This is a genomic window from Bacillus massiliigorillae (assembly GCF_000380245.2).
Taxonomy (GTDB): Bacteria; Bacillota; Bacilli; order Bacillales; family DSM-1321; genus Bacillus_AD; species Bacillus_AD massiliigorillae.
Genome location: NZ_HG428741.1, coordinates 1,310,957 through 1,368,627, shown reverse-complemented (window position 1 = coordinate 1,368,627; position 57,671 = coordinate 1,310,957). Strand labels below are relative to the sequence as shown.

The 57,671-nt window shown below is 36.4% G+C and carries 59 protein-coding genes, 3 tRNA genes, 1 rRNA gene and 2 pseudogenes (2 of these 65 running past the window's edge); 9 read left to right on the top strand and 56 right to left on the bottom strand.

Annotated features, from left to right (window positions below):
* The 16 genes from TX86_RS06360 to TX86_RS06285 form a co-directional block, all read right to left on the bottom strand.
* Positions 1–381: the 5' end (the start) of a sulfite exporter TauE/SafE family protein gene (locus tag TX86_RS06360; protein WP_042347326.1), read on the bottom strand. Its footprint begins 393 nt before the window's first position; only the first 381 of its 774 coding nucleotides appear in the window; its start codon is at positions 379–381; its stop codon lies off the left edge, out of view.
* Positions 382–583: 202 nt separating this feature from the next.
* Positions 584–2,206: a DUF4179 domain-containing protein gene (locus tag TX86_RS06355; protein WP_042347323.1), complete on the bottom strand. Its 1,623-nt coding sequence runs from the start codon at positions 2,204–2,206 to the stop codon at positions 584–586.
* A complete protein-coding gene (locus TX86_RS06350; protein WP_042347320.1) occupies positions 2,184–2,750 on the bottom strand; it encodes an RNA polymerase sigma factor in 567 nt (188 codons plus the stop codon). Before TX86_RS06350 ends, TX86_RS06355 begins: the two co-directional genes overlap by 23 nt.
* A gap of 269 nt (positions 2,751–3,019) precedes the next feature.
* Positions 3,020–4,111 (bottom strand): metallophosphoesterase, encoded by a 1,092-nt coding sequence (locus TX86_RS06345; RefSeq protein ID WP_042347318.1) that lies wholly within the window; start codon positions 4,109–4,111, stop codon positions 3,020–3,022.
* 143 nt (positions 4,112–4,254) lie between these two features.
* Positions 4,255–4,370: ribosomal RNA gene (gene rrf, locus TX86_RS06340) — 5S ribosomal RNA — on the bottom strand.
* Between the two features lie 5 nt (positions 4,371–4,375).
* Positions 4,376–4,449: transfer RNA gene (locus tag TX86_RS06335), tRNA-Gly, on the bottom strand.
* Positions 4,450–4,455: 6 nt separating this feature from the next.
* A tRNA-Arg gene (locus TX86_RS06330) sits at positions 4,456–4,532 on the bottom strand.
* Between the two features lie 71 nt (positions 4,533–4,603).
* Positions 4,604–4,679: transfer RNA gene (locus tag TX86_RS06325), tRNA-Val, on the bottom strand.
* A gap of 139 nt (positions 4,680–4,818) precedes the next feature.
* Positions 4,819–5,382: an undecaprenyl-diphosphatase gene (locus tag TX86_RS06320; RefSeq protein ID WP_042347316.1), complete on the bottom strand. Its 564-nt coding sequence runs from the start codon at positions 5,380–5,382 to the stop codon at positions 4,819–4,821.
* Between the two features lie 70 nt (positions 5,383–5,452).
* On the bottom strand, positions 5,453–5,881 hold the full coding sequence (gene imm48 / locus TX86_RS06315) for an Imm48 family immunity protein (protein ID WP_042347314.1): 429 nt from the start codon (positions 5,879–5,881) through the stop codon (positions 5,453–5,455).
* 183 nt (positions 5,882–6,064) lie between these two features.
* The gene (locus tag TX86_RS06310) at positions 6,065–6,787 is read right to left on the bottom strand and encodes an MBL fold metallo-hydrolase (RefSeq protein WP_042347311.1); all 723 of its coding nucleotides are present in this window, start codon (positions 6,785–6,787) and stop codon (positions 6,065–6,067) included.
* Positions 6,788–6,950: 163 nt separating this feature from the next.
* Entirely contained in the window at positions 6,951–7,811 is an 861-nt protein-coding gene (locus TX86_RS06305) for a DUF421 domain-containing protein (RefSeq protein WP_042347308.1), read from the bottom strand.
* Positions 7,812–7,833: 22 nt separating this feature from the next.
* Positions 7,834–8,040: a DUF1657 domain-containing protein gene (locus TX86_RS06300; RefSeq protein WP_042347305.1), complete on the bottom strand. Its 207-nt coding sequence runs from the start codon at positions 8,038–8,040 to the stop codon at positions 7,834–7,836.
* Between the two features lie 17 nt (positions 8,041–8,057).
* Positions 8,058–9,065 (bottom strand): stage V sporulation protein AD, encoded by a 1,008-nt coding sequence (gene spoVAD, locus TX86_RS06295; RefSeq protein WP_042347303.1) that lies wholly within the window; start codon positions 9,063–9,065, stop codon positions 8,058–8,060.
* Positions 9,065–9,544 (bottom strand): stage V sporulation protein AC, encoded by a 480-nt coding sequence (spoVAC, locus tag TX86_RS06290; RefSeq protein WP_042347300.1) that lies wholly within the window; start codon positions 9,542–9,544, stop codon positions 9,065–9,067. The genes spoVAD and spoVAC overlap by 1 nt, the downstream gene beginning before the upstream one ends.
* A gap of 145 nt (positions 9,545–9,689) precedes the next feature.
* A complete protein-coding gene (locus TX86_RS06285; protein ID WP_042347299.1) occupies positions 9,690–9,893 on the bottom strand; it encodes a DUF1657 domain-containing protein in 204 nt (67 codons plus the stop codon).
* Positions 9,894–10,048: 155 nt separating this feature from the next.
* On the opposite strand from TX86_RS06285, the gene TX86_RS06280 reads away from it, so the two are divergent.
* From TX86_RS06280 to TX86_RS06265, 4 genes are all read left to right on the top strand, one after another.
* Positions 10,049–10,996 (top strand): exonuclease domain-containing protein, encoded by a 948-nt coding sequence (locus TX86_RS06280; RefSeq protein WP_042347297.1) that lies wholly within the window; start codon positions 10,049–10,051, stop codon positions 10,994–10,996.
* 128 nt (positions 10,997–11,124) lie between these two features.
* Positions 11,125–11,499: a GntR family transcriptional regulator gene (locus tag TX86_RS06275; RefSeq protein ID WP_042347295.1), complete on the top strand. Its 375-nt coding sequence runs from the start codon at positions 11,125–11,127 to the stop codon at positions 11,497–11,499.
* A gap of 3 nt (positions 11,500–11,502) precedes the next feature.
* Positions 11,503–12,363, top strand: coding sequence for an ABC transporter ATP-binding protein (locus TX86_RS06270; protein ID WP_042347293.1), 861 nt, complete (start codon positions 11,503–11,505; stop codon positions 12,361–12,363).
* Complete coding sequence (locus TX86_RS06265; protein ID WP_042347291.1) at positions 12,360–12,989, top strand: ABC-2 transporter permease; 630 nt, start codon at positions 12,360–12,362, stop codon at positions 12,987–12,989. The genes TX86_RS06270 and TX86_RS06265 overlap by 4 nt, the downstream gene beginning before the upstream one ends.
* 164 nt (positions 12,990–13,153) lie before the next feature.
* On the opposite strand, the gene TX86_RS06260 is transcribed toward TX86_RS06265, so the two are convergent.
* From TX86_RS06260 to kynU, 7 genes are all read right to left on the bottom strand, one after another.
* Positions 13,154–13,447 (bottom strand): DUF2653 family protein, encoded by a 294-nt coding sequence (locus TX86_RS06260; protein ID WP_042347289.1) that lies wholly within the window; start codon positions 13,445–13,447, stop codon positions 13,154–13,156.
* The gene (locus tag TX86_RS06255; protein ID WP_042347286.1) at positions 13,435–13,890 is read right to left on the bottom strand and encodes a hypothetical protein; all 456 of its coding nucleotides are present in this window, start codon (positions 13,888–13,890) and stop codon (positions 13,435–13,437) included. The genes TX86_RS06260 and TX86_RS06255 overlap by 13 nt, the downstream gene beginning before the upstream one ends.
* A 317-nt stretch (positions 13,891–14,207) precedes the next feature.
* Complete coding sequence (locus TX86_RS26960) at positions 14,208–14,348, bottom strand: hypothetical protein (protein ID WP_195892868.1); 141 nt, start codon at positions 14,346–14,348, stop codon at positions 14,208–14,210.
* A 295-nt stretch (positions 14,349–14,643) separates the two neighbouring features.
* Positions 14,644–15,267: an arylformamidase gene (kynB, locus tag TX86_RS06250; protein ID WP_042347283.1), complete on the bottom strand. Its 624-nt coding sequence runs from the start codon at positions 15,265–15,267 to the stop codon at positions 14,644–14,646.
* Positions 15,268–15,380: 113 nt separating this feature from the next.
* Positions 15,381–16,220, bottom strand: coding sequence for a tryptophan 2,3-dioxygenase (gene kynA, locus TX86_RS06245; RefSeq protein ID WP_042347281.1), 840 nt, complete (start codon positions 16,218–16,220; stop codon positions 15,381–15,383).
* Positions 16,221–16,236: 16 nt separating this feature from the next.
* Complete coding sequence (locus tag TX86_RS06240) at positions 16,237–17,625, bottom strand: amino acid permease (RefSeq protein ID WP_042347279.1); 1,389 nt, start codon at positions 17,623–17,625, stop codon at positions 16,237–16,239.
* A 122-nt stretch (positions 17,626–17,747) separates the two neighbouring features.
* Entirely contained in the window at positions 17,748–19,022 is a 1,275-nt protein-coding gene (kynU, locus tag TX86_RS06235; protein WP_042347278.1) for a kynureninase, read from the bottom strand.
* A gap of 146 nt (positions 19,023–19,168) precedes the next feature.
* Between kynU and TX86_RS06230 the strand changes: the two genes are divergently transcribed.
* Positions 19,169–19,786, top strand: a complete 618-nt coding sequence (locus TX86_RS06230; RefSeq protein WP_042347277.1) for a TetR/AcrR family transcriptional regulator — start codon at positions 19,169–19,171, stop codon at positions 19,784–19,786.
* Between the two features lie 114 nt (positions 19,787–19,900).
* Here TX86_RS06230 and TX86_RS06225 read toward each other — a convergent pair whose 3' ends face one another.
* The 8 genes from TX86_RS06225 to TX86_RS06190 all read right to left on the bottom strand — a co-directional run bounded on the left by TX86_RS06225 (position 19,901) and on the right by TX86_RS06190 (position 28,049).
* A complete protein-coding gene (locus TX86_RS06225) occupies positions 19,901–21,370 on the bottom strand; it encodes an aldehyde dehydrogenase (RefSeq protein WP_042347275.1) in 1,470 nt (489 codons plus the stop codon).
* Positions 21,371–21,372: 2 nt separating this feature from the next.
* Positions 21,373–21,825 (bottom strand): RidA family protein, encoded by a 453-nt coding sequence (locus TX86_RS06220; RefSeq protein WP_042347273.1) that lies wholly within the window; start codon positions 21,823–21,825, stop codon positions 21,373–21,375.
* Entirely contained in the window at positions 21,822–22,832 is a 1,011-nt protein-coding gene (locus tag TX86_RS06215; protein WP_042347270.1) for an amidohydrolase family protein, read from the bottom strand. The genes TX86_RS06220 and TX86_RS06215 overlap by 4 nt, the downstream gene beginning before the upstream one ends.
* The gene (locus tag TX86_RS06210; protein ID WP_042347266.1) at positions 22,829–24,187 is read right to left on the bottom strand and encodes an MFS transporter; all 1,359 of its coding nucleotides are present in this window, start codon (positions 24,185–24,187) and stop codon (positions 22,829–22,831) included. The genes TX86_RS06215 and TX86_RS06210 overlap by 4 nt, the downstream gene beginning before the upstream one ends.
* A 24-nt stretch (positions 24,188–24,211) precedes the next feature.
* Positions 24,212–24,769: a 3-hydroxyanthranilate 3,4-dioxygenase gene (locus TX86_RS06205; RefSeq protein WP_042347262.1), complete on the bottom strand. Its 558-nt coding sequence runs from the start codon at positions 24,767–24,769 to the stop codon at positions 24,212–24,214.
* Positions 24,770–25,040: 271 nt separating this feature from the next.
* Positions 25,041–25,316, bottom strand: a complete 276-nt coding sequence (locus tag TX86_RS06200) for an MFS transporter (RefSeq protein WP_268258255.1) — start codon at positions 25,314–25,316, stop codon at positions 25,041–25,043.
* A gap of 154 nt (positions 25,317–25,470) precedes the next feature.
* Complete coding sequence (locus TX86_RS06195; RefSeq protein WP_081707583.1) at positions 25,471–26,829, bottom strand: MFS transporter; 1,359 nt, start codon at positions 26,827–26,829, stop codon at positions 25,471–25,473.
* Between the two features lie 473 nt (positions 26,830–27,302).
* Positions 27,303–28,049, bottom strand: coding sequence for an IclR family transcriptional regulator (locus TX86_RS06190; protein WP_042347257.1), 747 nt, complete (start codon positions 28,047–28,049; stop codon positions 27,303–27,305).
* Positions 28,050–28,317: 268 nt separating this feature from the next.
* On the opposite strand from TX86_RS06190, the gene TX86_RS06185 reads away from it, so the two are divergent.
* Genes TX86_RS06185 through TX86_RS06175 form a run of 3 tightly spaced genes read left to right on the top strand, consistent with a single transcriptional unit; the run spans position 28,318 to position 30,137 of the window.
* Complete coding sequence (locus TX86_RS06185; protein ID WP_042347254.1) at positions 28,318–28,503, top strand: tautomerase family protein; 186 nt, start codon at positions 28,318–28,320, stop codon at positions 28,501–28,503.
* Positions 28,504–28,519: 16 nt separating this feature from the next.
* Positions 28,520–29,311: a 2-keto-4-pentenoate hydratase gene (locus TX86_RS06180; RefSeq protein ID WP_042347251.1), complete on the top strand. Its 792-nt coding sequence runs from the start codon at positions 28,520–28,522 to the stop codon at positions 29,309–29,311.
* Between the two features lie 40 nt (positions 29,312–29,351).
* Positions 29,352–30,137, top strand: a complete 786-nt coding sequence (locus TX86_RS06175) for a 2-keto-4-pentenoate hydratase (protein ID WP_042347249.1) — start codon at positions 29,352–29,354, stop codon at positions 30,135–30,137.
* A gap of 60 nt (positions 30,138–30,197) precedes the next feature.
* On the opposite strand, the gene TX86_RS06170 is transcribed toward TX86_RS06175, so the two are convergent.
* The 5 genes from TX86_RS06170 to TX86_RS06150 all read right to left on the bottom strand — a co-directional run bounded on the left by TX86_RS06170 (position 30,198) and on the right by TX86_RS06150 (position 36,120).
* The gene (locus TX86_RS06170) at positions 30,198–31,706 is read right to left on the bottom strand and encodes a 4-hydroxyphenylacetate 3-hydroxylase family protein (RefSeq protein WP_042347247.1); all 1,509 of its coding nucleotides are present in this window, start codon (positions 31,704–31,706) and stop codon (positions 30,198–30,200) included.
* A gap of 291 nt (positions 31,707–31,997) precedes the next feature.
* Positions 31,998–32,774 (bottom strand): IclR family transcriptional regulator, encoded by a 777-nt coding sequence (locus TX86_RS06165; RefSeq protein ID WP_042347246.1) that lies wholly within the window; start codon positions 32,772–32,774, stop codon positions 31,998–32,000.
* Between the two features lie 586 nt (positions 32,775–33,360).
* Complete coding sequence (gene dmpG / locus TX86_RS06160; protein WP_042347245.1) at positions 33,361–34,386, bottom strand: 4-hydroxy-2-oxovalerate aldolase; 1,026 nt, start codon at positions 34,384–34,386, stop codon at positions 33,361–33,363.
* Positions 34,387–34,402: 16 nt separating this feature from the next.
* Complete coding sequence (locus TX86_RS06155; RefSeq protein WP_042347243.1) at positions 34,403–35,293, bottom strand: acetaldehyde dehydrogenase (acetylating); 891 nt, start codon at positions 35,291–35,293, stop codon at positions 34,403–34,405.
* 47 nt (positions 35,294–35,340) lie between these two features.
* Complete coding sequence (locus tag TX86_RS06150; protein ID WP_042347241.1) at positions 35,341–36,120, bottom strand: IclR family transcriptional regulator; 780 nt, start codon at positions 36,118–36,120, stop codon at positions 35,341–35,343.
* Between the two features lie 373 nt (positions 36,121–36,493).
* Here TX86_RS06150 and TX86_RS06145 point away from each other — a divergent pair, with 373 nt between their 5' ends.
* Positions 36,494–36,787 (top strand): hypothetical protein, encoded by a 294-nt coding sequence (locus TX86_RS06145; protein WP_042347239.1) that lies wholly within the window; start codon positions 36,494–36,496, stop codon positions 36,785–36,787.
* Between the two features lie 75 nt (positions 36,788–36,862).
* Here TX86_RS06145 and TX86_RS06140 read toward each other — a convergent pair whose 3' ends face one another.
* The 20 genes and pseudogenes from TX86_RS06140 to TX86_RS06055 form a co-directional block, all read right to left on the bottom strand.
* Positions 36,863–38,161: an acetyl-CoA hydrolase/transferase family protein gene (locus TX86_RS06140; protein WP_230203577.1), complete on the bottom strand. Its 1,299-nt coding sequence runs from the start codon at positions 38,159–38,161 to the stop codon at positions 36,863–36,865.
* A 433-nt stretch (positions 38,162–38,594) separates the two neighbouring features.
* The gene (locus tag TX86_RS06135; protein WP_042347237.1) at positions 38,595–40,550 is read right to left on the bottom strand and encodes a GTP-binding protein; all 1,956 of its coding nucleotides are present in this window, start codon (positions 40,548–40,550) and stop codon (positions 38,595–38,597) included.
* 94 nt (positions 40,551–40,644) lie between these two features.
* Positions 40,645–41,427: a beta-ketoacyl-ACP reductase gene (locus tag TX86_RS06130; protein WP_042347235.1), complete on the bottom strand. Its 783-nt coding sequence runs from the start codon at positions 41,425–41,427 to the stop codon at positions 40,645–40,647.
* Between the two features lie 363 nt (positions 41,428–41,790).
* Positions 41,791–41,874 (bottom strand): annotated as a pseudogene (locus TX86_RS27740) (YmaF family protein); the annotation flags it as partial.
* Between the two features lie 86 nt (positions 41,875–41,960).
* Positions 41,961–42,908: a methyl-accepting chemotaxis protein gene (locus TX86_RS27735; RefSeq protein ID WP_439096842.1), complete on the bottom strand. Its 948-nt coding sequence runs from the start codon at positions 42,906–42,908 to the stop codon at positions 41,961–41,963.
* Positions 42,900–43,640, bottom strand: a pseudogene (locus TX86_RS27730) (CHASE3 domain-containing protein); the annotation flags it as partial. The gene TX86_RS27735 and the pseudogene TX86_RS27730, both read right to left, overlap by 9 nt.
* A gap of 223 nt (positions 43,641–43,863) precedes the next feature.
* Positions 43,864–44,394, bottom strand: a complete 531-nt coding sequence (locus tag TX86_RS06120; protein WP_052343557.1) for a hypothetical protein — start codon at positions 44,392–44,394, stop codon at positions 43,864–43,866.
* Complete coding sequence (locus tag TX86_RS06115; RefSeq protein WP_042347231.1) at positions 44,384–45,628, bottom strand: aminopeptidase; 1,245 nt, start codon at positions 45,626–45,628, stop codon at positions 44,384–44,386. Before TX86_RS06115 ends, TX86_RS06120 begins: the two co-directional genes overlap by 11 nt.
* Before the next feature lie 554 nt (positions 45,629–46,182).
* Positions 46,183–46,677 (bottom strand): hypothetical protein, encoded by a 495-nt coding sequence (locus TX86_RS06110; protein WP_052343556.1) that lies wholly within the window; start codon positions 46,675–46,677, stop codon positions 46,183–46,185.
* Between the two features lie 225 nt (positions 46,678–46,902).
* Positions 46,903–47,649, bottom strand: a complete 747-nt coding sequence (locus TX86_RS06105; protein ID WP_195892867.1) for an SDR family NAD(P)-dependent oxidoreductase — start codon at positions 47,647–47,649, stop codon at positions 46,903–46,905.
* 17 nt (positions 47,650–47,666) lie between these two features.
* On the bottom strand, positions 47,667–49,310 hold the full coding sequence (locus TX86_RS06100) for an AMP-binding protein (RefSeq protein WP_042347225.1): 1,644 nt from the start codon (positions 49,308–49,310) through the stop codon (positions 47,667–47,669).
* A 12-nt stretch (positions 49,311–49,322) separates the two neighbouring features.
* Entirely contained in the window at positions 49,323–50,123 is an 801-nt protein-coding gene (gene menB, locus TX86_RS06095; RefSeq protein WP_042347224.1) for a 1,4-dihydroxy-2-naphthoyl-CoA synthase, read from the bottom strand.
* A 21-nt stretch (positions 50,124–50,144) separates the two neighbouring features.
* Positions 50,145–51,299, bottom strand: a complete 1,155-nt coding sequence (locus TX86_RS06090; RefSeq protein ID WP_081707582.1) for an acyl-CoA dehydrogenase family protein — start codon at positions 51,297–51,299, stop codon at positions 50,145–50,147.
* Positions 51,300–51,611: 312 nt separating this feature from the next.
* Positions 51,612–52,913, bottom strand: a complete 1,302-nt coding sequence (locus TX86_RS06085; RefSeq protein ID WP_052343555.1) for a sigma-54 interaction domain-containing protein — start codon at positions 52,911–52,913, stop codon at positions 51,612–51,614.
* 18 nt (positions 52,914–52,931) lie between these two features.
* Positions 52,932–53,348, bottom strand: a complete 417-nt coding sequence (locus TX86_RS06080; protein WP_042347222.1) for a hotdog family protein — start codon at positions 53,346–53,348, stop codon at positions 52,932–52,934.
* A gap of 95 nt (positions 53,349–53,443) precedes the next feature.
* Positions 53,444–53,854: a PaaI family thioesterase gene (locus TX86_RS06075; protein ID WP_042347220.1), complete on the bottom strand. Its 411-nt coding sequence runs from the start codon at positions 53,852–53,854 to the stop codon at positions 53,444–53,446.
* Positions 53,851–54,636, bottom strand: a complete 786-nt coding sequence (locus tag TX86_RS06070) for an enoyl-CoA hydratase/isomerase family protein (RefSeq protein ID WP_336469853.1) — start codon at positions 54,634–54,636, stop codon at positions 53,851–53,853. Before TX86_RS06070 ends, TX86_RS06075 begins: the two co-directional genes overlap by 4 nt.
* Before the next feature lie 13 nt (positions 54,637–54,649).
* The gene (locus tag TX86_RS06065; protein WP_042347214.1) at positions 54,650–55,846 is read right to left on the bottom strand and encodes a thiolase family protein; all 1,197 of its coding nucleotides are present in this window, start codon (positions 55,844–55,846) and stop codon (positions 54,650–54,652) included.
* Between the two features lie 19 nt (positions 55,847–55,865).
* Complete coding sequence (locus tag TX86_RS06060; RefSeq protein WP_042347212.1) at positions 55,866–56,756, bottom strand: 3-hydroxyacyl-CoA dehydrogenase family protein; 891 nt, start codon at positions 56,754–56,756, stop codon at positions 55,866–55,868.
* A 23-nt stretch (positions 56,757–56,779) separates the two neighbouring features.
* Positions 56,780–57,671, bottom strand: the 3' portion of a protein-coding gene (locus TX86_RS06055; RefSeq protein WP_042347209.1) for an acyl-CoA dehydrogenase family protein. Its footprint extends 257 nt past the window's final position; only the last 892 of its 1,149 coding nucleotides appear in the window; its start codon lies beyond the right edge, outside the window; its stop codon occupies positions 56,780–56,782.

Sequence of the window (57,671 nt, the reverse complement as noted above, 5' to 3'; positions counted from 1 at the left end):
ATTTTGTCCCCAGTTTTTATTAAAGATTGTGTAAATTGTCACCGCAATTAATAACACTAATACAAGTGGTTTTAATATATTAGGTGAAATATAGTGAACAATATAAGCACCTATTAACGAACCTATAAACACCAATGGAAATAACTTTGAAACAACTTGGAAATTTACCTTACCCGATCTAATAAAAGTTACAGTGCTAGTAAAAGAACCAAAGGAACTAGCTAGCTTATTTGTCGCTAACGCTGTTTGTGGTGATAAACCTACAAATAACAGAGCAGGAATTGAAATAAGTCCCCCTCCCCCGACAGCCGAATCAATGAATGCCGCTAAAAAACCAAAACAAATTAAAATAAGCAATGTGTACATACTAATGTCTTCCATCAATCTACCTCTTATATACTATAATGTTTAAATCTTACAGCTGTTAATAAATCACTATTGTCATCATACCTCAGTAGCATTTTATTGTAAATTCAGAATATAGTATATTTGAAAAGTTTTTAACAAAAATAGGCCGTATTCACAATGAAATTATGTGAATACGGCCTATTAATTTACTATATTACTATGAAAAAACTTAACTTTAATACAACGGAATTCTCCACTGATTTTCTATCTCATAATAGCGAGCAATTGAAAGTAAATGCAAAGTTAATTCTTCTGGTACTTCATTTATTTTATTTGTTAATAATTTAGAAGATAGCTTAAAGCGACCATGCTGATCTTTTTTATAAAAAATCGATCCACTCTGAGATAAATTATAAGCTTTTCCCTTATCGTCTACCAAAGCCCAATCACCTAGAGCAGTGGCAGTTGCTTCTCTACCACCCTCCATTTCAATTTGAAAAAAAGTTTCTCTTTTAATCGGATTTAGAGATTTTCGTAATGAATATTCATTGTTCATCTTTGCTGATTTTATTGTAATATGATTACCTTCATATTCAAACGAAACAGGATTATGCTTTAAATCTTTCGGATTTATTTTAATCGAAAAATCAGATGGTACCGCTTTAATTACACCATCCAATACAAAACTTAGCTGGCGGTCGTGTTTTGGAGTATGGGATATATTCCATTTCTTATGTCCAAGTTGTTCCATATCATCACTAGATTCTTGAAGCATTCCATGATCAACAGGAGGAGTATAATCTAACCCATAAGCCAAGACATTCCGATAAACTGTTTTCTTATCCCTATTTTCAATATGATATTTTACGGCTGTACCATATATCTCCTTTCCGACAATATCTTCATTACCGATTTTCTCATTTAGCTGTTTTATTTGTTTTTCAACTTTTATTAACTCATTTGATGCGAAACTAGTTTCATATGATAATTCATTAGTAGAAGTAGCAAAACGCATTTGATTCATTTTAAACACTACCCCATACTGGCTTATGTTAAAATCTTTTAATGGAATAATAGTGGTCAAAGCTTTACTTTTTGTTAAATCAATAGGAACTTCAAGCTTCCAATCTCCTTTTACCCCGTCTAACTCACTTAAGTTAAACCTAACTAAAAAATGATCTAGTACTTCAAATTCTCTTAATGAAAATTCAATCAATCCATAATCACTACCTTCTTGCCAATGTGAGCTCACATTTACATTTTCTAATCTTTCCCCCTCTTCATCAGTCGCATATATTTCATTTTTAGAATCTATTAGATTTAGTTGTGTGTCTCTGAAATCTCCTTGTTCATCAATGATTTGAAAAGACAATGCTACACGGGTTGAATCTGTTATGACATCTTCTACTTTAAATGTAATCCCTCGATTCTTAACCTCAAGATTAATGCGTTCCTTCAAATCCGTTTCACTTGCTATTTTCAATCCATCATCTACTTCATCACTTGTGAAAAAGCCACCCATCCACTTAGCAAAGCCTGGATGCAGAGTTGTGCTTAATCCAACGACTAATACGAAACCCGCTGCATACAACATCATGTTTTTCCATAATACTCTTTTCTTTTTCACTTGTTTCTGCGGATAAGGCTCTAGCTGTTTAAGAACATCTGAAGCAAAAGCATCTGGCAAGGATGGCATTAGTAGTGTTTCCTTTATGAATTTTTGTTCATCCTTAAAGGATTTAACAACCAGATTACACTCTTCACATTGTTCTATATGTTCTTGTATTAGTATTTGTTCAGCATTTGTAAGTAGACAATCAACGAACTGAGAAAGCTTATCCATTGTTAGACAATTCATCGAACAATCCTCCTTCACCTTGTAATGTATTTCTCATTTTCTGCTTTGCTCGATGAAGTTTATTTCGAACCATCGATATTGGAACGCTAAGAAGATTACTTATTTCGTTATAGCTCAAATCATTTACATATCGTAAAAGGATAATTATTCGTTCATCTTCAGATAATGTCTGAATTAGTCGTTCTAATTGCCTTTCTCTCTCTTTCTTTAAATAAATCACCTCTGGATGCTTTGTATTCACCATCGCATCTGTATCTAGCTCCACTCGTTTCATTTTGTAGCGTTTTTTTCGAAATTCATCCATACAATGATTGATAGCTACTCGATATAACCAACCCGAGAACTCACCTTTCTGATCATATTTATCAAGTTGCTGATACACTTTAATGAAAACTTCCTGTACTAAATCCTGAGCATCCTGTTGATTATTAGTCATACGCAAAATAGTTGCATACAATAAATTTTTATATTTATTAATAATGTGGGAATACGCCTGTTTATCCCCTGATAATATGGATTGAATCCATCCCCATTCTTCGTCCATCTGAACCTCCTAACTAACGACCATGCGTATGTATTATTATGTACTTCATATATAATAACGAGTTTAAATATCAAATAATTTCAATATATAAGAAAAAAATCGATTCTCCTCAATGAAGAATCGACTTTATAGCTTCCTCTATTTAATGTTCGATTGATTTTATGATATAAGAAGTTTCATTTTTAATCTTATTAACTTCCATCCTTCTTTCGAAATTAATATATTTTTGTTCTTTTATATCCAACATATTTCTGAGATGTACATCATAATTAATAGTTCAGCATAATCTGAACTATCTCCGAACGACTATTCGTTCGAATTGGAGGTCCCCAAAATCCATATCCCGACGACACAATCGAATGTAATGAACCTTTCTTCAAATAACCCCAATCATTTTCATATATACGCTGTGTAACATATTGAAAAGGCGCTACTTGACCTCGATGAGTATGACCAGCAACAAATAAATCGACACCTTCAGCCTTAGCAATATCTAAATCATATGGTTGGTGGTCTAAAAGTATAATAGGTTTTGTGTGATCCACATTTTTCATTAAAGCAGCTAGTGGCAAGCGTTCCCTATCAGTTTTATCTTTTCGTCCAATTAACGTAATAGAATTAGCAACCACTGCTGTGTCATCATAAAGGACCTTCATTTTACTATCTTCCAAAACTTTAATAAGTTTAGCTGTATCTCCTTTATCATGATTACCTAAAGAAACATAGACTCCATATTTAGCTTTAATTTTAGCTATAACTTTCTCTATTCCTTGCTTAGAATAAGAATCAATTTTATCATCAACAATATCGCCTGGGAATAGAACTAAATCCGGATTGAGTGCGTTTATTTCTTTCACCATACGCTTTGCATGATTTTTATTTGAGAGCACCCCGAAATGCGTATCTGATACCATGACAATATTTAATTGTTTCTTTGCTTCTCCATTGTCAGAAAGAGCTACATCATATGTACGGACAACTGGACTATACGCATTAAATGTGCCATAACTAAATACAAGAACAACGATAATGATACTTACTATACCTGCCCATCTCTCAACATTTTGATGAGATAGCTTTAAAAGACGTAAAAACGCAACTACTATATGTATAAGTGGCACCGAGAAAACCAATATGTATAATAATGCAAACCAATATGAACCTATTGCTCTTACTACATCAAGACTAGTAATTGTACCGATAATAAAAGCATTAGCTAGCAATAGAACTAAACTAAAATATATTATCCTGAAAACTTTAGAAGGTTTAGGTAATAACCATTTCTGTACCATTCTGCATACATACAAACTAAGCAAATTATATACAATTAGTACACCAATAATTCCGAGCCAAATCGGCATATATACAATCACCTCAAATTCTTTTCAATTAATCTAGAACAACATGAATGAAAAATCTTTACTCTATGTACTTCTCCACATTATCACATATATCCATTTTACTACACAAAAAAAGACTAGCTAAAAGCTAATCTTTTTATACAACCTGGCAACGTCCTACTCTCGCAGGGGGAAACCCCCAACTACCATCGGCGCTGAAGAGCTTAACTTCCGTGTTCGGAATGGGAACGGGTGTGACCTCTTCGCCATCATTACCAGATAAATTGGAGCGGATGAAGGGAATCGAACCCTCATCATCAGCTTGGAAGGCTGAGGTTTTACCACTAAACTACATCCGCATAATATGGCGCGCCCGAAAGGAGTCGAACCCATAACCTTCTGATCCGTAGTCAGACGCTCTATCCAATTGAGCTACGGGCGCATTTTTAGTTTATAGTTAAGAGTTGAAAGTGATTAGTTTTCAAAACAACTATAAATTATCAACTGATTTATTGGTGGAGGATGACGGGATCGAACCGCCGACCCCCTGCTTGTAAGGCAGGTGCTCTCCCAGCTGAGCTAATCCTCCATTTAGTAATGATTTCTTTCGACAAAAATAATAATATCGTACTTTCTACTATTTCGCAATAGCATTACTTTAAGTTCTAAAATTCGAAAAATTCAAACCAAAAATAACTCCTTTCCCAAAAAGAAAAGGAGTTAGCATATTACATGAATTTACTTTTAGTACCGCTTTCAGAATAACTCTTGATTGCTTGTTGTTTACATACCATTTTATATACGATATTAGCTACGAGAGTACCAATAATAGCACCTACCATAACATCTGCTGGATAATGCACACCTACTCCAACTCTTGAAAGAGCTACAAGAATGGCTAATACTATCCACAAAAAAGAATACTTTCTTCTAAATAACCAGATACAAACACTTACTGCAAAGAAAATCATCGTATGATCACTAGGAAATGAATTATTTACTTCTTTTACAATAAGATTATGAACATTGCCAAGTTCTGCAAAAGGTTGATTATTCGAATGCAATAAACCTACAAGTTTCCCTATTATTTCGGATATAACTACTGTAATAATCGAACTAATGACCATCACTTTATTACTACGATTTCTCGACAAGAAATACAATATTACAGCTGCAACAAGTAAATAGATTGAATAATGCGCAAATACTACATACATGTCACTTATAAATTCATTATCTCTCCCTAGATTATTTATAATCCTAAACAAATCTACATTCCATTCCCACTCCAAAACAAAATCCCCCTATAATTTAACCAAATAAAAACCCCATTTTATACAAATTGGGGTTAAATGGATTATATCAGATTGCAACTCTTTCAAGAATTTCAATCACATTACATCTTAAATCCTCATCCGCTCTTTCAACGTATTGATAATAACCTTTTATTCCCTTGTTGATAATTCCATTCATCTCTTCTGCTCGATTATTTACCGCTGATACTATAAGCTCTTCTGCAAAAACAATGGCTTGCTGTTCACTATATTTAAAAATGTGAAGTAATACTTCAATTGCTATCGCATGCACTTGTGGTTGATTATACTTCTCACTTTGATTAATCATTTTTAAAGCGCCAAAACAAAATGTAGCTAATGCCTGCCGATCACGAGTAGTGATTTCTTCAAGCTTCATTCCAATTAATTCGAAAATTTTCCAAGTAAATCCTTTCAACTCTTGGATGGTACTATGAATCGTTTCCCTAACAAACAGATCATCCGAAAAAAGAATCATTATCATTCTCCATTCTGTATTACAATTAATAATAAATATCAATTACAGATTTTTTATTTCTATTGTAATACCATGGATAAAATTAGGTAAATAGGTTAAAGGTATGAACTATGTGAAATTTCATCTAAGCATTAGTTGCCAACTAAATTAAGCAATACAACTTATCGTGAATTGATTCAAAATCTATAGACTCTCAACCACATTAAAACCTAATTCTTTTGCTTCATCGTTTGAGAATAATTCGTCCAAATGCATACAGTATACTTTATGACGTAATTCATTCGGAATTAGCTCTGTCAATTTTCGTAATGATAAATGTACATTTCCATCAGGATCCGCTTTACTCGTGTCTTGATAAAATAAGTCAATCTCACCTGCCAGCATACCATTTAATATCTCACTAGGAATTTCATTACAGTCTCCACTATAGTAAACCACTTTATCATTAATTCTCAATAAATATGCAAAACAATTTAAATGTGGAACATGCTGTACCTTATACGATTTAATAGATGAAATCCCAATTTGATTCTTAAGTGTCATTTCTCCATCTATTTCTTCTATTACATACTGATTATCTGCTATACCAACCTTCCTTAAAATAGTTTGAATATCAGCAGTTAGTTGTTTATCACAAATAATAGTAACTTTTACTTGTTTCTTCGGCTCCATTACATTATATGCATAGCCCACTAGATCACCTAACGAACCAACATGATCAGCATGTAAATGAGTCTGTAGAATTGTAATTTTCTCTATTCCATTTAGAACATCCTTCTGAATCATGCGGCTAAAATTTGTACTACCACAATCAATCATAAATAACTCTGAACCTCGCTTCATAAAAGCATTATTATTTCCTATCGCCGTGTTAAATGCACTACCACATCCGAAAAACTGTAACATATGTAAACTCCTCTTTTCTTTGAATATCCTTCTGAATAAGACACCAAGACATACCTAGACGATTATATCAATATTACTCACCTATAAGAACACCTTAGTTTCACTTTTTTGCATATGTACAAGAGAAAAAACCTTGATATATCAAGGTTTAAACCGAAGTATGTTAACTTTTCAAAATATGAGCAACCTTATCAATGGCATTTTGTAACTTGACACTATTATCAGTATACATTTTTTTAGCATCTTCATTATCTGTTCCAAGGGCAAACAATTCTAAATCCGCCTGACATTTCTTCATTGTTGCGTATAATAAAGGTCGCTCTTGTGGAGATGCCACCTGCAATAAATCATCATACAAATCAACTGTTACTTCACCATATGAATTAACCTGTGCAAGAAAGACATTCTCAACTGTTACACCCAGCTTTCGGAGCTCTGTATGTAACCATTGTCTACTTCTTCCCATTGTCGCCAGAGGTTCTATTAATACCTCTCCATCCATAATAACGGTTTGAGGTTCTTTATCAGAAGCTACTTTCAAATTCAAATCCCTTGGCGTTAATGGGCGATATTCTTTCTTTAATAAAACATTTAAATCCCCAGCCGCTTCCAAAATGGCATATTCAACTTCTGATATATCAAAAACGTCTTTCTTTCTTAATAACTCCAAAAATTCATCAATCGTATAGCGTTCTCGTTTTATATTGTCTTCCAATAACTTTCCATCTTTTATAAAAATAGTCCCTTTACCATCAATTATATCTCGCATTTTCTTACTTTTCATCGTTATTAAACCAGATAGAAATGGAATAGCAGCTGTGGTTACTAAAGCGATTATGCCTAAATGTATTTTTTGTTCAAGTCCAGTAACTACCTCTGCACCAATGTTTCCTATTGTAATCCCTGTTACATATTCAAACATGGATAATTGTGAAATTTGCTTTTTTCCTAAGATTTTCGTAATGATAAAAAGAACTACAAGAAATAGAATCGCCCTAAATATAACATCTAACCAATCAGCCATATCATAACACCTCCTCTAATTCTTAGAATCCTTTATATTGGAACTCCTCGCGTTCCAATTCACCTACACGCTTCTTCATATCTGTCATAATTTCACTAATTATAACCATCGTTTCATGAAAAGTACGTGCTGATTCATCATCTTCCGTTCTTATTGCTAAACTAGATAAGCTAGCTTCAATTCCTTTAAGATTAGAAAGACATTGTTTCACTTCTGAAGCAACCGTCAACTTAGTCTCCTCCTTCCTTATTCATCTACTTCAATGGATACAGCATGTGCTATACAAGGTATGGTTTCATTTTGCTGAAATGTTAAAGGAGATAATAACGCACCTGTTGCAACAACTAACATACGCTTCAACTCGCCTTTCCGCATACGGTTGAGCAAATGTCCGTAAACGACCGTTGCCGAGCATCCTGCTCCACTAGCTCCAGCAAATACAGGTTGGTCCTCACTGTAAATCATCATTCCACAATCCCGAAAAGCCTCTTCTTTCATTTGAGTTCCATGCTTTTCAAATAAAGCTATTGCAATTTCATGGCCAATTTGTCCAAGATCACCAGTTACAATTAAATCATAATAGGAAGAATCTACATTACGCTCTCTTAAATGCGCTTCAATTGTATCTACTGCTGCTGGAGCCATAGCTCCTCCCATATTAAATGGATCGGTCATTCCCATATCTACAACTCTTCCAATCGTTGCTGATGTAACTTTTGGACCGTGTCCCGTATTACTCAAAATAGCAACCCCAGCTCCTGTGACAGTGCTTTGTGCAGTAGGTGGTTTTTGTCCCCCATATTCATTGGGGTAGCGAAATTGTTTTTCAACCGCTGCATAATGGCTAGAAGCACCTGTTAGTAAATATTTGGCTCCATTCGTATTAACTATGTAAGCACCAAGAGCTAAGCCTTCCATTGAAGTAGAACACGCACCAAACAAACCGAAGTACGGTGTTCCAAGTGTACGACAAGCAAAGCTCGTTGGCGTTATCTGATTAATTAAGTCACCACCAAGAAAAAATTGAATTTGCTCTTTCTGTAAATCTGCTTTCTCCATTGCCTTTTGACTAGCCTCTTCTATTAGAATTCTATGAGCTTTTTCATATGTATCTTGATTTAACCAAAAATCGTCGTGCAGCAAATCAAAATCATCCCCTATTGGACCCTTAGCTTCGTATGGACCACCAACAGTACCCGTGGAAATAATAACTGGTTTATTCTCAAAAATCCATGTTCGATGCCCTTGGAGCATTAAAATCCCCCCCATTTAATTAAAATCGTTTTTATTAAAGCAACTATGAAAGCTGAAAAAACACCGTATATAATAACCGAACCCGCTAGTTTAAAAATATTTCCGCCTACACCTAAAACTAAACCTTCTTTTCGATGTTCAATCGCTGCAGATATAACAGCATTACCGAAGCCAGTAACTGGAACAGCAGATCCAGCTCCACCAACTTGCGCAATTCGATCATATACTCCAAAACCTGTTAGGAGCATGGACAGAAAGACCATCGTACCAACAGTAGGATTTCCTGCTGTTTGCTCAGTAAAATTAAAAAAGTAAATATAACAATAAGAAATCGCCTGACCGATTAAACATATTAACCCACCAACAAGAAAAGCTCTTATACAATTTTTCACAACAGGCCGTTTTATTTCAATTTGCTGCTGTAATTCTTGATATTCTTGTTGAACAGGCGTAAGCTTTTTCTTTTTTTTATTCGACATAACTTTATCACCTCAATTACGTGTGCAAATACTTTAACTATTACTAATTCTTAACTGCTTATATTATCCTTCGAACAATGTCGTATCATACATTCCTAAATCAAAAGGAAGAGAGTTGGTTGAAACAACCAACCCTCTTTTCAACTTATTGTTGATATTGAGGTTCTTCTTGCTCCATTTCAGCAATACGAGGATTCAAACTATCAACAATGGCTTGCGTTTGTTGAGCAGCATTTTGATATAGCTGCTTCGCTTGTTGATTATCTGTGCTTAGTGCAAAGGTTTCGAAACTAGCCTGTGCACTTTTTAATCCTGCAAGAGTTGTTTTTACGTTAGTGATTACTGTCAATAGTAACGCCTCCTTGTTTGTTTTGAACCACTCTCTTAGTATGAAATAAACGATTCAATTTATGATTACTATTTTTAACCACCTACTATCTCGAACACTCATGATAAAATAACTATATAGATGATGAATAATTTTAATTAATGAAGGTGATTCTTATGGACTTTATAGCCATTGACTTTGAAACAGCAAATAAAAATTATAATAGTGCTTGCTCACTTGGTATGGTTTTTGTTGAAAATAATGAAATTATTGATGAGAAATATTTTTTGATTCACCCACCTTCGCTTTATTTTCATCCTAAGAACATTGAAGTACACGGTATTAAGCCAGAAGATGTGAAACAGGAAAGAAAATTTGATGAAGTGTGGAAGGAAATCGGGCAATACTTCGAAGACAATATCATCATTGCACACAATGCTTATTTTGATATGAGTGTGTTAAAAGCTTGCTTAGAAACTTATAACATTGATTGCCCTAACTTCACCTATATTTGCAGTATTCCCATAAGCAATCGGGCAACAAAAGGATTGAAAGTTGGACAATCATTAAAAGCTCGCTGTGAGCACTTTCAAATTTCATTACTCAATCATCATAATGCTCTAGATGATGCTAGAGCTTGTGCAGATTTAGTAATAAAGAGCATTCAAACCCAAAACAGAAAATCATTACAATCATTTTGCCAAACGTATAAGAGTCTTCCTATTAAGTTATTCACAGAGCTAAAAGTAGTTCAAAGCTATCCGACAAAAAAAGTGGCTCCACGTTCATTTGCACCAAGCATTAAAATATCTGATTTAGCACCTACTACACAGGAATTTGACGAAGGTCATCCGCTATTTGGAAAAAATTTCGTCTTCACTGGTGAACTACAAACAATCGATCGAAAAGAAGCCATGCAAAGCATTATTGATTTAGGTGCACACGTAAAATCAGGTGTAAGTAAGAAAACGGATTATGTAGTAGTCGGAATTCAAGATCAAAAAATTGTCGGACCAAATGGAATGAGTACGAAAGAAACAAAAGCAATTGATTTAATTCATGCAGGTGCAAATATTAACATTATTTCTGAAGAGGTTTTTTTAGAACTATTGAAGGATAAATAAGAGAGTGATTAAGGCTGTCAAATAATCTTGACAGCTTCTTTATTTTTTCAGAAAACAATTGACAGCTAAAAAGTATAATGTGATACTGTATATATAAGGTATACACAGTATACATGAGAGGTGATTTAATGGATATCATTATTAGTAACTCTAGTGATAAACCCATTTACGAGCAAATATCTTCACAAATCAAAACAATGATTATGAATGGCGTTTTGAAAGAAGGAGAAGCTCTCCCTTCCATCCGCTTAATTGCCAAAGAATTAAGAGTTAGTGTCATTACGACCAAAAGAGCTTATGCAGATTTAGAGCGAGATGGATTTATTGAAACAGTCAAAGGGAAAGGAAGCTTTGTTGCGGGTAAGAATATTGAATTCATTAAAGAGGAGCAGCTACGCATTATAGAAGATTATTTACAAAAAACGGCTGATGTTGCTAAAAGTAGTGATATTTCCCTTGAGGAATTAATAGAAACGTTAACATTCATTTATAAGGAGGAGTAAACGATGGATGCAATCGTAAATGTAGAAAACATTAGTAAAGACTATGGCAATTTCAAACTTCAAAACGTTAGCTTTCAAGTTCCAAAAGGAAGTATTATGGGTTTCATTGGTGAAAATGGTGCAGGTAAAACAACGACTTTAAAAATGATACTTAACTTAATAAAAAAAGACAGTGGCAACATTACATTATTCGGAATGGATCACATTAAACATGAGAAACAAATTAAAGAGGACATAGCGGTTGTTTTTGAAGAAAGCTATTTTTACAATGAATTAACTACGAAAGATATTGCAAAATTAATGAGAAAGGTTTTCCACAATTGGGATGATCCATTATTTAATAGCTATTTAATGAAGTTTAATTTACCAAGTCATAAAATGATAAAAGAATTCTCTAAAGGTATGAAAATGAAATTATCTATAGCGACTGCCCTTTCACACCATCCTAAAATTTTAATTTTAGATGAAGCAACTAGCGGATTGGATCCCGTTATCAGAAATGAAATACTAGATGTATTCCTAGATTTTATTCAAGATGAGGAACATTCCATCATTTTATCTTCGCATATTACAACCGATTTAGAAAAAATCGCAGATTATATCACTTTTATTAATGATGGAAAAATAATATTTAGCAAATCAAAAGACGAACTCATTTATGAATATGGCGTTCTGAAATGTGGAATTCATGATTTTCAAAACATAGATTCTTCCGATATAATCGGCTATCGGAAAAGTGAATTTGGCTATGAAATATTAGTTCAAAATAGAAAAGCAATTGCATTGAAATATCCGAATTTTATAATTGATTCAGCAAATATTGAAGATATAATGCTGTACTATGTAAGAGGTGAAAAACAATGAAAAGCTTACTTTTGAAGGATATGTTGAATTTACGTAAATATTTTAGAACGCTTGCCCTATTTATTATATTATATTCATTTATTTCATTTTCAATGGATGACCTTAACTTACTTTCAGGCATGATTACGATGTTTTTCGCGATGATTCCTATCACATCATTTTCATATGATCAACACTCCAATTGGGATTTATTCGCATTATCTCTACCTATCTCAAGAAAAGATATCGTATTTAGTAAATACTTACTGTCTATTGGATTTATCGGTACTGGCGCTATACTATCCCTTCTAATTGGATATATCATTACTATGTTTAAAGATTCTGCTACATTTGATGTAAAAACTCAACTTATTGTAGCCTATTCTCTCTTTGCAATCGGAATTGTTTTTATATCTGTTCTACTACCATTAATTTATAAATTTGGTATTGAAAAAAGTAGAATTATGATGTTAGTAGTATTCTTGGTCCCAACATTAATCATAATTTTATTAGCTAAATCAGGTATCCCAATGCCAACTGATGCAGACTTATTAATATTGCTCAAGATTTCACCTATTTTGATAGGAATGATATTATTTGTTTCATTCTATATCTCTTATAAGTTGTTTATGGGGAAGGATTTATAAAAGGAATATCTCCATAGCAATATCCTTAAGCCCCAGGATTCCATCCCCGGGGCTTTTTTACTCTACCTTAAAAATAGTTATCTAAACGACTATAAAAAAGGTGACTAAAGAAAGTTAATTTTACAACCTCTTCAGTCACCTAATATTTTTATTGATAGTTCTATTTACTGCTGCACGTAAGCAATAATCCCCTCTTCATCATCAAGCACTAGCTCGATTCCTGAATACGGATTACGATTTAATTGGTGCTCTAACCAAAAACGAATCGCTTCAATTAAATCTCTGTGAGTTAAAATTTGATTGCGTCCACTAAAAAAAATCTCCGCTGAGAAGCCGTACTCCTCATCATCAAACATTAATTCTACTTCTATTTCTTCTGGTGCCATTCTTTTTTTATCAGCCATGTATAGGCAAACAGAATTAATAATATCTTGTTCTGGAATGATTAGTTTCTCCATGTTTGTTGTTCCTGTTCTTTACGCTTGTTTTTAAACATAACATAAATCTTGCGGATTAATACAATCACTACTACAACAGCAAGTACGTTTACTAGTAAACCAAGAACTGCACCTAATGGACCCATATTACTAATTAATCCACCTAGTAATAGACCAGCTAGTCCACCAAATAGCATACCTTTCATAAAGCCGCCTTTACTTTTGTTTGTAGCTGTATTACTTTTTGTATCATTTTTTTGTTTATTTGTTATATTACTATTCTGTGTATTATCTTTTTTAGTATTTGAGAATTTTGATGTGTTACTGCTTCCACCACTGAATCCCTTTTTACCTGATTTGTAGGATTTTGCGCTCACATAGTTATCATGATCTTGGAACACTAATCCACCTACAGGTGTAAACGCTAACGCTAGCGTTAAAAATGCTACTAATAACTTCTTCATTAATTTGTTCCCTCATCTTTCGTATTATATGTTTATTAGAATAATAGTATTATTATCCTAACATCTATGTATACGATTCAGTAAGTAGATGGTTTCAAATTTTTGTGTCTAAAATGTGAACGAACATAATCTCCTTAATTAGCAAATCTTATTATTCATAGCGAAGGTTTGATAAACATAATTAAACCCTACCTGTTTACATACATAACGGGTAGGGCTTCTATTTGACTTCGGCTTCGGCTATGAGATCTGTAATAATAATCACGTCCTTTACTATATCTCTATTACAATGTCATACTAAGATTTGCTAATTACTATTATGATGCCGCTCTTTGACTATATTCTTTAATTTGTTCTTCTGTTAAGTGATTGATAAAGTGATAAAAATTCACCGATTCCATTCCATAACTTTCACAAGTAGCAGTGTAATATTCATAAGCTTGACGATACATTTCCATTTCCAATTCCCCCTCTGTTATATAACAAATTATTTAACTTATACACAATATATAACAGAGTCACAATTCTGTCAATAAGCTTTTTTGTAATTTTTAGTTTTCTAACTAATTAGATTGATAACAGTCATGAATAAGAATTAATAATACATAAAAAAAACACCGTAGAATTCTCGGTGTTTTTTATGAGAATTAGAATTGTTATTTCCACAATTCTTTAAGTTTTGCACTTCAAAGTTTAAATCCGTTTTTAGAATTGGAGTTCATCCTCTTTTATACCCTATGCAACAAACAACATCTACACTCTTCGCACCACCGCACGGACTGGGCTCCCGTCTGCTTCCATAAGTGAAAGCGGGAGTGCTGCTAATTCATAGTCGCCCGAATCAATATGATCTAATACCAACCCTTCCAGAATGTGAATTCCATGACGGGTTAGTTCATGGTGTGCCATAAGTTCTTTGCTATCAATAGGATCTACGGATGGTAAGTCGAGACCAAGCAGGTAAACGCCTCTTTTTTCAAGATAAGACGCTAACTCAGGTTCAATTTCGGGAATCTCTGTTGGAAACACACTTCTATTCGTCCATGCATCTGTTCGTATTAATAAGCGGGTGACTCCGTCTAGCTCAAATCTGGATAACTCCTTTATTCCAATTGATGACGGTTTCGGCAAATGAATGACACGTGCCCTACCAATATATAAATTGATATCAAGTTCAATAACTTTCTTTCCATCATCATCAAAATGAAACGGGGCATCAATATGAGTTCCAGTGTGGGTGCTCATCGTAATTTTCCCTACATTGACTGAACCACTTTCCTCTTTACTCCAATTGACTTTGTAACTAAAAGAGGTATCTCCCGGCCAAACAGCAATGCAATTATCCAGCGGCTGTGAAATATCAATCCAAGGATTCATGCAGAAAACCTCCCTTTTATCATTTTGTGTTTTATTGGGGACAAAACCTACTCCATTTTCTCGAAAACTGTTTCCAATAAGAATAAGCTCCCACGAAAGCCAAGCACATCTTCCTATAGTTTCGTCCGTAAACTCAACAGCTCAGGGAAAAATTGTTGATCTAGTATTCTTTTTAAATAGGTAACTCCCGATGAACCGCCTGTTCCCATTTTATGACCAATAATTCTTTCTACTGTCGTCATATGATTAAAACGCCAAAGTTGCTGCTGGTTGCCGATATCCACTAGCTTCTCTGCCAGCTCATATAAATCCCAATATTGCTTCGGATTGCGGTACACCTTCAACCATGCCTCTTCGATACTTGGATTCAATTCATAGTTTTGCGACCAATCGCGGTTCAGCACTTTTTCATCGATCTCTAGTCCATGAGCCGCAAGAGCAAATATCGCTGCATCATATATGCTCGGTTCATTTAAAGCCTCCACCATCAATGGATATAATTCTGTCTGATGCTGATAAACTGCTAGAGTACGAGCATTCTTATTGCCAAGGGCAAACTCAATCAAACGATTTTGATAGGATTGAAACCCTGAGGAATGGCCCAATTTATCACGGAATTGCATATACTCGGACGGCGTTAGCGTTGAGAGAACACTCCATGACTGGATCAACTGCTGCTGAATCCTAGATACTCGCGACAGCATTTTAAACGAAGGTTCTAAGTCATTTTGGCGGATACAGGCGATAGCCGCCTTCAGTTCATGCAAAATCAGCTTCATCCACAACTCGCTCGTTTGATGAATAATGATAAATAACATTTCATCATGGTGGTCCGAAAGCCGGTGCTGGCTTGACAAAAGTTGATCAAGGCGAAGATAATCACCATAAGACATTTCTTTTTTAAAGTCTAATTGAATGCCTTTTTCAAAGTTTTTATTCTCTAAGTTTTCCACTTTAAAGACCCCCTAATCAATCTTTCATGATCATGTCTTGCTTAGAAGCTGTGTCCACTCTCTTTTTATGAAAAAAGAAATAAACGACTGTTAAAAATACCAACCATGGAATACCGAACTGAAGCAAAATTTTAAACGGTGTAAACCAAGTCGTAATCATCAGACTCACTAACAGAACAGCACCAAGAACAGTCAAATAAGGAAAACCAATCATTTTCACCGGCAGCTTGCGCCCCCCTGATTTCTCCCACATTTTTCGAAAAAACAAATGCGAAATAAACACCATTAACCATGTAAAGACAGCACCGAACATAGAAATACCCATCATGAAGGCATAAGAGGTTTCCGGGAACATGGCACTGACTACCGCTGCGACAATAATTCCTAGGGCAGAAACGGAAAGGGCGAATAGTGGAACTCCCTTGTTACTTACCTTTCCAAAAACTGCAGGTGCAAATTTTGCTTTCGATAAAGAAAACACCATTCTGGTCGAAGCATACAATTGGCTATTCATCGCCGATAAAGCCGCAGTTAAAATAATAAAATTCATAATTCCAGAGGCACCGGGGATGTTTAATATTTCCATAACCTTTACAAATGGACTTTTATCGATACCTGCCTGTTTCCATGGGACGATCATCAGCATGATGGCGAGCGCCAAGACATAAAAGGTGGAAAGACGGAAAACAGTTGCCTTCAACGCTTTTGGCACAGCTACGTCAGGATCCTTCGCTTCGCCAGCGGTAACAGCAACCAGTTCGGTTCCTAGAAAGCTAAATAGCGAAATAAAGATAGCAATCCAAACCCCTTTTAAGCCAAACGGCAGAAATCCTCCATCATTTGTGAAATTTTCAGGACCAATGTGAGAAGCACCGGAAGATCCAAATAAGATATAAGCACCTAGTAAAATAAAGCCGACAATCGCACTTATTTTAATCATTGAAAACCAGTATTCAAACGTAGCAAAGGTGTTTACGCTGGTAGCATTCACATAAATAAGCACCACTCCAAACAACACAATCCAGACCATTCCTGGAACGGTTGGGAACCAATATTTCATATAGACGGCAATGGCGCTCACTTCAACTCCTACGGCCAATACGTTGGCAATCCAGTACGAGTAGCGGACGAGGTACCCAGCCAACGGGTGAATGTATCTTTCAGCAATTAGTCCAAACGCCCCTGTTGTAGGGTGAGCAACTGTCATTTCCGCCAAACATCCCATGAGCAAGAGGATAATAAACGCTCCAACCGCATAACTAATCAGAACTCCCGGCCCTGCTGTACTAATGGCAAGACCGCTACCGAGGAACAGCCCGGTTCCAATAGCACACCCCATTGCAATCATCGTCAGCTGCTTTGTTTTAAGTTCCCGTTTTAGTCCCTTTTCCACCTTATTCTCCATATGTCCCCACCTTTCCTTTATTGAAACATTTTTCGGAAAATTAATTTTAAATTATAATACATTTTACCCGCGGGTCGGGGCTACTTATCAGTGGATTTGAACCCCTTATCCGCGAATTCTATTTAAGCTACAACTTCCCGCTCATTCGCAAACTTCTCATATTGTTTTTCAACCATAATCTCTTTCAAAATTCGCACCACGTTCCAAACATCTTCGTAAGAAGTATAAAGCGCAATCGGGGCAAGACGTATGACGTTCGGTGCACGAAAATCCGGAATAATACCGTTTTCTTTTAATGACTTACAAATACGAATTGCTTCCGGATGTTCAAGGCAGACATGTCCACCACGGCGTGCATTGTCACGTGGATTGCCTATTTCAAAACCAAAATCCGCTAACTCAACTTCAATCAATTCCATGAAATACTGATTAATCTCCAGCGATTTTTTTCGAATATTTTCAATCCCTGCTTCTTCAAAAATTTCTAAAGAACCAAGGAGCGGTGCCATGCTTAACACATGCGGTGTGCCGATTTGATAGGCCCCAGCAGTTTCTGCAGCCGTAAAGGTATGCTCCAAATCAAACTGTTTATCCTTGCGAGAACCAAACCATCCGGCCAAACCAGGATTTGCACCAAAATGTGCCCGGTTTACATAGAGCCCGCCTACACTTCCCGGCCCACCGTTCAAGTATTTGTAATTGCACCAATACGCAAAGTCTACCTTCCATTCAGAAAAAGCATGTGGAATCACCCCGACGGAATGGCAGCCGTCAAAACCAATTAAAATGCCACGTTTATGAGCCTCCTCGGTTAAACGTTTCATATCCAGAATTTGCCCGCTGCGATACTGGACCGTCGGTAGAACAACTAAAGCCACCTCATCAGTCATAGCTTCTATTATATCCTCCTCTTCAATGACACGACCATCCCTGCTTTTTACACGAATCAAATGCTCTTCTGGATCGTATCCGTGAATGCGGAGCTGGCTTTTTAGCGCATAAATATCTGTAGGAAAATTCAGTTCATCAGCTAAAATTTTTGTCCGTTTTCCTTGAGGCTTATAAAACGTCGCTACTAACTGGTGGAGATTCACTGTTGTGGAACCGCTTACAATTGCCTCTTCAGCTGATGCTCCTACGAGCGGTGCTAACAATCCTGCTAATCTATTAGAAAGATCAAACCATGGATGTTTCCCCTTTGTCCAGCCGTCGATACCATGCTCCTTCCAATCTAGTAGCGATTCAAGCAAGGTCCGTTCAGCCCGTTTCGAAAGAAGGCCCAATGAATTTCCATCCATATAAATAGTAGCCGGCTTGAGATAGAATTCTTCACGAAACCTACTTAATGAGTCCCCTTTGTCCAGTTTCCTAGCATATTCTAAAGTTGGTTCCTTCATTATGATATTCCCCCTTTGTATTACTTTAAAAAAATATAACAACAAATATGACATAATGTCAATATTTTAATCCAGAAAATCCCAAACGTTGCTACCATACTAATATTCAGATATTCTTTATAGTAGAGATACAGGAGGATAGGGCTATGAAGGATAAACTTGATGTGGTCGACAAACGCCATTTACGTTCCATAAAGACAAAGCAAAAACTACTTGAGGCTGCGAGGGACGTTTTTTTAGAAGAAGGCTTTCAAAAAGCAACGATTTCGCAAATGATTAAAAAAGCAGGAATTGGCTATGGAACAGCTTATGTTCATTTTGAAGGGAAAGAAGAAATTTTAATGGTGTTAATGGATGATGTCATGGAAAGATTCTATGACATTGCCGAGGTTTCATTTTCTCCAAATTCAAAGGAAGAAGCGTCGCAAATCATCCTTTCACAAGCGACTGCTTTTTTAAAAATGGCCGAAACCGAACGAAGTATGATGCAATTGTTTGAACAAGCTATAGGAATATCATCATCGATTTCAGCGAAATGGAAAGCAATCCGTGAAAAATTTATCCAGCGAATTTCCCAAGACATCGCATTCGCCCAAAAAAATGGACTGGCTAGAGCCGAACTAAACCGCACGCTTGTTGCTAGGGGCTGGTTCTATACGAACGAAATGTATCTATGGGAAATCGTCCGGAACGAGCACCAAGGATCCGTCAAGGAAATCGCAAAAACAATGACCGCTGTCTATACGGAAGGACTTTATCAGTAGGAAAGCCGGGCAAAAAATGACCGCTTTTTTTATAATTAATACTTACTAATAAGGTCCCAAGAAAACCTTTTTCTTGGGACTTTAAAAATTTTCATTGATAAAACCGCTTTTTTGTTATTTTTTTAATGTAATAGTCTTTGCTTCAGTATAAAAATCAAAGCTGTGACGCCCGCCTTCACGCCCAATTCCACTTGCTTTTGCACCACCAAATGGTGTTCTTAAGTCTCGAACATACCAGCAGTTAACCCATAATAAACCAGAATGAATTTGTGAGGTCACACGATTACCGCGTCTTAAATCATTTGTCCAAACAACACCTGCAAGGCCATAGATAGAATCATTAGCAATTTGGATGGCTTCTTCTTCTGTTTTAAATGGAATAATCACCGGAACAGGTCCGAAGATTTCTTCCTGAGCAACTCTCATTTTATTATTAGCATCATAGAGAACTGTAGGCTCATAAAAGTTTCCATCTTTAAGTTCGGCAACGCGCTTACCGCCATGAGCAAGCTTGGCTCCCTCTGCTAGTCCGATTTGTACGTATTCATCAACCGATTGTAAATGCCCTTCCGACACGAGCGCTCCCATATCTGTAGACTCGTCTGTCGGATCACCTACTTTAATATTCTTCACAGCAGCAACATATTTATCTAAAAATTGGTCATATATCTTTTCTTGAACAAGGATGCGCGAACCAGCTAAACAAATTTCACCCTGGTTACGGAAAATTGCTTCAATCGAGCCCGTAACCGCTTCATCCAAGTCCGCATCTTCAAAGACGATATTAGCCGATTTACCTCCGAGCTCCAATGAAACAGGTATTAAGCTTTCTGCAGCATTGCGCATCACTGTTTTTCCTGTATTGGATTCTCCAACAAATGAAATTCTTCGTACCGATGGATGTGTTGACATCGCCGTTCCGACAGTACTTCCCGGGCCTGTGAGGATATTCAACACACCAGGAGGCAGTCCCGCTTCATTGGCAATCTCTCCAAGCAACACCGCACTTAATGGTGTGTAGGATGCTGGTTTAATCACGACTGTATTTCCTGCCGCCAATGCAGCAGAAGCTTTCCAAGTCATTTGCATAAACGGCAAATTCCAAGGGATGATTAGACTGGTCACACCCGCTGGCGCATATTGTACATAAGACATATGACCGCTCATATCATAATGTTCATGAACCATATATTTCGCCATTTCCGCAAAAAAGCGGAAATTTGACGCAGCGCGCGGAATATCGAATCCTCGGCTTTCCTTAATCGGTTTTCCTACATCTAGCGTTTCAACGAGGGCCAGATGATCGACATTATCCAAAATCAAATCGGCGATTCTGCAAAGAATCTTGGATCGTTCTTCAACAGGCATATTGCTCCAAACTCCGCTCGCAAACGTGCGATGAGCCACATCGATGGCAAGTTTGGCATCCTCTACTCCACCATTGGCAACTGAAGCATGCTTTATATTTGTCGCCGGGTTATAGGAATCAAATGTTTCCCCTGAAAGAGCATCTCGGTATTCTCCATCTATAAAAAGTTTGGCATCTTGTATAATGATATTTTTTGCAGTTAATCCTTCTGGCATATTTACTCCTCCTCTATCTCAATAATCATTTCAATTTCTATAGCTGTATTATTTGGCAATTGTGCCATACCAACTGCTGAACGGGCGTGCTTCCCTTTTTCGCCAAACACCTTCAAAATTAAGTCAGATGCGCCGTTCATGACCTTAGGTTGGTCAGTAAACTCTTCTGTGCTATTGACCATACCAAGAACTTTGACGAACTGCTTGACCTTACTAAGTTCGCCAATTTCATTTTTCACGACACTTAATAGATTCAGCATCGACTGCTGGGCAGCCAAATACCCTTCTTCAACAGTTAAGTCCCTCCCGAGTTTCCCATGGAATTGGTCCACTCCTTGACCGGAGGTAAACAACAAATTACCTGTGCGCACACAGCCAACATAGCCACCATGTGCAGGGCGCAATGCAGGTAACTCAAGGCCTAATTCCGCTAACTTTCCCTCTGGTTTCCTCATCGTTTGTTTTCCTCCTTTATTTTCACATTTAAGAATTCCAATGCGTTTTTGCCCAAAATCGCTTGTTTCTGTTCTTCCGTCAGGGCCACTGTTTCATCTATTACGTTTCCAGGCGGGATTTCGCGCAGTAAAAACGGATAATCTGAGCCCATAAGAATTTTTTCATAGCCAAATCGATCGACTAAATACTTTATGTTTAATGGATCATAGTTCAAGGAATCAAAGTAGAAGTTTTTCGCATAATGACTTGGCGGCATACTCGTTTGTCGTAGATGCGGCCACACCTTCCAGCCTTGATCGAGCCGTGGCAGAATATACGGGAACGATCCGCCTCCATGCGCGAAACAAACCTTTAGATTCGGGAACTTCTCCATAACACCACCATTAATTAAGCTCGCCGCAGCAAGAGCCGTTTCACTCGGCATGCCGACAGTGTACATGAAATTATGGCGTGGCATCCGCTCCCTGCCTAATGTTTCCCATGGGTGAATAAACAATGGTACTTCCCACTTTTCTGCCATCTCAAAAAACTTCGTAAAAGCAGGATCATCGAGATTTTGACCATTGATATTCGACCCGATTTCGATTCCTTTTAATCCAAGCTCATGCATGCAGCGATCCATTTCACGAATCGAAACCTCTACATCCTGGAGAGGAACTGTTCCAAGACCGATAAAGCGGTCCGGATACTTTTTTACTGTTTCGGCGATAAAATCATTTTGAATTACCGCCATTTCCTCAGCTGCTTCTGGCTCAGCCCAATAGGAGAATGTCACGGGAATTGGTGACAACACTTGTATATCGACACCTTCAGCATCCATATCCTCGATTCTTTTCTCCGGACTCCATACCTGGTCCGTAACTTCACGGAATACCTTTCCTGCGACCATGATATTAGCGCCGCACGAACAAGTTTTCTCAAGTGTTGGCCACCGTTCACCGCTAAATTTTTCCCCAAAATCCGGAATATTTTCTGGAATAATGTGTGTGTGAAAATCTACTCTCATGCTCTCTCCTCCATACTAAAATCTTTTTCATCTATAACTTTCTTATCAAAGCTTCCATATTTATTCTGAATCAACAATATAGCCAGAACGCCAAGAACACATGGGATACAGAATGCAAGGAAATTCATCTGTAAAGGAAGATTCTTAGATAACAAGATTCCTCCAAGGGTAGGTGCTAATAACGCACCAATTCTCCCCATCCCTAACGCCCAGCCAATACCTGTTGATCTCATTTCTTTAGGATAGTATTCGGCTATATAAGGGTTAGCAATATTTTGTGTCCCGATTGTACATGCCCCGCCAACGAAGATTAATATGTAGAGAAAAAGAAGATTCGTTTTAAATCCAAGCATGACGAAACAAATTGCTCCCATTATAAAAAACCAGAGTAATACTTTCTTCGAACCAATTCGATCCGCAAGTAAGCCGCCAAAGATGGAACCAATAATGGAACCAATGTTTAGTACCAGCATAAAGGATAAACTAGATCCTAATGGATAACCGGCTTGCATCATTAACTTTGGAAGCCAAGTATTCAATCCGTAAACCATGATTAAACAACTAAAGCAAGCTAACCAAAACATAAAGGTACTTCGTGCACGTTTGTTTTCAAATAACTTTTTAACAGGAAATCCCTTTGCTCTTGCCTTTTCTTCTTCAAATTGAAACTCATCGCTTTCCTTATAATTTTTCCCAGGGTCGACTTCGTTTAAGATATCACTCAGTTTCGCGTTTTGCTTTCTTAAGATATAAAAACTCATTGACTCTGGCATAAATTTCACAAAAAACGGTAGAAAAACTAAAGGAACCGCAGCTGACCAAAACAGAATCCTCCATCCAAATTCAGGAAGGATATAAATTCCCATTAATGAAACTAAAATACCGCCAATTGCATAACCGCAATACATGGTAGCTACTAAAACACCTCGAATAGATTTTGGTGAGTATTCTGTCATTAAAGCAATTACATTTGGCATAAGACCACCTAATCCAAAACCAGCGATAAATCGAAGTATAGAAAACTGTGTCGGTCCTGAGGAAAATCCAGCCAACACGGTGCTAATGCTGAAAATCAAAATACATATCAATAGCACTTTTTTTCGCCCCAGTTTATCTGCAAGTGGTGCGAAAAAAAATGCACCAAGCATCATTCCAAGCAAGGCGTAGCTACCTATGATACCAGCTTGAATTGCCGTTAGATTCCATTCCTTCATTAAAGAAGGTAGGACGACACCATACATATTTAAATCGTAGCCATCAAAAATGATTCCGAATGCACACCAGATAAATACGGTTAAATGTATGCGACTAAATTTACTTTTTGCCATCACTTCCGAAGCATTTATGGATTTCACAATGTCCTACCTTCTTTCTTATTCTTATTGGTTGTTTTTAGGAATCCACTCGTTTACTTCTTCGGACATTACATGCCCACATTTTTCGCAAGTGCGATGATCTTTACTGCTGTTGAATTCTTGAATGGCTCCTTTTACTTGTGTTTCAATATCAGTTAATTGAACTGTTTTGCGGTGCATTTCTTGATCACAGTTATCACAGAACCAAACGAAATCCTCTAGCTCTCCTTCTGCACGCTTCCGTTCAATAACTAGACCATAAGTGTCTGCAACACGGTGTGGAGAATGTGGTACGTTTGCTGGAAGCATAAATACTTCTCCTTCTCTCACAGTTACAACTTCACGCTTTTCGTTATTAATAACTTCAACATAACAATCGCCTTTAATTTGGTAAAAAAATTCATCAGAAGGATCGACATGAAAATCACGGCGTCTATTCGGTCCGCCAAGAATCATACAAATAAACTCGGAATCTTCCCAAAGAACTTTATTATTTACAGGCGGTCTCAACTGCTCCTTATTTTCTTCAATCCATTTAAATAAGTTAAGCGCTTTCAAATCAGTCATAGTCGCTTTTGCCATTTTATCATTCCTCCATTTTTGTTTTTTCTAGTAAACTTCAAGATTCAAATTTTGAAATTCATCAGTTTCTAACTATAAATATAGTGAATAAGCAGTTTTAAGAAAACTAAGTTTTTTCATAATATGAAATTTTATGAATTTTTATAAAATATTTAATTTGTATCTATTCTTATGAACTATTTCAGGAATTATTGGTACCCTTTTTTGATTTTTAAGCTTATTTTTTTGACGGAACCAATAAAATGACCAAAGAAGCAATAATGGCAAACAATTAGAAATTGAACCTAAAGTTCATTCCCATACTTAGAATGATGCCGACTAGCATTGGTCCGGCTACAGCACCAAATCTTCCAATTGCCGAAGAGATTCCGATGGCTGTAGCACGATTTTGAGAATTATAGTGTTTCATAACATAGCTTGCAAGAACAAATGTTGTTCCGGTTGTCCCACCCCCTGCAACGGCAATCAGCAAATACATGATGACAATATTAAACTTGATACTAAGCAGTGCGATACTTAAGGCCGCTAAAAAGTAAGTGAAGCAAATGACTTTTTTCGGACGAGGATTTCTAGTAATCCATTTTCTTTTAATCTCTTAATCAGTTGTTCCATTTTCACCATCCTTAACTAGGCATCTTAAAAAATATAAAAAGGGACAGTTCAATACAGTCCCTAATCATTTCCTACTATTGTTTGTTTTATTAAACTTCCCCCTGTTTACTTTTTGGGATAAATATGACGGCTATCGCCGCAATGACCGCAGCAAGGGCAAAGATATAGAAATTCGTCGAAAGGTTAAAATTCCAGCTAATGACCAAGCCAGCTAGAATAGGTCCTAATATGGCTCCAATCCTGCCAAATCCAAGGGCCCACCCTAAAGAGGTTGCGCGAATTTTTGTATCAAAATATTTAGAAATATAGGCATTTAAGATTAAAGTTGTTCCAATTGTTCCAAATCCTGCAACTCCAACAAGACCATAAACAACCAACATCGATGCTTTTACACTTAGTAAAGCAATGGAAATACTCGCTAGTAAATACGAAATAATAATAACCTTTTTAGATCCCCATTTATCTGCTGCAACGCCGGCTAAAATAGCCCCCACCGCCGCTGAAAAATTAAGCATCAACAAAAATCCAATACTTGAGCCAAGGGGATAACCCGCACTTCTCATCATTTGTGGCAACCATGTAGTTAATCCGTAAATAGTAAATAAGCCCATAAAAAATGTAATCCAGAAAAAGATGGTTGGTCGAATGTTTTGTTTGCTAAAGAGTTCTGCAACCGTATTAGATGTACTTTTTACTTTCATCTTTTCTTTCTTCGCGGCTTCCTTTATGTTTTCAATGGAAATATTATATTTATTGGCAATCTGCTCTGCTTCAGAAACTCTATTTTTCACGACGAGAAATTCAAGCGATTCAGGCAAAAATTTAAGAATGAAAGGAACCGCTAGAATCGGTAACGCACCAATCCAAAACATGATCCGCCATGAATGATCTGCCAAGAAAAGAATGGAGAGAAAAGCTGAAAACACACCACCCATCGCATAGCCAGTATACATAATCGCATACATCAAAGACCTTCGTTTAATCGGAGAATACTCAATGGTTAAGGCTGATGCTGTCGGAATAACACCGCCTAATGCTAAACCTCCAATAAAGCGAATGATTCCAAACAGTTGAGGAGTAGGTGCTAATGCCGCAATGATCATTGAAATAGAAAAAATGGTGATACAGAGTGCCATCACTTTTTTGCGGCCAAAAATATCCGTAATCGTACCTGAAATAACAGCCCCTATTAACATTCCAAAAAGGGCATAGCTCGCAATAGATCCGGCCATCGCGGGCGACAATTTCCAAGCAGGATCATCCAAAATAGCAGGAAGAACTGCGCCATAAATCGCCAAATCATATCCTTCGGAAAACATCGCAAACCAACATATACCCACAACAAGAAAAGTAACCTTAGGGATGGCATATCCCTCTAGACTTTTTTTCGGCAAATTAGATTCGCTTCCTGAAGTACTAGGTTTAACAGATTGTGAAGATGAATCCATCTTACGATCCCCTTTCTTACAACATCTTTTACAAACATGTACAAATTGATTAACTATCCATGAGCTTTTACAGTTAGTGTAAAATAGATATGTTACCTAAATCCGTTCTCTAATTTTCATCACCCTCCTCGAAAGATGGTATAGGTCCACCCTTGGTTCATGATTGTAAATGTAAATCTAACAGCGGATTGTAAACCAATTAACATATAATCAATATTTTCCTTATAATTACACACATTCAGGTATAAAGTAATAAAAAAAACATAGCTGCAGCCATTTTTTAAAAATGGTTTACTACAGCCATGGTTTACATTTGATAAAAATAGAATGGTTTATATTATCTAGGAACTTTTCCACAAATCCTTTTCCAGTAATAGCACAGCTATCGCGGAATCATTTTCTAAGTTTCAAGATTCATAGTTTTCAAGCATTTTACAGCCTAAAAATTCTTCAAACATTAATCAGAACACCTCTTAAATTTCAATATATCCCAACTCTTTTGAAATAGATTGTGCGGTGCTTTTTAGACTGCGAATAATCATATCACGATTACTGCCCCGCATATAGGACGAAGGACCGACTAAATTAACCGCTGCTATAATTTCACCTGAATAGGAGAAGATTGGTGCAGCCACTCCATACATGCCATCTGAATTTTCACTATTACTGATTGAATAACCTTTTTTACGGATTTCAGAAAGCTCCTTTTTCAACTGGTTAATATCCGTAATCGTATTCGGCCCCTCATGTGATAAGCCCCTGTTAATCGTCTCCTGTAAATAAACAGAATTATAAGCTAATAGGACTTTTCCAGAGCTAGTTGCATAAGATGGTTTCCTAGAACCTATGTAAGTTTGAAGCGGTGTAGATTCTTCTGAAGATACCCTTAACACAAAAACAACTGTCCCTTTGTCAAACATGGCAATATGGACAGTTCCTTTAAATCTAAGAATCAATTCTTTTACTATAGGCATTGCCTTTTCATATACATCCTGTTGAAACATCACATGATTATTCCATTCAAGTACTCTCCAACCAAGCCTATATTTTTTCTTGTGATCTTTCATCAATACACCTTCATCACACAAAGTCGATACGATATGATGAGTAGTACTAGCGTGCATCCCTAATTTATCAGCGATTGTGCCAAGCCCTAATACAGGTTCTTCATTAGAAAAACAGCTAATAATTTGGCATGCCTTTTTTACGGATTCAATCATAGTAGATGCACCCTTTCAAAAAGTAAAATATTAGAACGAATTACAAAATAATCAAAATTATTTTAAGTGTATTATAAGAAACTCTCTTTTCATAATCAAGTGACCCTTTATACCTGAAATTAATAAATTTTCTGAATTTACTAAAAATTAATTGACTTTACCTATTGTGTATATTTTATAATAGGAGTACCAATATTTCAGAACAACATTCGATATTATCGAATGTTGGGATACTTTTGTATTCCTCTCCATGATTTAGGGTGAAAAAATGCCAGTTGTTCAAACTCCACTAGTGCAAGGCCGGGATAATGAAGTGATTGAAAATTGTATTAAAAATGTGGCCCGGACGGTTTCAGAAAGTTTAAGCGCACCTATTGAATCCGTTCGTGTAATAGTAAATGAAGTTCCGGCAAATCATTTTGCTATCGGCACCAAACTAAAAAGCGAAAGATAAAAAGGAGAGAGTTCAAGTGACTGTTCAATCTAGTAAAAAAACGGAAGAATTAGCTCATCTTCTCTATAATGCGGAGCAAAAAAGAGAAGGAATATCCCCGCTGTCAGCTGACAATCCTAATTTATCCATTGATGAAGCTTATCAAATCCAACTGATTAATATCCAGAAAAAGCTAAATGAAGGACAAATCATTACAGGAAAGAAAATTGGTCTGACCTCAAAGTCCATGCAGAATTTACTTGGAGTAAACCAACCTGATTACGGCCACCTTCTAAATGGTATGGAATTTAAAAACGGTTCCGTTATTCCTGCAAGTATCCTTTGTCAGCCTAAAATTGAAGCAGAAATTGCTTTTAAGCTAAAAAAGGATTTAACAGGCCCTAATATCACGTCCTTGGATGTGCTCTTGGCAACAGAATATATTGTCCCTGCTTTTGAAATTGTTGATAGCCGCGTCGAAGATTGGAAGATTACCATTGAAGATACTGTTGCTGATAATGCCTCTTCTGGTTTATATGTTTTAGGAGAGCAAAAGTTTGAAGTTTCAGAGATAGACCTTGCTCAATTAGGTATGGGTTTATATAAAAATGGTAAATTGATGAATACAGGTGTTGGTGCAGCAGTCCTTGGACATCCTGCCAATTGTGTTGCATGGCTTGCTGTAAAACTAGCAGAATATGATATTCCATTAAAGGCGGGGGAAATTATCCTTTCAGGTGCCCTATCAGCAGCAGTCGCCATCAACCCTGGAGACCAATTCACAGCCCGATTCGCAGGGTTAGGAGAGGTATCAGTTAGCATTAGTTAAGACGTGTTCGGATTAGAAAACTATTAATGAGGTGAAAACGGTGGAAGCAACAAAAATACATTTCCTTGCTGAATTTCTTCATCAAGCAGAACTGAATAAAAGAGAGGTAACAAGAATTACCGCAGAAAATCCAGAGCTGATGGTAGAGGATGCATATAAAATCCAAGATGAACTCATTAAAATGAAATTGGAAGCTGGCCATAACATTTTCGGCCCCAAAATGGGTCTGACAAGTGAAGCAAAAATGACCCAAATGAACGTTAAAGAGCCGATTTTCGGGTATGTGTTTGATTATATGAAAGTTCAAAATGGAGGTAACATTTCTGTCAGCCAATTGATTCATCCGAAAGTGGAGGCAGAGCTGGCCTTTGTCTTAAAGAAAGACTTAGAAGGAGAAAATTTATCGGTTGAAGATGTTTTAGATGCAACCGAATATATTTTTCCTGCCTTAGAAATCATCGACAGTCGGTATGAAAACTTCGAGTTTACTCTACCCGACGTAATCGCCGACAATACGTCCGCATCTAGAGTAGTTCTTGGGGATAGCTTACGTAAGCCTAAAGATTTTCAATCCGATTTAGTCGGTGCAACTATATTTATTAACGGCGAAGCAAAGGCCTTTGGAACGAGCTGCGCCATTTTAGGGCACCCTGCACTATCTATCTCCATGCTAGCAGCCATGCTCAGCCGGAAAGGAAAATCCTTGAAAGCTGGTGAAATTATTCTGGCAGGTTCACTAACCGAAGCAATCCTTTTTAACGCAGGAGACTACATTTCCGTCAAATTTGATGGAATGAACGATGTTACCTTCCATGCGGTAGAATAGTTTCTTTTTATAGACGGTATAGCCAGTTTTTAAAACATTACTGGCTATACCGCCTTTATTTCATTTTGATATTTTACCCATTTGCTCCTTATTCTTATATTCCTCGGACATAAGCAGAGACTCTTCCAATGCCCGTTCCACAAGTGAATAGGAAGGATTTCTTTTTTTATGCACATTATAGAACATTGCCATTTTACGAACAGGGTCACCAGAATAATAACGTTCATACTGTAATAACCTTTGACCAAATGCCTCTCCGCATAAATCCCATGCTAATTTAAATAAACGAACTCGTTTTTCCGAAGAAATACCTGAACGGCCGAGATAATATTTCTCCATATCCTCCATTATTTCTGGATTGACAAAATCTGCACCAGTTGGTGACATTAATAGTCCACCTGCGCCAACAATCTGCAGAATTTCAATGGCTCGTGGGTACATTTTTGGAAGCAATCCACGAATAGTTTCAAGTGGTACAATATTTGGCATTGCCTCACCATAGTCTGTAATTGTATATTCATACTCAGCAACTCGTGCTAAAGCCCGGATGGTCTCTACACCCTGAATCAGCTCAGATAATTGATTTTGAACATTCAAGAATCCATCTACACCAATCGCATCGGCTACTGAACAGGCCACATCTGTTACAAAGGAAAGCTTGCACAATCCTCTAACTGCAGACTGATGGGATGGCTGAAGGTTTGCACCTGTTTTAGGATAAAGTAAGTTTCCAGCTTCTACATTTTGATTAATAAATACTCGTTCCCAAGGTATGAGGACATCTTTAAATACTAAAACGGCATCCATTTCCTCAAAACGTGATGCTAATGGATGATCCCAAGTAGAACGTTTCCCATCTTGCGTCTCCTCACGGCAATAAATACGCAACCCAGGCGTGTCAAGTGGAAGGGCAAATGCAATCGCATACTTATCATCGCCTGGCCTAAATCCTGGATAGGAATACACGATTACTTCATCTGTAATAGGTGCAAGAGTTGCTAACATTTTCGCACCGCGTACAATTAATCCCTCTTCTGTTTCTTTTACTACTCCGAGGTGAGTAAACTCATCATTCTGCTCAAACGAAGCCTTACTACGGTCATTCTGTGGATTTACGATAGCATGAGTCAAGAACAAGTCATTATCTCTAATATAACGGTAATAGTTAATGATATTATCACCATATTGTTCTCCATACTGGCGGAAAAACCAATCATTTGTCGCCATAGATGTTACAACAATACTAAGGAAATCAGGTGTTCTGCCCATCAAACCAAAAGTAGATTCAGCCCATACTTCAAACAGTTGCCGACGTGCTTTAAGATCCTCCCCATTTCTTGGAATAAGATACCCATTATTCACCCGATCCCCAGTCTCTTCACTAATATGTGTAATCTTATCTTGGTATTTAGGGTCATGCTGTAAATCAAACAACTTAGCAATCTCTTTAATTGGCTGTTCGAATACTGGATGGTTGACCACATCTGTTATTCTTTCGCCGCGAAGCCATATCTCTGGTGTACGTGATTTTAAACCATTAATATATTGTTCTCCTGTTCTGATACCCATATATTATTCCCTCCAAATTTCAACTAATTGTATTCCTGTTTCGAAATAGTTGCATTTTACAGTTGGATTAGTTCTTCTGCCACGAAGTGTGATTGAGCGCATTCATAACACCTAAAACAAATGATAACGTTTACAAATCAGTGATTCTTAACTCCTCCAATCCTTCAATCTTTACTATTTGTTAATCACTATACTTAAAAAAACAATATTCTTCGATCACAGGATTTAAAATAGTGAAACTTCCATAAAATTAAGTTAATTTTTTTTCAAAAAAACTAATCTTAAATGGAATTATCTTTTGGCATAGTTCTTATTGGCACTTTTTAACTCAATATAGCCCAACTCTTGAGAAATGGCTTTAGCAGTATTAACAACACATCGAATAATGTGTTGGCGATGAAGTCCCTTCATATAGCTTATTGGACCAACTAAATTAACGGAAGCAATTGTTTCCCCTGAATAGGAGAAAATTGGAGCGGCTATGGCGTAGGTGCACGTATCATTTTCATTATCGCTAATGGCGTAACCTTGTTCCCGGACAGATTTCAGTTCCCTTTCAAGCTGTTTGACATCAGTAATGGTGTTCACACCTTGTCTTATTAATCCTTTTTCAACTGTATTTTGAAGATAAGCGTTATTATAAGCAAGTAATGCTTTGCCTGCACTTGTACAATAGGCAGGCCTTCTTGCTCCGAGATACGTTGGAACAGAATCTAAATCTTTTGAAGAAATTCTTAATACATGGACTACATCCCCCTGATCAAACATGGAGATATGAGCTGTCCCTTTAAATGTCACTATTAATTCTTTAACTAATGGCATAGCCTTATCATAAAAATCTTGCTGAAACATAACATTATTATTCCATTCAAGGATCTTCCAACCTAATCTGTACTTTTTACCTTCATCTCTCATTAAAACCCCTTCCTTGTATAGGGTTGTGATAAGATGATGCGTAGTACTAGTGCTTAATCCCAGTTTTTCTGCGATCTCCGCATTTCCTAATACAGGTTCATCCAGCGTAAAACAACTTAAAATTTGACATGCTCTACTTACTGAGGTAATCAAATTAACTCACCCTCCTATTTAATCCATACCTTTTTCTAATAAAAATTAAAAAAGGGAACCTATATTTCACAAAATTCAAAACAAAAAAACAAATACAATTTAAAAATAGACGTGCTCGAACCACAATTATTAAGAAGGAGAAATATACATTACTAAAAGGATTTTATTAAATTTCATAATGTTGGACACGGGGATTAAAAGTTTATAAATTTCAGTTTGCTATGGTAAAAAAACGACTAACTACTAAAGACAATATTTGCAAGGAAGTATAGAGTACATACAAAACTACTAAACATGCTGACCATTATAGTTCATGCTATTGGAAGTTTTTAAGGAAAGGATTACCTATTATTGATGCTGTTCTTGGTGTATTTAAATGTAAAACAGTTACAGCTATTTAAGCAGAGGATCATACAGTATGCAACGGAGAAGTGACAGACCTTCAAAACAATCAAGAGAAAGGCCAAAACAATTTGTGTGAGTTTTCATTATATCATGGAGGAATATTGACGGAAAAGGGAACAATATACTAAGGCACAGCCACATTCGAAATCTGTTGGCTGTGCCTTTTTTACGCTTTCTATTTTTATAAAGCCGCTTCAGACTTTACTTTAGCAATTTCTGCAGCTACATCAACAATCATATCTTCCTGACCGCCGACTACCTTGCGTTTACCTAATTCTACTAAAATATCGCGTGAATCGATACCAAACTTGGATGCTGCTCGTTTCGCATGGAGTGCGAAGCTTGAGTAAACACCTGCATATCCTAGAACAAGGCCATCTCTAGTAATCTCTTGCGGAGTTTGTAATATTGGAGCCACAATATCTTCAGCCACATCCATCATTTGATAAATATCAATTCCTGTTTGGATTCCCATCCGGTCCAGCACTGCAGTAAGTACTTCTGTTTGTGTATTACCTGCTCCAGCACCTAAACAACGGATACTTCCATCGATACGTGTTGCTCCTTCTTCAATAGCAACTAATGAATTCGCCATCGCAAGAGACAAGTTATTATGACCGTGGAAGCCAATATTAATTCCTAAACTTTGTTTCAAGGCACGGATCCGCTCGCGGACCTGATTAGGAAGTAATGCTCCTGCGGAATCCACTACATACACTGTATCAGCACCATAGCTTTCCATTAGCTTAGCTTGTTCAACAAGCTTATCAACTGGTGCCATATGGGACATCATCAAAAAACCGACCGTTTCCATACCCAGCTCTTTTGCCGCTGCTATATGCTGTGGAGCAACATCTGCTTCTGTCACATGAGTGGCAATCCGTGCCATTTTGACCCCTAAGTTTGCTGCTTCTTTTAGTTCTTTAACTGTACCAATTCCCGGTATTAAAAGAACAGCAATTTTAGCCTTGTCCGCAACCGAAACAGCTGCTTCAATTAATTCCATTTCATTGGTTCTAGAAAGACCATATTGTAAGGAGGAGCCTGATAAACCATCACCATGTGCAACCTCGATATAAGGGACTCCTGCATCATTTAACCCTTTTGCCACTTTTAAAACTTGCTCAACGGTAAATTGGTGGGCAATCGCATGACTACCATCACGTAATGCTACTTCTGTGATATAAATATCTCTAAGGTTTGTCATTTTGTTAGACTCCTTTCTATTTAACTAGCTCTTTCGCCAATTTATTTTTCGCAAATTCTTCAGCTACCTTTACTCCTGCTGCTGTCATAATATCAAGATTGCCAGAGTATTTCAGCAAGTAGTCCCCTGCCCCTTCGACTTGGATAAAGATGGTCACTTTATTCCCATCGAAAATAGGTTCGGTACGTAGTCTGTATCCAGGTACGTAGGATTGAACGGATTTTTCCATTTCTTTAATGGATTGCGTAATTTTTGCCTCGTCCATCGTTCCTTCTTCCACAAGGGCATAAACTGTATCGCGCATCAAAATCGGAGGTTCTGCCGGGTTTAAAATGATAATCGCTTTTCCTTTCTTTGCACCGCCAACCTCAACAATTCCTCTTGAAGTGGTTTCGGTAAATTCATCGATATTCGCACGTGTTCCTGGACCAGCACTTTTGCTTGAAATGGTCGCAACTATTTCAGCATATTCCACAGAGCTGACACGATTTATCGCATGAACCATTGGAATGGTTGCCTGACCGCCACAGGTAATCAAGTTAATATTTTCTTCTTCGATATTCGATCCCATATTAACGGACGGAACAACAAACGGTCCTCGTGCCGCAGGGGTCATATCGATGACTTTAATGCCTGCTTTTTTTAACATTTTGGCATGGCGGACATGAGCTTTTGCTGAGGTAGCATCAAATACAATATCCGCTAAGTCCGAATGGTTCTCCAAAAATCCTTGCAGACCTGTATCAACTGCTAAATAACCTAATTCTCTTGCACGAAGTAAACCATCCGACTGTGGATCAATTCCAATCACTGCAGTAAGCTCTAAAATCTCAGAACGGCCAAGTTTAATCATCAGATCAGTTCCAATATTCCCTGAACCTAAAATGGCAACTTTTACTTTTGACAAAGTAATTCTCCCCCTTCGTAATCTTCACTATTTATTATTATCAACGCCTATACATGTGTTGGTTTGGCATTGTAACCCATGCTCTTCGAAATGGTTGCAGCAGCCTGTTGAATTCCTTTAATTACTTCAGTAAGTCTCGCGTCATCCATTCTTACTTTAGGTGCGGCGCAGCTTATCGCCCCCATCACATCCCCATGATGGTCAAATATCGGTGCAGCCACACATTTAAGTCCCAATTCAATTTCTTCATCATCAATGGAATATCCTCGTTCTCGAATAAGACGTAAATGTTTTTTCAACTCTTCTTTATCGGTCATCGTGTACTCTGTAAAAGATTCCAAATTTGAGTTTAAGAGAAGCCTTTCCATTTCTTCTTCCTCTTGAAAAGCTAAAATCGCCTTTCCTACCCCAGTACAATGAATTGGAGCACGCTTCCCAACATGAGAGTAAATTCGTAATGCCCGTGGACCGTCTAGCTTTTCAATGTAAATAACTTCTCCCCGTTCAAAGACAACAAGGTGAACGGTTTCCTTTAATTCATCAACAAGTTCCTTCATAATAGGTCGGGCAATTTGGCCAAGATCAAATTGATGACTAACCCTGTTTCCTAGTTCAAATAACTTCAAGCCAAGCCTGTATTTCAAATCATCTTTGTTTTGTTGCAAATATCCTCGATGTTCAAGGGTCTTGATAATACCGTGAACGGTACTTTTGGACAAGCCAAGTTTATCGCTTATCTCCTTTACACTCAGTTCCTGATCGAAGGCCAAAAATAATTCGAGGATGTCTGCTGCTCGTTCTATAGATTGTATAAGGCGTTCTGCCATTTTTTACTCCTCCTTATTCGACATTATCGAATACCATTCGTAAATATTAAGGTGTGATTTAATAGTATATTACGAAGGAAGCATCCGTCAATAAAATTCTGAATTTTTAAACATCTACAACCCCAAAAAACTTCTGGATTGCAAATCAAATATTGCTTAATATTTTTTGCCATCCTTAGAGGTAGTAACTTCAAATGCAATTGTTCCTAAAGACTTGTTTTCTAATTTTTATCAAACTCTAAGTAGCGTATCTCTTGCAATATACATAGCAGATAGCTATAATTCGGTTATTTTCAGCAAAGGGAATTTTAATCAATATTGTATTAAAATAACAATTAATTATAGTATTATTATTGTGGAAAGGAGTGATTTTATGGAGAACACGCTTCGAAAAATATGTAACTGGGCAGCACTATTGCTGTTATTTCTAGCCATTACATTTTATGTTACAGAAGTGTCGTTATTTGATTCGGAGTACATAGGGTTTTATGGGCTTGCTGTTTTAGGTTTAATGGTTAATCTTTTCGGTCGCCAGAAAAAATCGATAGCAGAAGGTCCTGTGACAAAATTTATAAGGCAATTTAGTTTTTATGGAAATTTAGCCATTGTTATTCTATTTTTCCTACCATTTTATTATATTTGGGGAACTTTTCTTTTCGGGCCATGAATGTTTCATCTAATAATAGAAAAAGAGATAGCAATTAATTTTGCTATCTCTTTTCTATTATTTAAAGGTATTCATTTATAATATATACCCCATGTTCTTGGCGTCTTCTTGTAACTGCTCTCGAAAATTAGGATGTGCAATATCAATAAGAGCTTGTGTTCTTTCTCTAATAGTTTTACCTCTTAACTTGGCCACACCGTATTCTGTTACAACGTAATCAATATCATTCTTTGAAGTTGAGATAGGAGTACCTGGTGCAAGTGTTGAAACAATTTTCGATACTTGATCATTTTTCGTTGTTGAATGAAGGCAAATAATACTTCTTCCACCTGTTACCATTCGAGCACCAATGCCGAACTCTGCTTGTCCTCCTGTTGATGACCAATATGTTGTACCAACTTTCTCCGAATTACACTGTCCGAGAAAATCAATTTCAACTGTTGCATTAATTGCAACAAGTTCTTCAGTTCCTGAAATATTTCGAATATCATTCGTTTTATCAACTGGTAACATTAATAAATTTTCATTTTCATGCATGAAATCATATAAACGCTTTGTTCCAAAAGCAAATGTGGCTGTGGATTTTCCAGGATAGTCTTTTCTATTAATATTTGTTACAGCACCACTTTCATATAAATCTACTAATTTATCCGGAAACATTTCTGTATAGATGGATAAATCTTTATGATTTAATAATGACTCCATAACCGCATTTGGAATTGCACCAAAGCCAATTTGAATACTGTCACCATCTTTAATCATTTCGGCTACATAGTTTCCGATGATACGATCTTTCTCCGTTATAGTTGGTATAACTGCTTCTGGTAAGGGTTTATGATTTTCTATTACATAATCTATTTGTGAAATATGAACTTGGTTAAGCCCATATGTACGTGGCATATATTTATTAACTTCTAAAATAATTTTTTCAGCTGTTTTCATCAGCGGCGCAGCATAATCACAGTTTGTTCCTAATGAAAAATATCCGTTTTCATCCATCGGTGAAACCGTTGCCATAACTACTCGTTGACTAGTTATTTCTTCTAATAATTGTGGAGTGTCTGAGAAATGATTTGGAAGTAAATCAACTTCTCCTGATGTAAAACCTTTTCGATCCCCTCCACCTAAGAAAACAGAAATAACCTTTAATTGTGTTGGATCTTTCTTCATAAATGGACGACTTGATAACATTTGAAATAATCGGTTATTACTTAAATCGTTTCGCTTTTCTAAAGCATCTAATAATGCTGGTGGATCACCTGGTAATATAGGAACTATGATGTCGTCCCCAGCTACGATTGCCGCAACTGCTTGTTCTGCCGAAACTAACTTCTCTTGGTACAATTTTCCTTCTAACATTCTCTCCTTTAACATATACATTCCCCTTTGCTTTGTGTTCCTTCAATTCCGCAATCCCCCAATTGCGTTGTTGCAGATCATGTATGCTAATGCTCGTGAATAAAAGAAAACACCCATATTATGTATCAAATCCACTTTTTGTAATTACATCCTATTCCGATTAAAACTAGGATATTTTTCAATTTACACTAAAATTCAGATTTTTTCTAGTGTATTCTTCTTTTTTTATATTTCAACTATATTTTTGCTATTTTACGATAAAGTAAACCCATAATCAGCGGGGGCATTCTTCCCCCACCAAGCATTAGTTGAACCAATCTAGATCTTACTGGCGCTTGATTACTTGGTTAATTTCCCTGCTTCCACTTTCGTTTTGAAGTGAAAGTTTAGCGTCAGTTTGAACAAAAAAAACGAAGTAACCTTTTGGCTACTTCGTTTTCATATCTTTCTATTTTAAGCAATGCATCTCTTTTTCAGCTTCATCCCATGCAACAGTATATGCTTGTCCTTTTGAGCAAAAAATCGACGATGAACTGTATTCAGGGTCTGCATTTTTTCGATAACCTATTCTTTCTATTGTTTCTGCCTCATTATGACAGCGATCATATCCACTAACAACAAGGCTCACCATACCTTTACCTTGTGTATAAGTTGCAAGCTCTGCACTATAATTCATAAAAGTAGCGACAGGAACAGTACCCTTCAAAATACTTTTATTACCTTCTATGCTTGGTGGTTCAAAATAACCATGCGCTTGTTGAACGTCTGACATGACTTTCCCAATCTGATCTAGTTCGACCTTGATTTTAAATTGATAATATGGCTCTAACAACACAATTTCCGCCTTCTCCAGCCCTTGTCTCAATGCTCGATAGGTTGCTTCACGAAAATCACCGCCAGACGTATGCTTAATATGGGATCGTCCAGTAAGTAACGTTATTTTCACATCCGTAAGAGCCGAACCAGCTAATAAACCATTATGTTCTTTCTCCAAAAGATGATGACGCACTAAGTTTTGATTACCTACACTTAAATCATTAACATGACATGTATTTTCAAATAAAATACCACTATTTCTCTTAGCCGGCTCTATTTGTAGATGCACTTCTGCATAATGTCCTAAAGGTTCAAAATGTCCGTAACCCTTTACAGTGTTCAATACAGTCTCTTTATAGATGATTTCTGGTTCTGCAAACGATACCTCAAAATGAAATCGTTCTTTTACTAACTCTTTCAACACTTCAAGCTGAATAGCACCCATAACATGAATATGTATTTCCTGTAATTTATCCTCCCATTCTATATGAAGAGAAGGATCTTCGACATCCAATAGGTTGAAACAACGTAAAGCTTCTTTTATATGTATAGATGAATCAATAATTACTTTTGATTTTAATGTTGGTACGATTTCATAACTGGCTTTTTCCATTAAATCACCAACACCATCTCCAACTGCAGCTTGTGATAATCCCACTACAGCAAAAAGTTGCCCTGCTAAAATTTCATTTACAGCTTGAAACTTACTTCCGTTATAAAATCTAATCTGTGTAATTTTCTCCTTCAAACGATTATCTTCACTTCCATAGCTGAGTTCATCACGAACCTTTAATGTACCTGTCAACGCTTTAATAAAGGTTAATCTTGTTCCTTTTTCGTCGTGTTGAATTTTATATACCTTTCCAGAGAAAGGAACATCGTTCGGATAAACCGTCTCAGTCAGTTCGTCTAGCTTTTCGATAAAATCGACAATACCGATATCCTGTAATGCTGAGCCATTAGCACAAGGGAAAATGTTATTTTCACGAATCAATCTTATCATCGTTTTCTTCCATAACTCTTGTTGATAGCCATTCTCCATGTATTCTTCCAATAGCATTTCATCTCGCTCAGCTAAATATTCAATTAGATTTTCATTTATCTCACCTTGGGAATACATATTCGAAATATCGAATACATCAGCTCCTAATTCAGCGTGAATTTCATCCATCACTCTTTCAACATGAGCACCCACTCGGTCTGTCTTATTAATAAAAAAGAAAGTAGGAATATGATGCTTTCGAAGAAGCTGCCATACCGTTTCTGTATGTGCTTCTACTCCCTCTACACCACTTATTATCATAATCGCATAATCTAATACTTGTATGGACCGCTCCATTTCTGGTGAAAAATCCACATGACCAGGATTATCAATTAAAAAATAGGTTGAATCTCGATATTCAAACATTCCTTGATCAGCAAAAACCGTAATGCCCCGTTGTTTTTCGATTGAATGACTATCAAGAAAAGCGTCACGATGGTCGACTCTTCCTCTTTGTTTAATGCTCTTTGTATGAAAAAGGAATTGCTCTGAAAAAGTTGTTTTTCCCGCATCCACATGAGCTAATATACCAATTGTTTTATTCACTCTGTCACCTCTAGTTACACATTCATATACATAGCATTATACCAAAAAAGAGCTTGTATCCTTATATGCACAGGATACAGCCCTTATATTTTTTTTACATATACATTCCACCGTTAACATTAATAGACTGCCCTGTTATGTAGCTACTATTTGCTAAAAATAAAACAGCTTCAGCAACTTCATTTGTTGAGCCTAAACGTTTCATTGGAATCTTCGAAACAATTTGTTCTACGACATTACTTGGAATTGCTGCAAACATTTCTGTTTCAATATAACCAGGACAAACCGCATTCACAGTGATACCGTTTTTCGCTGTTTCTAAAGCTAGCGATTTTGTAAATCCTATAAGACCTGCCTTAGATGCAGAATAATTTGTTTGACCAAATCCTCCTGCTTGCCCGATGATTGAACTAATATTGATGATTCTTCCAAACTTCTGTTCTATCATTGTATTTATAACTGCCGACGTTGTATGATAGACACTATTTAAATTCACATCAATAATCTCATACCATTCTTCTTTACTCATGTTTCTGAAAGTACGGTCTCTTGTAATACCCGCATTATTTACAAGAATGTCTACTCTACCGAATAAACTTCTAGTTTTTTCTATTAGATAATGTGCTTCTTCCATATTTGCTACATTGGCTTGGCACATGATTGCATTGCCACCTAATTCTTCAATTTCATTAACAACGGACTGTGCAGCCCCTTTACTTGAATTGTAGTTAATCACCACATTTGCTCCCTGTACTGCTAACTCCTTTGCTATAGTAGACCCTATTCCACGAGACCCCCCTGTAATTATTGCTACTTTACCAAGTAGTTTTTGGCTTTCTACCTTTTCTTGAGTCAAGTCGTTTGGAATTATAGTCATAATACTACACCTCTTCAATAATTTTTTTGAAAAACAAGAATCTCGTGCTTCGGTAGCAGTTAATTAAGCGAAGAAGTGCAGTTCTTTATCAACACGTAAGATATCTAATTTTCCCCAACAAATACTATATTAAGGTATCATAAAACAATGGCATTTTAAGGCTAAAAAAAACGTAAAATACTTACTAAATTCCCTATATTAATACAATTAATACAAAATTTATGTCAAAAACCCTCACATAAATAAGAAGAAGGTCATCTAAAATATACTATTAGGCAATAATTACTCACAACAAGATTCATTTCAATTATAAATAAAGGACTATCTTACCATCGAAATTGACTTATAAGAGAGTCCTTCTTATTACCTACCTGGAGCAGGTTGATCTACTCCTTTTATATGATGTTTATGACCATTATCTACAGTTGTAAAAAAATCATGATAATGAAACAAGTAAACAACCTATTCCTTTGTATTACATGATAAAAAGACTCTTTCATTCAAATTACTAAACAAAAGAGCCTTTCTATTATTTATAGTTTAAAACGTGCAACTTTTTGATTTAGCTTCTCCGCAAGTTCAGCTAATTCATTAGAATTATGAGATATTTCTTCCATTGAACTATTTGATTGCTGAGCAGAGGAGAGCACTTGTTGAATACTTGCAACTGATTGTTGTGAAACTGATGCTATATCGCCAACTGCATAATTTATTTTTTGACTATTCGAAGTAATATACTCTAAACCTTCAGTAATATGGTGAATATTCTGATTCATATCTGCAACAGACTGTGTGATTGTTTCAAACGTTTGACCAGTTACTGTCATTTGCTTCGTTCCATCATCCACTACTTTATAACCATTCTCTAACGTTTCTACTACCGTTTTCGATTCTGTTTGAATGTTTTCAACAATATTTGTAATATTAACAACTGAATGTGAAACCTGCTCAGCAAGTTTCTTCACTTCATCTGCTACCACAGCAAACCCTTTGCCAGACTCACCTGCTCGTGCAGCTTCAATAGCGGCATTTAAAGCAAGTAAATTCGTCTGCTCCGAAATTTCTTTAATCACTTGAACTAACGTACCAATTTCTTGCGATTGAATCTCTAACTCTTTCACTTTATCTACTGCGTCTTTCACAATATGATCAATCTCATTCATCTGCTGAACAGATTTACGCATCAAATTCATTCCATTATCCGTTAAAGTTAAAATGTGAGTTGAAGTTTGTGAAACAACTTGCCCTTCTTTATTTGCTTGCGAAATTTTTGTTACATAATCAGTTAGCATATGTGAAACATCAATAGCATTACTAGCTTGAATTTCCGATCCTTTCGATAATTCAGATATAGTATCAGATATCTGGTTAGATACTTGCTCTACATCATATGATGATTGTGTTAATTCCTCACTGTGACTTGAAACCGATTCAGAAGCTGTAGCTGTCTCTTTAATAATATCATGAAGGCTTCGCTGCATCTTATTAATCGATTCTGCCAAATCACCTATTTCATCATTCATATTTATTTTAATTGGTTCATGATTTAATTCACCATTCGCTATTAAAACCATCCTGTCTTTGATTTGTACAAGTGGCTTTGAAATTTTTCGAGCTAGAAGCGATCCTAGAACAATACCAACAACAGCAATCACAATCGTAATAACAATACTTGAAAGCAGACTAAATTCTCCATTTTCAATAACACCTTCGCCTGATTCCTTGATAATATTTTCACGTTTAAGACTGAGTTGCTGAAAACCATTCATAATTTCTCTTGCTAAAGGTGTTGCTTCATCTCGCAGTATTCTTAACGCTTCCTCTTCCTTACCGTTATCATAAGCATCGAAAACTTTTTCCTCAATAATCTTTCTCCATGTCACACTTCTATCAATTAAACTCTTAACTTCTGAATTACTTTCGACTTTAAGTAGATTATCTTGAATTCTTTTACTTTCTTCGGTATATGATTGAAATTCTTCTTTATAACTTTTCGTACCGAATAACACATATCCTCTAGATAACGCTATTCTTTGTGAAATGTTATAAGCTAACTTTTGATCTTCTATAAGAAGAGGTAATTCTTTATTAATAACATCATCTGAATTTTGTAAAGAATTCCTGGCATTATTTATATTCACTGCACCAAGAATAATTGAAAATAATATAACCATAGCAAATGATGTAAGTATTTTCTTTTTTATACTATTCATACGGTTTTTCCTTTCCTTGGAGATTAAACAAATCTTTAATCAATACAATTCACTATTTTATTAAATTACATTTGACCTATAACCTCATACTTTTTTACCATTTTTCACTATACCATACATAATCCGTTAACTTCCATATATATTATTTTTGAACAAAAAAAGTTTGTATCTTTTAACATATAAGATACAAACTTTCTATATTTACTATTGAACTGTTCATCCTTCACTTGAATCGATTAAGGTAATGAGTTAATGTATCTAACTCAACAGAAAATACATCCTTTGTCCCCAATTGATCTTCTGTTTCATCAACAACTTTCGCAAACTTATTATATAAGCGATAAATATAATGATGGTGTCGGTAAGCATAAAATCTCACTTCACTTACTTCATTTTGTTCACTAAGTATTTGATTACATGTCCGTTTAAACAATTCAACAAACAGCCTACTGCTATGAAATTCTTTATCTAATAAAGCACAATCTATAAAAATAGTCTGATTGTCTTCAAAGTTATTTTCTGGAGTTCCATAAGCATAACTAATTGCGGCAATAATTTTGTCTTGATGATACCCATACATTAATATATTAGTATCTCTAATCATCATATAAATGACTTCTAGTGCATCGCTTACTTTAAATTCATCTGCAAATAATTTTCGATTCCTAAAAAAAAAGTGTGAAAACTTCTCATAATCATCCTCTGTTACACATCGGATCATCTGAATATTATTTTCCCTAGCACTATTCGTCAAAATCAGTCACCCAATTTCCTTTTTTAATAACTGGCACAAGCGTCCCATCCATACATTCACCATTAATTTGTAAATGTTCCGAACCAATCATTAAATCAAAATGAATGAAACTACTATTAATACCCTGTTCATCATACTGTTCAGGCTGAATAAATTGACCATCTTTTAATCCAGTGGTATAAGCGTGACCTATTGCAATATGGCATGATGCATTTTCATCAAAGAGTGGATGATAATATAGAAGATTACTTGTTGAAATCGAAGAGTGATGTGGAACTATCGCTACTTCCCCAATATACTTTGCACCCTCATCAGTATTTAAAATTCTTTCTAAAACCTCATAGCCTTCTTTTGCAGAAAAAGAAACAATTTCTCCTTCTTTAAAAGTTAACGAAAAATCGCGTATTAATTGACCATCATAATAAAAGGGTTTCGTACCTTTAATAATGCCATTTACACCATTTTTAAGAGGAGTCGTATATACTTCTTCTGTAGGTAAATTACTTATAAAAGTATTTCCGTTCAAATTTGTAGCTAATGCGTTAGCCCAAACATGATTCTCTGGTAATTCAATCGTAAGATTCGACTGTGGAGTAGTAAAATGCAAATAGCGGAAATGTAGAGTATTTAACCAAGCTGCTTTCTCAGTTAAAGTGGCAATATGATTGTTCCATGCTAGCTTTGGATTAGCTTCATTGATTTTAGTTGCCTGAAAAATCGCTTCCCACAATTGGTGTATAGCTTGTTCTGAATCAACATTTGGAAAAATCAACTTTGCCCATTTTTTCGTCGCAACAGCCATCACTGTCCAACTAACCTTCATACTCATTAAGCGATTATTAAATGATTGAAAAGCTTGACTCGCTGCATGTTCAGCCAAGTCCAAACGTTTTGGATCAATTCCACTTACATTATTACTATGAGGGGATATAATGTAGAGAAAAGCCGCTCCGTTGTCAGCCATTTTTTCAAACCCTCTTACTAGCCATGGTTGTATATTCTGCAATGCTTCTTCAGACATTAGTTCATATTCAATACGGGTTAATTCTTCATCAATCCAATGCACATAAACATAATGTGCTCCCTGTTTATAAGCACTTCTGCATACCTTTCTTACGAAATCAGATGCTGAAATCGAAGCATTAATAACGAGTGTTTGCCCTTTTTGAATATTGACGCCAACACTTACTGCTATATCTGCATATGTTTCTAATTTTCTTTCAAAATCATTCATTTATATCCTCACTTTCCAAACGCCACGACATATCTCTATACTACATCATACACTTAATATCATTAAATATTTATCAGCTGAAAATTTCAAATAGCTTACAAGGAAAACCAAAAAAAGGCGCCCCAACAATGATTGAAAACTACTGTTGAGACAACCTTCTACCACTAATTACTTACCAAATCCTTTTCTGTCGCCTTTTCCCCAATTAGGTGGTACTGGATACACAATAACTCCCCCCTCATAAACATTCACATTAGAGAAATTTTCTCCACCAATTATTATAATCAGCAAAGGTTAAAATAAGGTAAAATAGTCACCTTTTTTGAAAAAATTTACATTTTTATAAACCAAAATACCTAACTATAAATCTACTTAATATGTGTGAAAGTGTAAATCTTAATCAAAAAACTACAAAATAACATGAGTCATTTTTGTCTGTATGATTTTTGCTAAAAGACATTCCTATGAATCAACGTTAAAGCTAGTTAAACAAAAAGACTAAAAAAGGTAATTTATACGCTTCTTCAGTCTTTATTAATTATCTTAAACTATTACTATTTAACCGCTTCTACTTCTTCAGCAGTAAATACAACTCCTAAAATAATTTCGGCAGTAGCATCAGCAGCACGTACTAAAGCAGCCTGTAATCTGTATGTGAAAGTACCAATACCAGGTTGATCAACAGCAGTAAAAGTAGTAGTTGCAAAATCAAAATCTGTATTTGAATATGTTGCCACAATACGATTAGTTGCAACCTCCACAATTTGAAATCTAAATAATGTTCCACTTAGTGGGTTAGATAAAACAGTAGAGTTGTTTGTTTCAGAACTAATTGAAGCCAAAAATCTTACTTTATCTGATGCTTCATCAAGAGTAATATTTAGAGTAGAAAGTGGTAAGAATGTTGGAGGTGATGTTGCTGGTTGAAATAATGTTGGTAATGGCGAATTATTCGTACCAACAATAAATTGAGAGATAACACCTACCTCTTCCTCTTTCCTCTTACAACAACATGGTCTAGGAGAACAACAAGAACAATGTGATCTCATCTATAAAACTTCCTTTCCTATCGAATATACTACAATGATATGAAAGTTTTATAGAACAGATTGTATACATGTCCTATCAATATTTAAAATGGATGCAAATTCAATCTATTATTTTCAAAGATAGTGATAGCATGCAGATGTAACCTACGAAGAAAGCCTATGTAACTCCACGCTTTACATAGGCTGTTACAAACTATACTTTATATACTACTAAAAATAGTATATTTACATCATAGTTAAACCACCATTTACTGATAAAGTTTGTCCGGTCACATATTCGGCTTCATCTGAAGCAAAATAAGCTACGGCATTCGCAATATCTTGTGGCTGAGCTAAACGGCGAAACGGAATGGCTTTTTCTAAAGCAGCCGCAATTCCTTCATTATAAGACCCTATTTCCTGGAACAATGGAGTATCAGCAGGACCAGGAGCAATACAATTAATATTTAATTTATGTCGAGCCATTTCTCTTGCTAATGTTTTTGTAAAAGCAATTACTCCACCTTTTGCAGCTGAATAAACAGCTTCTCCACTTGAGCCAACTCTACCAGAATCAGAAGCAATATTAATCACTTTGCCATAGCCATTCTGAATCATTAATGGTAATATTTCTTTGCAAGTATGCACTTGTCCCATTAAGTTAATATCAATAATCGTTTTCCATGTTCTCGGTTCACTTTTCAAGAATGGTTCAATTTTATCCCATCCTGCATTATTTACTAAAATATCGATTCTTTCAAACGTTTCTAATGCTGTAGCTACTGCTACTTGTACACTTTCTAATTTCGTTACGTCACAATATACAGCAATTGCTTCTACCCCATTCTCTTGAAGCATTGCAACGGTTTCTTTGGCATTATCAATATTCACATCACTAACGACTATATTCATAGATTTCAAGGCTAAGGTTTTCGCAATCTCCCGTCCGATTCCGCGTCCCGCTCCTGTAATAAAAGCTACTCGTCGATTCATAATAACCCCTCCATTTTCTATTGTTGTACTTGTTCATTCATTTGCTCTATAATCATTTCTCTTAAACGAAACTTTTGAATTTTACCACTTGGAGTACGAGGAAAATCTTCCACAATTTCTACATGTTCAGGCCAATATTGTTTGGCTATTCCTTTTTGCATTAGGAAATCTTGTAGTGTTGATAAAGTTAGGGGAATTGCACCTTGTTTCATAGCAATATAGGCACAAGCTTTTTCTTGAAGTCTTTGATCTGGCATCGCAATAACTTGCGCAACAGCAATTTCAGGATGTTCATAGAGTACGTTTTCAACATATGCTACCGGAATATTCTCTCCTCCACGAATGATAATGTCTTTATTACGACCCACAATCCGAATATAGCCATCCTCATCCATCACAGCACGATCACCTGTTCTAAACCATCCATCATAATACTCTTTCATCGTATCCTCCAAGCGTTTCAAGTAACCTACAAACAATGCTGGACCTTTGCAAAGTAAATCACCTTCTTCAAAAACATCACATTCATTGCCATCCATATTCACTACTTCCACTTCCATTCCAGGAAACGTAACACCATCTGTACTCGTCAATTTCTCAATTGAATCATCCAACTTTGTCAAAGTCACTAGCCCATTTTCCGTCTGACCCCAACCAGCTAAAATTGCAAAATTCACCTTTTCTCTTGCTTCTTTCACTAATGGTCTAGGAAGTGGAGCTCCTAATGCAACGAAGGCACGTAAAGATTCGGTATTAAAATTCTCCAAGCCTTTTAACTGAATCGTATCTTGAATAAAAGGAGTAGCACCTGCTGTATAGGTAATGCCTTCTTGCTCTACTAATTCAAGAAACTCAGTCGGATTCCAAATATCTTGATAAACACCCGTTCCAGCGATATGAGTCGGTAATCGTACTCCATATCCAAAACCCGTTTGATGAGCAAAAGTTGATGCCATAAACATAACATCGTTAGCAGTTAATTGAAGGCGCTCAATCCAATAATTTGTTGAGACACATAAAGTATTATGAGTATGCAATACACCCTTTGGACTGCCCGTAGTACCCGATGTAAAAATGATTTCTGTAATATCATTTGGATCAAGAATAATTCGATCTAATAAACTAGAATCTACTATTTCTTCCCAAGGTTCTTCTAATAATGATGAGAATGATTTCATATTTGTAGGTATTTGTTCTCCCAATACATAAGCATGTTCGACTGTCGTCCATTGCGGCATTAATTTATCAATCATTGCTGGGTAATCAAATCCTCGAAATGTATCTGGAACGACAATCATTTTAGATTCAGCCATCGAGACCATATAACCAATTTCTCGCTCTCGATAAATTGGAATTAACGGATTACTAATAGCCCCTATACGTGTTACAGCATAATGTAGAATAATAAATTCATTCCAATTCGGAAGTTGAAATGAAACAACATCATCTTTACTTATTCCAATCTGCAATAAACCTAAAGCCACTCGATTAACTAGTTTTCCAAGCTCTCTATACGTGTAACGACTTTTCCAATCAATAATGGCTAATTTATCTGGATATGAATGAATAGCATCATTTAAATAGTCAATAATAGTACGATTGGGCCAAATATGATTATATTTCTCCACATATTCTGGAGTTAATATACTTTCTAATTTCATAGCTTTTCCTCCTTATTTTCGGAACTTCTTGAAATCTACAGGCCGTTTTTCTATAAATGCATTCTTACCCTCTTCTGACTCCGGTGTGTTATAAAACATAGCTAAACTGCTCATCGAAAGCTGAGAAATACCTTGGATACTTGCGCTATCAGCGTTGAAAGAATATTTAAGCATTTTTATAGCTGTCGGGCTTTTTTCAACAATTTTCTCAGCCCACTCTTGTGCTGCTCGTTGTAATTCCTCAGGTGGTACAATCTTGTTTACAAGCCCCATTCCCTTAGCTTCTTGCGCACTATATTGCTCACATAAATACCAAATTTCTCTTGCTTTCTTTTCACCAACGATACGAGCTAAATAAGCAGAGCCAAAGCCAGCATCATAGCTGCCGACCTTCGGACCACTTTGCCCGAACTTTGCTGTTTCTGAAGCAATGGTTAAATCACAAATTACATGCAATACATGTCCACCACCAATCGCAAATCCATTAACGGCGGCAATGACAGGTTTTGGGATATTACGAATTGTTTGATGTAAATTCTCTACTTCTAAACCAATACCTCCTCCTAATCCACCTCTATAGTCATACCCACCTTCATTCCCTTTTTCTTTTTGATCGCCTCCTGTACAAAATGCTTTCTCTCCTGCCCCTGTTAAAATAACAGCACCAATGCGATTATCATCCCACGCATCACGGAAAGACCAAATTAATTCTTCAATTGTACGAGCCCGAAACGCATTATACACTTGTGGACGATTAATCGTAATTTTTGCTACACCATTATTCTTTTCATATAATACATCTTGTAATTCCATTTACTTTTCCTCCTCATAATCTTAATAAGATCGATATTCCTTACCAATTATGTCTTTAGCAATTACCATTTGATTAGCTTGTGCTGTGCCATCACCAATTTCTAACCCTATGACATCTCGTAATCTCTGTTCAAGCGGCAGTTCTTTCGTATACGCATAATGACCATTTAAGAGTAAGCATTCATGAATGGCTTCCACACTATATTTAGGTCCTAACCATTTAACGGAAGCAGATTCTTTGGAATGCTTTAGTCCTTGATCACGAAGCCATAAGCCCCTATATGCTTGCCACTTCACTAATTCTAATTGCGTATAATGCGTAACGATTGGAAAGGACACGCCTTGGTAGGTTGCTAACGGTTTACCGAATGAATGCCTTGCTTTCACATGATCAATTGTTTCGTCTAAGCTTTGGAAAGCAGCTCCAACACATTGCAAGCCAATCAGTAAACGACTTAAATCAAATCCATTCATCACTTGAGCAAATCCTTTATTCTCTAGACCTATTAAATTCTCTTCTGGAACTGCTACATCACTTAAATAAATCGAACCACGACCTATTGGAATATTCCCCATATCCTCATATCCGCGACATTCGACGCCAGAAAGATCAGCAGGAACAATAAATGCACTAATTCCACGATTGCCTAGCTCAGGATTGGTTTTAGCAAAAATGATAAAGGCATCTCCAACTGTTGCTACACTAATCCCAGACTTCTCACCGTTTAAAATATACTCATTTCCTTTATGTACGGCTGTTGTTTGAATTCCGCCTGCATCCGTTCCAGCGGAAGGCTCCGTTATTGCTATACCTACTATTTTTTCTCCACTTGATATTTTCGGAAGCCACTCTTGCTTCAATTCTTCATTCGCATGATTAGTAATTATTTCTCCTATTAATGCATTCAACATAACAGCATAAGTTAAGTTAAAATCTCCTCTACCAATTTCTTCAGCTGCAATACCAGTTGTGACACAATCAGCACCACTTCCACCATATTCAACTGGAATACGTAAGCCATTTATGCCTAGTTCTCCAAGCTTTCTCCATAAATGGCGTGGTGTAATTTCTTCTCGATCCCATTTCGTATAGTTTGGAAGTAACTCTTTCTTCGCAAAATCTTGTAACATATTTCGAAAATACTCTTGCTCATCTGTGAATGAAAAGTTTAACACTGTTATTCCTCCTTGCTTATTTCTTAATTAATAATAGAAGCAAGAATTGTGCCAATATATATTTACCGTATTAATCATGATTTCTCGTACTTTTTTTTCGCATAAATAATAAACTTCGCAAAAATGCGAAACAGAATTGCGAATAAAAAAAGCAGTAGTCTATTTCAATACTATTACTGAAATAGACTACTGTTTTATGAAGCTGACATGTTACTCGGAAAGAAATTATTTACTTGATCAGTTATATTATTATCATTTTTATCGAAAAAAGTATAAATAGGATTCTTATAAAGTTCTTCTACCTTCATTTAATTAATTCAATTGATATTTAGCTATTTTCCTATAAAGACTCGCAATATGTATTTTCAATGCATAAGCTGCTTTTGTTCGATCTCCATTTGCTTCTTGAAGTGCTCTTTGAATAGCTGCCTTTTCTGCCCGTGAGACCTCCTCTTCTAATGAAAACAAAGGAGCCTCTTTTGTTTCCTGATGATTGGAAATACTAGTAGTTTTAATACTATCACTTAAAGAAAGGATTTCACCATTAGCAATATACATCGCTCGTTCAATATAGGCCTTTAATTCACGGACATTTCCAGGCCAATCATAATGTATCATCCATTCTCGTAATCTATCATCCATACCTGTGACTCTCATACCAAATTGATTATTAAAATCATTAATAAATGCATGAGCTAATGGAATAATATCTTCTTTTCGTTCTCGAAGTGAAGGGATTTGCAGGTCAAATACATATAATCGATAAAACAAATCTTGTCTAAACTTCCCTTCCTGTACAAGCATTCTTAAATCACGATTTGTTGCAGCAATTATACGAATATCTACAATTCGATTACTTGTCCCTCCTACTCGTTCTACTTCTCTCTCCTGTAATACACGTAGTAATTTCCCTTGCGCTTGAAATGGTAGTTCCGAAATTTCATCTAGAAATAACGTTCCTCCTTGAGCTAATTCGATCTTTCCAGGCTTTCCTTCTTTCCTCGCTCCGCTAAAGGCTCCGGCTTCATAGCCAAAAACTTCTGACTCAAATAATTCATCTGGAATAGCTGCACAATTAACCGCTACAAAGGGATGTTGCTTTCTTGTGCTTAACCCATGAATCGCTTGAGCGAATAACTCCTTACCTGTACCACTTTCTCCAGTTAAGAGTACAGTAGAATTACTCGTTGCAATACGAGCTGCAAGTTCTTTAATGCTTTCCATCGCTGGACTTTCTCCTAGAATATCATCAAAACAATAGCGATGCTGATATGTATTACCATTCGTCTTACTTTTTGAGTTAAAGCTACCCAAGAAAGCCCTTACATCTATTTGTTCTATGTCTTTACCACGAATAATAATTCGATAATAAGTATTATCACTTTCTTCTGATACTCTAATTAAGCAGGCATCTCCCAAAACCATGCCAAAAATAATATTTCTTTTCTTTCTATGAGTTGTTCCTTGAATTACTACATTAAGTGCTAAACCTATATAAGCCTCTTTATTTATTAAGAAACTTTGACAAAAATCCGCATTCATATCCTGGATAATCCCACGATGATTCACTACAAGAATACCCCAATCATCTGTAAGCCTTAATTGTTTATTCATAACCATCTCCAATAATTATTAATTTGGTAAAATGAAAATAACAACCTGTCCCTTGATTACTTCTTGCTCATCTTGATTCATACAATGAACCTTCATCGTCACCCAATGTCTCTCTTTATTTATATCAATAATCTCTAATTCTGCTGTAATATTATCGCCAATATGTACTGGATGGTAAAATACTAATTCTTTTTGCAAAAGTATACAAGCGTTTCCTGGTAGCCTATCACTAATCACTTGATTTACTAATCCTTCCGTTAATAGGCCTGGAACAATAGGATGCTTAAAGTGTTGTTTCCAACCATCTTCATCGGCTTGATACACTTCGTTATAATCGTTTGTAATTTGATTACATAAGACTACATCTTCATTACTAAATACTCTTCGTAAACATGCCCTCTGTCCGACACATAATTGTTCAATTGTGTAGCTCATTCTACACCACCTTTACTGATATTTATTTGTAAAAAAAGATGATTGAATGAATATCATTATACTCTCTCAACCATCTTTTTTGAATATTCTAACTTCTAAGAACGAACTAACTTAAATGCACCTGTTCCTTTGGCGATTAAATTACCTTGTTCATCTGTTAATACGCCTTCAGCAAAGGCTGTTTTATAGCCATTAGAAAGGATTGTTGCCGAAGCATACACATCTCCTTCTGATACAGACGCTATATACTGTGTGTTTAAATTCAATGTCAAACAGCGGCAATCAATAACAGAGCGAATTTGCATGCATTGGATGAAATCTAGAATCGATGCGATTACGCCACCATGCAATGTTCCATGTGTATTCTTTAAGTATTCCATTACTGAAATCTTTATAACAACATTTCCTTCTTCAAACTTAACAACACTCAATCCTAAATGAAGAAAAAAAGGACATTGCTCAAACTCTAGCTGTATATCTTCGAGTGTCAATTTTGTTTTAATCATTTTGCTGTAAATTCAGGCTTTCTCTTTTCAATGAACGCACCTGTCCCTTCTTGTTTATCTTCTGTTGAGAATAACACAGCTTGCGATAGACGTTCAATCATTAAGCCTGTCTTCATATCTACATCAGCACCTAGATGAATAGCAATTTTCGCTAATTTAACAGCCAATGGTCCTTTCGCTAAAATTTGTCCCGCAATTTCTTCCACTTTCGCCTGTAACTCATCTAATGGGACTATCTCTGAAACTAAGCCAAATCGTTCCGCATCATATGCAGAAATAAACTTGCCTAGCAAAATCATTTCAATTGCTTTACCTTTACCCATAAGACGCGTTAGGCGCTGCGTTCCACCAGCGCTTGGAATAATTGCTAAATTCAATTCTGGTAAACCTATTTTTGCATGCTCTGCCATTACACGAATATCGCACGCTAAGGCCAACTCACAACCACCTCCAAGTGCTAAGCCATTAATCATAGCAATCGTCGGCTTCTCATAGGATTCAATATAATCATATATTTCTTGCATACCGCCTGGCTTTAATACATCGAGAGCTTCACGGGCGTTCAATTGATTAATATCTGCCCCAGCAGCAAAGGCTTTATCTCCTTGACCTGTAAATACCACACAACCAATACCATCATCCGTCTTCAATTCTTCAAGGGCTGAAAAAAATTCAGTAGTTGTCTCCTTGCTCAAGCGATTTCTCACTTCTGGTAGATTAATAATGATATAAGCTATGTTCCCTTTACGTTCAACTAAAATCGTTTCATATCTCGCCATCATACTCACTCCCTTATTAAACATTACGTAAATTTTCGATTAAAATAGCCATTCCTTGTCCACCACCAACGCATAGTGAAGCAATACCATAACGTCCGCCTCTTCTTGATAGTTCATGCATAAGTGTGACTACAATACGAGCACCTGTAGCTCCAAGTGGATGACCTAAGGCAATTGCACCACCATTTACATTTAGTTTATTTTTATCGATTCCTAATTCTCTTTGTACAGCCACAGCTTGTGAAGCAAAAGCTTCATTCACTTCAAATAAATCAATGTCATCTATTGACAAACCGGTACGCTCTAATAGTTTCTCGATAGCTGGTACAGGTCCAATTCCCATAATTTCTGGTGAAACACCAACAGCCGTCCAATCAATTATAGCTGCATGTGGCTCAATCTTTTGGAACTTTGCTTCCTCTTCTGACATAAGAAGCACTGCCGCTGCACCATCATTACGTCCGCAAGCATTACCGGCTGTTACTGATCCGTCTTTCCTAAATGCTGGTTTTAATGATGCAAGCTTCTCAATCGTCGTTTCTGGTCTAGGATGTTCATCCGTTTCCACAACTACAGTTGAACGTTTCTCTTGAATGACTACTGGTACAATCTCTTCACGAAAACGCTCTGCCTGCATTGCTCGATGGGCACGTTGCTGACTTTCGATGGCAAACGCATCTTGATCTTCACGTGAAATATGATACTTAGTAGCCACATTTTCTGCAGTCATTCCCATTCCTAACTGATGACCGTACTTCTCTTGTGGTTGCTGTCCATTTTCCAGATTTGAATCTACTAGCGTCGTTTGATCGCCACCAAATCGTGAACCACGAATAAAAATAGGAGCCCTACTCATGTTTTCAGTACCACCAGCTACCACAATTTTTGCTATACCTGATTGGATTTGTTGCACAGCAGAAGCAATTGCTTGCATCCCTGATGCGCATAGTCGATTCACGGTAAAAGCTGGTGCAGTTTCGGGAATTCCCGCTCGAAGTGCTGCTACACGAGACACATTTGAAGACTCGGATGTTTGACGTACTTCTCCCAGAATCACTTCATCAACACAAGTAGGAGAAAGACTTGCCTTCTCTAATACACCTTCAATTACCCTTGATGCTAAAAAACCAGATTGAACATTTTTTAATACGCCACCATATCGACCAATTGGCGTTCGAACTCCTTCAACAATTACAATCTTTTTATTTTCCATGAATTAACCCACCTTCGATTTATACTGTTATACCTATTCTTTTACCAGTTGCATCATAATCGTAGAATCCTTTTCCTGTTTTTCTACCAAGCTCGCCTTTCTCTACTTTGTCCGTAACAGTAGCTGATGGTTTTTCATTTTCATCGCCACTTTCTTTGAATCGTTGCATTCGTACAGCATAATTCACATCTAATCCTGTTAAATCCATTAAAGCAAATGGCCCAATAGGATGACCTAGTGCTTTTGTTACAGCTACATCAATTTCTTCAAAGGAAGCATAACCATTCTCATATAGGAACACCGCTTCATCCATTAGCTTCCCAAGAATGCGATTAGCGATAAATCCCGAAATCTCCTTCTTTAAAAGAACTCCTTTTTTCCCAATAGATTCAACAAAAGCCATACTTATTTCAGCCGTTTCATCAGATGTATGTGGACCTTTTACTACTTCTACTAATTCCATGACCAAGGCTGGGTTGAAGAAATGTATATTACATACTTTTTCTGGACGACTCACCGATTCAATTAATTTAGAGGAAACAATTGTTGAACTATTCGTTGCCAAAATTGTATGCTTTGGTACTAGTTGATCTAGTTGGTTAAACAAAGCTTGTTTTGCTTCTAAATTTTCCACAATAGCTTCAATGACTAAATCCGTATTTTTCAATTCTGCTAGTTCAGTTGTGAACATTAATTTTGCAAATGCGCTTTCAACTTCCTCTTCTGTAAATCTACCTTTTTGAATACGTTTTGCCATTTGTTCATGTAAAAAAGATTTCGACTTATGTAAACTTTCTGGAGTAATATCTTGCAGCACTACAGAATACCCACTTAATGCTGTTACCATGGCAATTTGTGATCCCATTGCTCCCGCACCTACAACACCAATTCGCTTCAATTTATTTGTCATCTCATTTACCTCCTATATCAATATCAATATTCGTCCAAAACATTTCTTGAAATAATTAATCGTTGAATTTCATTAGTTCCTTCATAAATCTTTGTAATTCGTGCATCTCTATAAAAACGCTCAATTGGATAATCCGATACATATCCCATTCCACCATGAATTTGTACCGCTTTATCAGCTACTCGATTAAATACATCAGATGCAAAAAGTTTAGCCATCGAAGATTCTTTAACAGCTTTTTTCCCTTCATCAATTAAATATGCAGCTTTATATGTCAACATTCTGGCTGCTTCTGTTTCTGTTGCCATGTCTGCTAGCATCCACTGAATAGCTTGATTAGAAGCAATCGGTTTACCGAATTGAATACGCTCTTTTGCATAAGTTGCTGACATTTCAATTAACTTATCACATGACCCCACTGACCTAGCCGCTAAACCTATCCGACCTTCACCAAGAATTTTAAGTGCAGCCATATACCCCATTCCTACTTCACCAATGACGTTTGTATCTGGAACTTCACAGTTTTCAAATATTAATTGTGCCGTATACGAACCTCGTAATCCCATCTTCTTATCTTTCTTTCCTACCACAAAACCAGGAAATCCTTTTTCAACAAGAAAAGCAGTAATACCACCTTTCGCTCCCTTTTCCTTATCTGTAACAGCAAAAACAGTGAAAACATCCGCTACTGGCGCATTCGTAATAAAATGCTTTGTTCCATTTAAAATCCATTTGTCTCCTTGCTTCTTAGCACGAGTTGATAGATTTGTAGCATCTGAACCGGCTCCTGGCTCGGAAAGTGCAAATGCTGCAATTTTATTTCCAGCTGCAAGATCTGGTAAATACTTATTTTTTAGATAGGGGGAAGCTAGGCGCACCAAGCCCGTACTACCAATACCAGTATGAGCACTTATT

Coding starts and splice junctions, on each gene's coding strand:
- TX86_RS06355 (WP_042347323.1), bottom strand. CDS start 2,206: ATGAATTGTCTAACAATGGATAAGCTTTCTCAGTTCGTTGATTGTCTA.
- TX86_RS06350 (WP_042347320.1), bottom strand. CDS start 2,750: ATGGACGAAGAATGGGGATGGATTCAATCCATATTATCAGGGGATAAA.
- TX86_RS06345 (WP_042347318.1), bottom strand. CDS start 4,111: ATGCCGATTTGGCTCGGAATTATTGGTGTACTAATTGTATATAATTTG.
- imm48 (WP_042347314.1), bottom strand. CDS start 5,881: ATGATTCTTTTTTCGGATGATCTGTTTGTTAGGGAAACGATTCATAGT.
- TX86_RS06310 (WP_042347311.1), bottom strand. CDS start 6,787: ATGTTACAGTTTTTCGGATGTGGTAGTGCATTTAACACGGCGATAGGA.
- TX86_RS06305 (WP_042347308.1), bottom strand. CDS start 7,811: ATGGCTGATTGGTTAGATGTTATATTTAGGGCGATTCTATTTCTTGTA.
- spoVAD (WP_042347303.1), bottom strand. CDS start 9,065: ATGCTCCAAGGGCATCGAACATGGATTTTTGAGAATAAACCAGTTATT.
- spoVAC (WP_042347300.1), bottom strand. CDS start 9,544: ATGTCGAATAAAAAAAAGAAAAAGCTTACGCCTGTTCAACAAGAATAT.
- TX86_RS06280 (WP_042347297.1), top strand. CDS start 10,049: ATGGACTTTATAGCCATTGACTTTGAAACAGCAAATAAAAATTATAAT.
- TX86_RS06275 (WP_042347295.1), top strand. CDS start 11,125: ATGGATATCATTATTAGTAACTCTAGTGATAAACCCATTTACGAGCAA.
- TX86_RS06270 (WP_042347293.1), top strand. CDS start 11,503: ATGGATGCAATCGTAAATGTAGAAAACATTAGTAAAGACTATGGCAAT.
- TX86_RS06265 (WP_042347291.1), top strand. CDS start 12,360: ATGAAAAGCTTACTTTTGAAGGATATGTTGAATTTACGTAAATATTTT.
- TX86_RS06260 (WP_042347289.1), bottom strand. CDS start 13,447: ATGGAGAAACTAATCATTCCAGAACAAGATATTATTAATTCTGTTTGC.
- TX86_RS06255 (WP_042347286.1), bottom strand. CDS start 13,890: ATGAAGAAGTTATTAGTAGCATTTTTAACGCTAGCGTTAGCGTTTACA.
- TX86_RS26960 (WP_195892868.1), bottom strand. CDS start 14,348: ATGGAAATGTATCGTCAAGCTTATGAATATTACACTGCTACTTGTGAA.
- kynB (WP_042347283.1), bottom strand. CDS start 15,267: ATGAATCCTTGGATTGATATTTCACAGCCGCTGGATAATTGCATTGCT.
- TX86_RS06240 (WP_042347279.1), bottom strand. CDS start 17,625: ATGGAGAATAAGGTGGAAAAGGGACTAAAACGGGAACTTAAAACAAAG.
- kynU (WP_042347278.1), bottom strand. CDS start 19,022: ATGAAGGAACCAACTTTAGAATATGCTAGGAAACTGGACAAAGGGGAC.
- TX86_RS06230 (WP_042347277.1), top strand. CDS start 19,169: ATGAAGGATAAACTTGATGTGGTCGACAAACGCCATTTACGTTCCATA.
- TX86_RS06225 (WP_042347275.1), bottom strand. CDS start 21,370: ATGCCAGAAGGATTAACTGCAAAAAATATCATTATACAAGATGCCAAA.
- TX86_RS06220 (WP_042347273.1), bottom strand. CDS start 21,825: ATGAGGAAACCAGAGGGAAAGTTAGCGGAATTAGGCCTTGAGTTACCT.
- TX86_RS06215 (WP_042347270.1), bottom strand. CDS start 22,832: ATGAGAGTAGATTTTCACACACACATTATTCCAGAAAATATTCCGGAT.
- TX86_RS06205 (WP_042347262.1), bottom strand. CDS start 24,769: ATGGCAAAAGCGACTATGACTGATTTGAAAGCGCTTAACTTATTTAAA.
- TX86_RS06195 (WP_081707583.1), bottom strand. CDS start 26,829: ATGGATTCATCTTCACAATCTGTTAAACCTAGTACTTCAGGAAGCGAA.
- TX86_RS06190 (WP_042347257.1), bottom strand. CDS start 28,049: ATGATTGAATCCGTAAAAAAGGCATGCCAAATTATTAGCTGTTTTTCT.
- TX86_RS06185 (WP_042347254.1), top strand. CDS start 28,318: ATGCCAGTTGTTCAAACTCCACTAGTGCAAGGCCGGGATAATGAAGTG.
- TX86_RS06170 (WP_042347247.1), bottom strand. CDS start 31,706: ATGGGTATCAGAACAGGAGAACAATATATTAATGGTTTAAAATCACGT.
- dmpG (WP_042347245.1), bottom strand. CDS start 34,386: ATGACAAACCTTAGAGATATTTATATCACAGAAGTAGCATTACGTGAT.
- TX86_RS06150 (WP_042347241.1), bottom strand. CDS start 36,120: ATGGCAGAACGCCTTATACAATCTATAGAACGAGCAGCAGACATCCTC.
- TX86_RS06145 (WP_042347239.1), top strand. CDS start 36,494: ATGGAGAACACGCTTCGAAAAATATGTAACTGGGCAGCACTATTGCTG.
- TX86_RS06140 (WP_230203577.1), bottom strand. CDS start 38,161: ATGTTAAAGGAGAGAATGTTAGAAGGAAAATTGTACCAAGAGAAGTTA.
- TX86_RS06130 (WP_042347235.1), bottom strand. CDS start 41,427: ATGACTATAATTCCAAACGACTTGACTCAAGAAAAGGTAGAAAGCCAA.
- TX86_RS27735 (WP_439096842.1), bottom strand. CDS start 42,908: ATGCAGCGAAGCCTTCATGATATTATTAAAGAGACAGCTACAGCTTCT.
- TX86_RS06115 (WP_042347231.1), bottom strand. CDS start 45,628: ATGAATGATTTTGAAAGAAAATTAGAAACATATGCAGATATAGCAGTA.
- TX86_RS06110 (WP_052343556.1), bottom strand. CDS start 46,677: ATGAGATCACATTGTTCTTGTTGTTCTCCTAGACCATGTTGTTGTAAG.
- TX86_RS06105 (WP_195892867.1), bottom strand. CDS start 47,649: ATGAATCGACGAGTAGCTTTTATTACAGGAGCGGGACGCGGAATCGGA.
- TX86_RS06100 (WP_042347225.1), bottom strand. CDS start 49,310: ATGAAATTAGAAAGTATATTAACTCCAGAATATGTGGAGAAATATAAT.
- menB (WP_042347224.1), bottom strand. CDS start 50,123: ATGGAATTACAAGATGTATTATATGAAAAGAATAATGGTGTAGCAAAA.
- TX86_RS06085 (WP_052343555.1), bottom strand. CDS start 52,913: ATGAATAAACAATTAAGGCTTACAGATGATTGGGGTATTCTTGTAGTG.
- TX86_RS06080 (WP_042347222.1), bottom strand. CDS start 53,348: ATGAGCTACACAATTGAACAATTATGTGTCGGACAGAGGGCATGTTTA.
- TX86_RS06075 (WP_042347220.1), bottom strand. CDS start 53,854: ATGATTAAAACAAAATTGACACTCGAAGATATACAGCTAGAGTTTGAG.
- TX86_RS06070 (WP_336469853.1), bottom strand. CDS start 54,636: ATGATGGCGAGATATGAAACGATTTTAGTTGAACGTAAAGGGAACATA.
- TX86_RS06065 (WP_042347214.1), bottom strand. CDS start 55,846: ATGGAAAATAAAAAGATTGTAATTGTTGAAGGAGTTCGAACGCCAATT.
- TX86_RS06060 (WP_042347212.1), bottom strand. CDS start 56,756: ATGACAAATAAATTGAAGCGAATTGGTGTTGTAGGTGCGGGAGCAATG.